Annotated in this window: 53 protein-coding genes (2 of these 53 only partly in view); 25 read left to right on the forward strand and 28 right to left on the reverse strand. The window is 63.8% G+C overall.

Annotated features, from left to right (window positions below; translation table 11 throughout):
* The 7 genes from AC56PL_RS13615 to AC56PL_RS13645 form a co-directional block, all read right to left on the reverse strand.
* On the reverse strand, positions 1-26 hold the 5' end (the start) of the coding sequence (locus AC56PL_RS13615; RefSeq protein ID WP_497154155.1) for an acyl-CoA dehydrogenase family protein. The gene continues 1,177 nt to the left of window position 1, outside the view; only the first 26 of its 1,203 coding nucleotides appear in the window; its start codon is at positions 24-26; its stop codon lies beyond the left edge, outside the window.
* A 29-nt stretch (positions 27-55) separates the two neighbouring features.
* Positions 56-1,015, reverse strand: a complete 960-nt coding sequence (locus AC56PL_RS13620) for a phosphotransferase (RefSeq protein ID WP_495514198.1) — start codon at positions 1,013-1,015, stop codon at positions 56-58.
* Entirely contained in the window at positions 1,012-2,220 is a 1,209-nt protein-coding gene (locus tag AC56PL_RS13625) for an acyl-CoA dehydrogenase family protein (RefSeq protein ID WP_497154156.1), read from the reverse strand. Before AC56PL_RS13625 ends, AC56PL_RS13620 begins: the two co-directional genes overlap by 4 nt.
* Positions 2,221-2,247: 27 nt before the next feature.
* Positions 2,248-3,399: a thiolase C-terminal domain-containing protein gene (locus AC56PL_RS13630; protein WP_495514200.1), complete on the reverse strand. Its 1,152-nt coding sequence runs from the start codon at positions 3,397-3,399 to the stop codon at positions 2,248-2,250.
* Entirely contained in the window at positions 3,396-3,794 is a 399-nt protein-coding gene (locus AC56PL_RS13635) for an OB-fold domain-containing protein (RefSeq protein ID WP_495514201.1), read from the reverse strand. The genes AC56PL_RS13630 and AC56PL_RS13635 overlap by 4 nt, the downstream gene beginning before the upstream one ends.
* A gap of 34 nt (positions 3,795-3,828) precedes the next feature.
* A complete protein-coding gene (locus AC56PL_RS13640) occupies positions 3,829-4,617 on the reverse strand; it encodes an enoyl-CoA hydratase-related protein (RefSeq protein WP_495514202.1) in 789 nt (262 codons plus the stop codon).
* A gap of 93 nt (positions 4,618-4,710) precedes the next feature.
* Positions 4,711-5,853, reverse strand: a complete 1,143-nt coding sequence (locus AC56PL_RS13645) for an acyl-CoA dehydrogenase family protein (RefSeq protein ID WP_497154157.1) — start codon at positions 5,851-5,853, stop codon at positions 4,711-4,713.
* A 94-nt stretch (positions 5,854-5,947) separates the two neighbouring features.
* Here AC56PL_RS13645 and AC56PL_RS13650 point away from each other — a divergent pair, with 94 nt between their 5' ends.
* From AC56PL_RS13650 to AC56PL_RS13660, 3 genes are all read left to right on the forward strand, one after another.
* Entirely contained in the window at positions 5,948-6,325 is a 378-nt protein-coding gene (locus AC56PL_RS13650) for a nuclear transport factor 2 family protein (RefSeq protein WP_495514204.1), read from the forward strand.
* A gap of 3 nt (positions 6,326-6,328) precedes the next feature.
* On the forward strand, positions 6,329-6,706 hold the full coding sequence (locus AC56PL_RS13655; protein WP_495514205.1) for a hypothetical protein: 378 nt from the start codon (positions 6,329-6,331) through the stop codon (positions 6,704-6,706).
* Positions 6,707-6,767: 61 nt separating this feature from the next.
* The gene (locus AC56PL_RS13660; RefSeq protein ID WP_497154158.1) at positions 6,768-8,702 is read left to right on the forward strand and encodes an oxidoreductase; all 1,935 of its coding nucleotides are present in this window, start codon (positions 6,768-6,770) and stop codon (positions 8,700-8,702) included.
* Between the two features lie 51 nt (positions 8,703-8,753).
* Here AC56PL_RS13660 and AC56PL_RS13665 read toward each other — a convergent pair whose 3' ends face one another.
* Both AC56PL_RS13665 and AC56PL_RS13670 read right to left on the reverse strand, forming a co-directional pair.
* Positions 8,754-9,734, reverse strand: coding sequence for an adenylate/guanylate cyclase domain-containing protein (locus AC56PL_RS13665; RefSeq protein ID WP_495514207.1), 981 nt, complete (start codon positions 9,732-9,734; stop codon positions 8,754-8,756).
* On the reverse strand, positions 9,731-10,969 hold the full coding sequence (locus tag AC56PL_RS13670; RefSeq protein ID WP_497154159.1) for a TetR/AcrR family transcriptional regulator: 1,239 nt from the start codon (positions 10,967-10,969) through the stop codon (positions 9,731-9,733). Before AC56PL_RS13670 ends, AC56PL_RS13665 begins: the two co-directional genes overlap by 4 nt.
* 142 nt (positions 10,970-11,111) lie before the next feature.
* Here AC56PL_RS13670 and AC56PL_RS13675 point away from each other — a divergent pair, with 142 nt between their 5' ends.
* Both AC56PL_RS13675 and AC56PL_RS13680 read left to right on the forward strand, forming a co-directional pair.
* Entirely contained in the window at positions 11,112-12,320 is a 1,209-nt protein-coding gene (locus tag AC56PL_RS13675) for an acetyl-CoA C-acetyltransferase (RefSeq protein ID WP_495514209.1), read from the forward strand.
* A 60-nt stretch (positions 12,321-12,380) separates the two neighbouring features.
* Entirely contained in the window at positions 12,381-14,558 is a 2,178-nt protein-coding gene (locus AC56PL_RS13680) for a 3-hydroxyacyl-CoA dehydrogenase NAD-binding domain-containing protein (protein WP_497154160.1), read from the forward strand.
* A gap of 78 nt (positions 14,559-14,636) precedes the next feature.
* Here the strand turns inward: AC56PL_RS13680 and AC56PL_RS13685 are convergent, their stop codons facing one another.
* The gene (locus AC56PL_RS13685; RefSeq protein WP_497154161.1) at positions 14,637-15,413 is read right to left on the reverse strand and encodes an SGNH/GDSL hydrolase family protein; all 777 of its coding nucleotides are present in this window, start codon (positions 15,411-15,413) and stop codon (positions 14,637-14,639) included.
* A gap of 195 nt (positions 15,414-15,608) precedes the next feature.
* Here AC56PL_RS13685 and AC56PL_RS13690 point away from each other — a divergent pair, with 195 nt between their 5' ends.
* The 4 genes from AC56PL_RS13690 to AC56PL_RS13705 all read left to right on the forward strand — a co-directional run bounded on the left by AC56PL_RS13690 (position 15,609) and on the right by AC56PL_RS13705 (position 19,724).
* Positions 15,609-16,739 carry an acid phosphatase gene (locus AC56PL_RS13690; RefSeq protein WP_497154162.1) on the forward strand — a complete coding sequence of 377 codons (1,131 nt, stop codon included), beginning with the start codon at positions 15,609-15,611 and terminating at the stop codon, positions 16,737-16,739.
* Positions 16,740-16,803: 64 nt separating this feature from the next.
* Positions 16,804-18,015, forward strand: coding sequence for a sensor histidine kinase (locus AC56PL_RS13695; RefSeq protein WP_497154163.1), 1,212 nt, complete (start codon positions 16,804-16,806; stop codon positions 18,013-18,015).
* A complete protein-coding gene (locus tag AC56PL_RS13700; RefSeq protein WP_497154164.1) occupies positions 18,015-18,674 on the forward strand; it encodes a response regulator in 660 nt (219 codons plus the stop codon). The genes AC56PL_RS13695 and AC56PL_RS13700 overlap by 1 nt, the downstream gene beginning before the upstream one ends.
* Positions 18,675-18,833: 159 nt before the next feature.
* The gene (locus AC56PL_RS13705; RefSeq protein ID WP_497154165.1) at positions 18,834-19,724 is read left to right on the forward strand and encodes a CPBP family intramembrane glutamic endopeptidase; all 891 of its coding nucleotides are present in this window, start codon (positions 18,834-18,836) and stop codon (positions 19,722-19,724) included.
* A gap of 99 nt (positions 19,725-19,823) precedes the next feature.
* Here the strand turns inward: AC56PL_RS13705 and AC56PL_RS13710 are convergent, their stop codons facing one another.
* From AC56PL_RS13710 to AC56PL_RS13720, 3 genes are read right to left on the reverse strand one after another with little or no spacing between them, the layout of a single operon-like run.
* A complete protein-coding gene (locus AC56PL_RS13710) occupies positions 19,824-20,876 on the reverse strand; it encodes a DUF8320 family protein (RefSeq protein WP_497154166.1) in 1,053 nt (350 codons plus the stop codon).
* Complete coding sequence (locus tag AC56PL_RS13715; RefSeq protein ID WP_497154167.1) at positions 20,876-22,075, reverse strand: sensor histidine kinase; 1,200 nt, start codon at positions 22,073-22,075, stop codon at positions 20,876-20,878. Before AC56PL_RS13715 ends, AC56PL_RS13710 begins: the two co-directional genes overlap by 1 nt.
* Positions 22,072-22,716 carry a response regulator gene (locus tag AC56PL_RS13720; RefSeq protein WP_495514218.1) on the reverse strand — a complete coding sequence of 215 codons (645 nt, stop codon included), beginning with the start codon at positions 22,714-22,716 and terminating at the stop codon, positions 22,072-22,074. Before AC56PL_RS13720 ends, AC56PL_RS13715 begins: the two co-directional genes overlap by 4 nt.
* Before the next feature lie 562 nt (positions 22,717-23,278).
* On the opposite strand from AC56PL_RS13720, the gene AC56PL_RS13725 reads away from it, so the two are divergent.
* The 5 genes from AC56PL_RS13725 (at position 23,279) to AC56PL_RS13745 (ending at position 29,027) form a co-directional block, all read left to right on the forward strand.
* The gene (locus tag AC56PL_RS13725; RefSeq protein ID WP_495514219.1) at positions 23,279-24,541 is read left to right on the forward strand and encodes an ABC transporter substrate-binding protein; all 1,263 of its coding nucleotides are present in this window, start codon (positions 23,279-23,281) and stop codon (positions 24,539-24,541) included.
* A 192-nt stretch (positions 24,542-24,733) separates the two neighbouring features.
* Positions 24,734-26,746, forward strand: coding sequence for an ABC transporter permease subunit (locus AC56PL_RS13730; RefSeq protein WP_495514220.1), 2,013 nt, complete (start codon positions 24,734-24,736; stop codon positions 26,744-26,746).
* The gene (locus AC56PL_RS13735) at positions 26,736-27,560 is read left to right on the forward strand and encodes an ATP-binding cassette domain-containing protein (RefSeq protein ID WP_495514221.1); all 825 of its coding nucleotides are present in this window, start codon (positions 26,736-26,738) and stop codon (positions 27,558-27,560) included. Before AC56PL_RS13730 ends, AC56PL_RS13735 begins: the two co-directional genes overlap by 11 nt.
* On the forward strand, positions 27,557-28,312 hold the full coding sequence (locus tag AC56PL_RS13740) for an ATP-binding cassette domain-containing protein (protein WP_495514222.1): 756 nt from the start codon (positions 27,557-27,559) through the stop codon (positions 28,310-28,312). Before AC56PL_RS13735 ends, AC56PL_RS13740 begins: the two co-directional genes overlap by 4 nt.
* Before the next feature lie 34 nt (positions 28,313-28,346).
* The gene (locus tag AC56PL_RS13745) at positions 28,347-29,027 is read left to right on the forward strand and encodes a TetR family transcriptional regulator (protein ID WP_495514223.1); all 681 of its coding nucleotides are present in this window, start codon (positions 28,347-28,349) and stop codon (positions 29,025-29,027) included.
* 118 nt (positions 29,028-29,145) lie between these two features.
* Here the strand turns inward: AC56PL_RS13745 and AC56PL_RS13750 are convergent, their stop codons facing one another.
* Genes AC56PL_RS13750 through AC56PL_RS13765 form a run of 4 tightly spaced genes read right to left on the reverse strand, consistent with a single transcriptional unit; the run spans position 29,146 to position 33,144 of the window.
* The gene (locus AC56PL_RS13750; RefSeq protein ID WP_497154307.1) at positions 29,146-29,880 is read right to left on the reverse strand and encodes a glycerophosphodiester phosphodiesterase; all 735 of its coding nucleotides are present in this window, start codon (positions 29,878-29,880) and stop codon (positions 29,146-29,148) included.
* Between the two features lie 2 nt (positions 29,881-29,882).
* Positions 29,883-31,259, reverse strand: a complete 1,377-nt coding sequence (locus AC56PL_RS13755; protein WP_495514224.1) for an extracellular solute-binding protein — start codon at positions 31,257-31,259, stop codon at positions 29,883-29,885.
* A gap of 47 nt (positions 31,260-31,306) precedes the next feature.
* The gene (locus AC56PL_RS13760; RefSeq protein ID WP_495514225.1) at positions 31,307-32,188 is read right to left on the reverse strand and encodes an ABC transporter permease subunit; all 882 of its coding nucleotides are present in this window, start codon (positions 32,186-32,188) and stop codon (positions 31,307-31,309) included.
* On the reverse strand, positions 32,188-33,144 hold the full coding sequence (locus AC56PL_RS13765; protein ID WP_495514226.1) for an ABC transporter permease subunit: 957 nt from the start codon (positions 33,142-33,144) through the stop codon (positions 32,188-32,190). The genes AC56PL_RS13760 and AC56PL_RS13765 overlap by 1 nt, the downstream gene beginning before the upstream one ends.
* Before the next feature lie 311 nt (positions 33,145-33,455).
* Here AC56PL_RS13765 and AC56PL_RS13770 point away from each other — a divergent pair, with 311 nt between their 5' ends.
* Positions 33,456-34,277, forward strand: a complete 822-nt coding sequence (locus AC56PL_RS13770; protein ID WP_495514227.1) for a DeoR family transcriptional regulator — start codon at positions 33,456-33,458, stop codon at positions 34,275-34,277.
* Positions 34,277-34,960 carry an HAD family hydrolase gene (locus AC56PL_RS13775; RefSeq protein ID WP_497154168.1) on the forward strand — a complete coding sequence of 228 codons (684 nt, stop codon included), beginning with the start codon at positions 34,277-34,279 and terminating at the stop codon, positions 34,958-34,960. Before AC56PL_RS13770 ends, AC56PL_RS13775 begins: the two co-directional genes overlap by 1 nt.
* 68 nt (positions 34,961-35,028) lie before the next feature.
* On the opposite strand, the gene AC56PL_RS13780 is transcribed toward AC56PL_RS13775, so the two are convergent.
* Complete coding sequence (locus AC56PL_RS13780) at positions 35,029-36,150, reverse strand: ABC transporter ATP-binding protein (protein ID WP_497154169.1); 1,122 nt, start codon at positions 36,148-36,150, stop codon at positions 35,029-35,031.
* Between the two features lie 261 nt (positions 36,151-36,411).
* Here AC56PL_RS13780 and AC56PL_RS13785 point away from each other — a divergent pair, with 261 nt between their 5' ends.
* Positions 36,412-37,263: an alpha/beta fold hydrolase gene (locus tag AC56PL_RS13785; RefSeq protein WP_495514230.1), complete on the forward strand. Its 852-nt coding sequence runs from the start codon at positions 36,412-36,414 to the stop codon at positions 37,261-37,263.
* A gap of 210 nt (positions 37,264-37,473) precedes the next feature.
* On the forward strand, positions 37,474-38,391 hold the full coding sequence (locus AC56PL_RS13790; protein WP_495514231.1) for an Ig-like domain-containing protein: 918 nt from the start codon (positions 37,474-37,476) through the stop codon (positions 38,389-38,391).
* 79 nt (positions 38,392-38,470) lie between these two features.
* On the opposite strand, the gene AC56PL_RS13795 is transcribed toward AC56PL_RS13790, so the two are convergent.
* Together AC56PL_RS13795 and AC56PL_RS13800 are read right to left on the reverse strand one after the other, a co-directional pair.
* Complete coding sequence (locus AC56PL_RS13795) at positions 38,471-40,477, reverse strand: M13 family metallopeptidase (protein ID WP_497154170.1); 2,007 nt, start codon at positions 40,475-40,477, stop codon at positions 38,471-38,473.
* 31 nt (positions 40,478-40,508) lie between these two features.
* On the reverse strand, positions 40,509-41,186 hold the full coding sequence (locus tag AC56PL_RS13800) for an ANTAR domain-containing protein (protein WP_495514233.1): 678 nt from the start codon (positions 41,184-41,186) through the stop codon (positions 40,509-40,511).
* A gap of 455 nt (positions 41,187-41,641) precedes the next feature.
* Between AC56PL_RS13800 and AC56PL_RS13805 the strand changes: the two genes are divergently transcribed.
* The 3 genes from AC56PL_RS13805 to AC56PL_RS13815 all read left to right on the forward strand — a co-directional run bounded on the left by AC56PL_RS13805 (position 41,642) and on the right by AC56PL_RS13815 (position 44,419).
* Positions 41,642-42,511: an ABC transporter permease gene (locus AC56PL_RS13805; protein ID WP_497154171.1), complete on the forward strand. Its 870-nt coding sequence runs from the start codon at positions 41,642-41,644 to the stop codon at positions 42,509-42,511.
* A 68-nt stretch (positions 42,512-42,579) separates the two neighbouring features.
* Entirely contained in the window at positions 42,580-43,638 is a 1,059-nt protein-coding gene (locus AC56PL_RS13810; protein WP_497154172.1) for a taurine ABC transporter substrate-binding protein, read from the forward strand.
* Positions 43,622-44,419 (forward strand): ABC transporter ATP-binding protein, encoded by a 798-nt coding sequence (locus tag AC56PL_RS13815; RefSeq protein ID WP_497154173.1) that lies wholly within the window; start codon positions 43,622-43,624, stop codon positions 44,417-44,419. Before AC56PL_RS13810 ends, AC56PL_RS13815 begins: the two co-directional genes overlap by 17 nt.
* On the opposite strand, the gene AC56PL_RS13820 is transcribed toward AC56PL_RS13815, so the two are convergent.
* Positions 44,409-45,359, reverse strand: a complete 951-nt coding sequence (locus AC56PL_RS13820; protein ID WP_497154174.1) for a DUF1214 domain-containing protein — start codon at positions 45,357-45,359, stop codon at positions 44,409-44,411. The genes AC56PL_RS13815 and AC56PL_RS13820 overlap by 11 nt on opposite strands.
* Before the next feature lie 69 nt (positions 45,360-45,428).
* Positions 45,429-46,199 (reverse strand): pirin family protein, encoded by a 771-nt coding sequence (locus AC56PL_RS13825; RefSeq protein ID WP_497154175.1) that lies wholly within the window; start codon positions 46,197-46,199, stop codon positions 45,429-45,431.
* A gap of 284 nt (positions 46,200-46,483) precedes the next feature.
* On the opposite strand from AC56PL_RS13825, the gene AC56PL_RS13830 reads away from it, so the two are divergent.
* Positions 46,484-48,013, forward strand: coding sequence for an NTF2-like N-terminal transpeptidase domain-containing protein (locus AC56PL_RS13830; RefSeq protein ID WP_497154176.1), 1,530 nt, complete (start codon positions 46,484-46,486; stop codon positions 48,011-48,013).
* An 8-nt stretch (positions 48,014-48,021) separates the two neighbouring features.
* On the opposite strand, the gene AC56PL_RS13835 is transcribed toward AC56PL_RS13830, so the two are convergent.
* The 3 genes from AC56PL_RS13835 to AC56PL_RS13845 all read right to left on the reverse strand — a co-directional run bounded on the left by AC56PL_RS13835 (position 48,022) and on the right by AC56PL_RS13845 (position 51,390).
* Positions 48,022-49,380, reverse strand: a complete 1,359-nt coding sequence (locus AC56PL_RS13835) for a phosphotransferase (RefSeq protein ID WP_495514240.1) — start codon at positions 49,378-49,380, stop codon at positions 48,022-48,024.
* Positions 49,380-50,651, reverse strand: a complete 1,272-nt coding sequence (locus AC56PL_RS13840) for an acyl-CoA dehydrogenase family protein (protein WP_497154177.1) — start codon at positions 50,649-50,651, stop codon at positions 49,380-49,382. The genes AC56PL_RS13835 and AC56PL_RS13840 overlap by 1 nt, the downstream gene beginning before the upstream one ends.
* Before the next feature lie 175 nt (positions 50,652-50,826).
* On the reverse strand, positions 50,827-51,390 hold the full coding sequence (locus AC56PL_RS13845; protein WP_497154178.1) for a TetR/AcrR family transcriptional regulator: 564 nt from the start codon (positions 51,388-51,390) through the stop codon (positions 50,827-50,829).
* A gap of 143 nt (positions 51,391-51,533) precedes the next feature.
* Here AC56PL_RS13845 and AC56PL_RS13850 point away from each other — a divergent pair, with 143 nt between their 5' ends.
* Positions 51,534-52,370 (forward strand): alpha/beta fold hydrolase, encoded by an 837-nt coding sequence (locus AC56PL_RS13850; RefSeq protein WP_497154179.1) that lies wholly within the window; start codon positions 51,534-51,536, stop codon positions 52,368-52,370.
* A 54-nt stretch (positions 52,371-52,424) separates the two neighbouring features.
* Here AC56PL_RS13850 and AC56PL_RS13855 read toward each other — a convergent pair whose 3' ends face one another.
* Positions 52,425-53,165, reverse strand: a complete 741-nt coding sequence (locus AC56PL_RS13855; protein WP_497154180.1) for an SDR family oxidoreductase — start codon at positions 53,163-53,165, stop codon at positions 52,425-52,427.
* An 86-nt stretch (positions 53,166-53,251) separates the two neighbouring features.
* Here AC56PL_RS13855 and AC56PL_RS13860 point away from each other — a divergent pair, with 86 nt between their 5' ends.
* Positions 53,252-54,121: an RNA polymerase sigma-70 factor gene (locus AC56PL_RS13860; protein ID WP_497154181.1), complete on the forward strand. Its 870-nt coding sequence runs from the start codon at positions 53,252-53,254 to the stop codon at positions 54,119-54,121.
* A 34-nt stretch (positions 54,122-54,155) separates the two neighbouring features.
* Here the strand turns inward: AC56PL_RS13860 and AC56PL_RS13865 are convergent, their stop codons facing one another.
* Positions 54,156-54,575, reverse strand: coding sequence for a DUF3054 family protein (locus AC56PL_RS13865; protein WP_495514246.1), 420 nt, complete (start codon positions 54,573-54,575; stop codon positions 54,156-54,158).
* 9 nt (positions 54,576-54,584) lie between these two features.
* Positions 54,585-55,724 (reverse strand): flippase-like domain-containing protein, encoded by a 1,140-nt coding sequence (locus AC56PL_RS13870; RefSeq protein ID WP_495514247.1) that lies wholly within the window; start codon positions 55,722-55,724, stop codon positions 54,585-54,587.
* Positions 55,725-55,849: 125 nt separating this feature from the next.
* On the opposite strand from AC56PL_RS13870, the gene AC56PL_RS13875 reads away from it, so the two are divergent.
* Positions 55,850-56,295: the 5' portion of an AI-2E family transporter gene (locus AC56PL_RS13875; RefSeq protein WP_497154182.1), read on the forward strand. It continues 817 nt past the right edge of the window; the window shows 446 of its 1,263 coding nt (coding positions 1-446); its start codon is at positions 55,850-55,852; the stop codon falls past the right edge of the window.

A 56,295-nucleotide genomic window follows, 5' to 3' on the forward strand; every position in this document is an offset into this window, starting at 1 on the left:
GTGCGGGCGGAATAGGCGAAATCCACGATGACTCCTGTGGTTTGAAGGTGTACGCCTACCGGCGCAGCAGGGCGGTGCCGGTCTCGATCAGTCGATTGATCGTGGCCGGAAGTTTCTCTTGAGCGGGGTCGTGGTGGCGGCCCTCGCGATGGCGGCGCAGGTTGTGCCCCATGATCGCGGCCATCTTCAGACGACCAAGGGCGTTGAACCAGTTCTGATCCGGCAGATCGGAGGCCCCGCCGGTGTAGAGCGACATCAGCTCGTCCTCGCTGGGCAGACCGGGGACCTCGCGTCCCACGTCGGGGAAGTTGGTGCCGTCGGCGAAGACCAGGAACCAGCCGAGTTCGACGCGCGGATCGCCGGCACTCCAGATCTCCCAATCGATCAGGGCGACCGGTTCCAGGCCCCGGGACATGATGTTGCCGAGGCGGTAGTCGCCGTGCACGAGAGTGGGGGTGATGGGCTCGGGGATGTCGGCTTCGAGGAGCGCGAGCAGCTCGGCGCCGCCGACCACGAGTTCCGGTGGGACAGCGCCCAAGGTGCGTGCCCAGCGTGCCAATTCGTCTGCGGGCGAGAGGGGTTCGTCCAGACCGGGAATGGTCTCGAGGTCGACCGCGTGCAGGAGGGGGAGTACCTCGGCTGCGCGGCGCATTCGCGCGGCGGCGAGTTCGGGTTCCACCGCCGGGTCGTCGAGTACCGGTTCGAGGGATTCGCCTGCGACGAACTCCATGGCGAACCAGGCAGGTTCGGTCTCGTCGACCGTTACGATGCGGGGAACAGGGACGTCGGTGTTCTCCAGTGCCTTCAGGATTGTGGCCTGGCGCAACATGTCATGTCGGCCGATCGAGCGCTGACCCTCGGGAACCGCCTTGATCACGACGTCCGGGCCGGAGGTGCTGACACGATAGGTCAGCCCGGAGTGTCCACCGGGCAACACCTGGAAATCGGTCATGGTGAGTCCGCAGTCGGACTGCAACCGCTGTGAGACTCGGGATTTCAGGTCCTGACCCGTCATGGCCGTGGCTCCCTCGGTAGGCCGAGTACGCGCTCGGCGATGATGTTGTGCTGGATCTCATCGGTTCCGCCTGCGATCTTGTATCCGGGCGCGCCGAGCACGTGCTCACTCCAGGCGAACGTTCCCCATCGGCCGGAGTCGGAGGCGAGGTCGCGGCCGAGCAGCATGCGGGCTACCTCGGAGGTCCGGGCCATCGTGTCGGTGGCCAGGAGTTTTCCGAGCGAGGCTTCGGGGCCGGGGTCGTTGCCCGCGACCACGGCGCCGGCCACTCGCATGTTGCTGACGCGCTGCAGATAGCTCCGCGTCACCAGATCGGCGACCTTGTGGCGCTCGATCTCGGTCAGCTCGCGACCGAGGTTCTGGGCAAGTGCCACAGCCTGGTCAGCGTTGGCCAGCCCGAGGTTACCGCCGTCGAGACGTTCGGCCGCCAGGACGGTGAGGGCGACCTGCCATCCCTTTCCGACCGGGCCGAGCCGGTAGGTGTCGTCGAGGGCGACGCCTTCGAGGTACACCTCGTTGAATGAGCTGCCGCCGGTCATCTGCCGGATCGGCCGGATGGTGACACCCTCGGCATTCATCGGGACCAGGAAGACGGTGAGGCCGGCATGTTTGGCGACGGTCGGATCGGTACGGCAGACCGCGACACCGAAGTCGGACACCGGTGCGCCAGAGGTCCAGACCTTGTGTCCGTCGATCTGCCACGAACCGTTGTCTTTCTGAACAGCTTTGGTGCGGACGGCGGCGAGGTCGGAACCGGCCTCGGTCTCGGAGAACAGCTGGCACGCGATGAGATCGGTGCGCAGCATCGCCCGCACGTAGCGTTCCTTCTGATCTTCGGTGCCCCACTGGGCAATCGTCGGCGCGACCAACTGCTGTGTCACCGAGAACATCTCGGTGCGGCGCGGGATGTCGAAGGCCTCTTCCGCGCGACGGAAGGCCAGGACGTAGGAGAGCGGGAGGCCACGGCCGCCGTATTCGGCAGGCCAGTTCAAGGCGCCCCACCCGGCGTCATATTTGAGCTTCTCGTAGCGGGAGATCTCGTCGGTGTGCTCGCGCTCCTGCGCGGCCGTCCAGTTCTCGAAGACGGCCACGGAATCGGAGCCGGTACCCCAGACCGATTCGGTGCGGGTCGACGCCACGCTCTGCAGCCACGAGACCGCTTCTTCGGTGAAGGTGGCTAGATCGGGGTGGGTTTGTGCTGTCACTGGATTACCTTCTGCGCCTGTGTCTTATCAAACGGTCAGAACGGTGCAGGCACTGATGCCCGGTGCGCCGTATACGTGCGTGAAGCCGACGCGAGGAGTGCCCTGGACCTGACGGGCGCCGGCCTCACCGCGGAGTTGGGTGACGATCTCGTGGACCTGTCGCAGGCCCGATGCGCCGATCGGCTCACCGTTGGCGATACATCCACCGTCGGTGTTGATCGGAATTCGTCCACCGATCTCGGTGGCGCCACTGGCGATCATCTCTTCCTGCTCACCAGGTTCGCAGAAGCCGCATTCGGCCATGTGCATGATCTCGGCGCCGCTCTCGGTGTCCTGCAACTGGGCGACGTCGACATCCGACGGGGACAAACCAGCTTGTTCGAATGCAGCTTTGGCGGCATCGGCGCTGACACTGGTGGGCTCTCCACTGCCCTGCACGGCGGGGCTGAAGACCTCGAAGGAGCCGAATCGTCTGGTGCGGTGCGTGATCGCCCGGAGGTGGACGGGTGTGCGATCGATTCGCTTCAGCGCCTCGGCACTGGCGACCACGATCGCGGCGGCACCTTCTCCTGGAGAGCAGAACATGTAGCGGGTCAACGGATCATTGACCATGTCCGCATTGGCGATGGTTTCTGCGGACATCGCTTCCTGCCGCCAGGCATTGGGATTGAGAGTGCCATTGCGATAGGACTTTTCGGCCACCCGGGCGAGCGTCTCCGCGGAGATGTTGTACTGACGCATGTATCGCGAGATCTTGGCGCCGAAGAACTGTGTGGTGACCATGAGGCCGGCATCGCCGTAGCTGGATGGCAGACCCCACTCTTCGGGGCGGGGGTCGAAGGCTCCGCGGGGGTGCTTGTCGAAACCGACCGCCAGTGCGATGTCGGCGGCACCGGCCCGGACGGCGTTGACCGCGGAGAACAGGGCGCTACCGCCGGTCGCGCAACCGTTCTTGACATTCGTGAAAGGGATTCCGGTGAAGCCCAATTCGGCGACGAGGGTGTCGGCGAGGCCGGATCCGTCGCTGCCGCCGAACGCGACCTGCACATCGGGCCAGGTCAGTCCGGCGTCGACGAGCGCCCGGTTGATCGCGGTGACGGCCATGTCGCGTCCGGTGACACCGGGCTGCCGTCCGAACTTGGAGAGTCCGGCTCCGACGATGGAAACGGGCTGTGTCACTGGGGAGCTCCTTGCGTGGTGAAGCGTCCGACTGCGAACCGGGGCACCGGTGAGCTTGCGATCAAGCTCACCGGAGCCCGGTCCAGTTCGGTGAAATCATCGCAGTCGAGGAGTGCCTCGATCTTGATGCCCTCGGGGAGTTCGACGTAGCCCACCGCATAGGGCGAGAAGCCCTCTGTCGGTGGGACATACGGCGGCGACTTGGGCGGGAAGCGCTGGATCGTGTACGCCCACACCACACCCTCGGTGCTCAGATCCAGTGGATCTGCGGTCGGGGTCACGCATCTGCTGCACATCGTGCTCGCCGGAAAACCGACGGTGCCACAGACCGAGCATTTGCTGCCGCGGAGTACCGCGGCGGTGGAGGTCTCCGACGACGTCGACGCCTCGTCCATGTCTATCCCTTCGGGTTGAAGATCTGACGGAAGATCAGCGACCGACCCACTTGGGCTCGCGCTTTTCGAGGAATGCGGTGACGCCTTCCTTGCCGTCTTCGGACTGCAGGGCGTTGCCCACAGCGAGGTGTTCCATGACCATCAGCGACTGGATGTCGGCGTCGAGGCCCCGGTCGATGCACATCTTGGTGAGCTTCATCATGAACGGGCTCTTGTCGGTCAGAGTCGCGATGAAATCCTCGACGCGCTGGTCGAGCTGATCGGCCGGTGCCGAATCGTTGATCAGGTCGAAAGCGGAGGCTTCCTGACCCGAGAGCAGCTTGCCGGTGAGCATGAGCTCCTTGGTCTTACGGATGCCGATCATGCGGGGCAGGCGGTAGATCGGGCCGGCGCCACCGAACAGTGCGCGACGGATGTGGAAGTCACCGATTTTGGCGTCGTCAGATGCGATTGCGAAGTCACACGAGATCATCAGCTCGAAGCCGCCGGCGGTGACGTAGCCCTCGAGGACTGCGACCGAGGGGGTGTTCATCGAGTAGAGGCGGTCACAGACCTTGGCCGAGAGCACGGCGACGTCCATCGCGGTCGTGCTGCCGATGAAGTCGGACAGCAGCTCATCGAGGTCGAAGCCCGAGCAGAAGGTGTTGTTGACGCCGCGCAGGACCAGAACCTTGAGGTTCGGGTCGTTGTCGACCTCGACGATGATCTCGTCGAGACGGTGCAGCAGCTCCACGGTGACCGCGTTCTTCTTGTGCGGGCGGTTCAGCCATACGCGGGCGACTTCGCCGTCTTTTTCCAACAGGATGTGGTCGGTGTCGATCATGATTGACCCTTTCGTTTGACTACAAGTTGAACTGGATTCACTTCAGTATTAACCACGGGTGTGATTCACGTCAATACCTGACCTGAACTGAGTTCAGATTCCGATCAGGTTGGCGATCCGGGCCCGGTGGGCACGCGAATCTCCCTGTAGTGCTTCGTTTCCCATGGCCCGCCGGAAGTAGGAGTGGGCGGGGTGTTCCCACGTGAAACCGACACCGCCATGGAGTTGGACGGCTTCGGCGGCCGCCGTGATGGCGGCGTCGGTGCAGACGGCCCCGGCCACGGCGATCGCCAGGCGGGCACTGGCCGGATCCTCGTCGTAGACCGCCGCGGCGTAGCGGCAGGCAGAACGGGCTCGTTCGAGTTCGCGCAGGACATCGGCCAATCGGTGTTTGACGGCCTGGAACGATCCGATGGGGCGTCCGAACTGGTGTCGGGTCTGAACGTACTGAACGGTCATCTCCAGCAATACGTCGACGATGCCGGTGTTTTCGCAGGCCAGTGCGAGCGTCGCGAGGTCCTGCAGTCGGGTGCAGACCCGGTCGTGGTCGGCCACGGTGGTCAGCGGGATCGCCGGAGATTCGCGCAGAGTGAGGTCTGCTTGCCGCCGGGTCGGGTCGATGACCTCGCGGTCCGATGCGGACAGTTGCTCGCCCGGTGTGGTGGCGAACAGGCGGCGGCCGGCTGCGGTCTCGGCGGACAAGATGATCACGTCGGCACCCGCGCCGCCGAGCACGTGCGTCGCTGTGCCGGACAGTGTCCAGATCTCGCCGTTCTCGTGCGCCCTTACGTCGTCGGTCTCGGGTGTCAGTGATGAGACGGTGGCGATCGAGGTGCCGGAGAGAACGTTGTCGAGCAGCTCGGCGAGATCTTTGTCGGCGGTGGCCGACAAAAGAGCGGAAACCCCCACGGCCGCCGATGTGTAGACCGGCTCGCAGACCAGGCTGCGACCACATTCTTCGAGGATGATCCCGAGTTCGACCATGCCGTAGCCCAGTCCGCCGCGCTCCTCGGGAACCGCAAGCGCTGTCACCGACATGTCGTCGACAAGCTGCCGCCAGAGCTCGGGTGAATATCCGCTGGGGGAGTCGGCCGCGGCGCGAACCTGCTCGATGCTGCTGTGCTTTCCGAACAGACCGCGGATCGCGTCCCGCAGTTCTGCCTGTTCGGTCCCGGGGGTCAGTGTGGAGGGCTCAGATCGGGGCCAAGGTACCTCGAAGGCTGGGGACGTGGACATATCGCTCCAATTGACGTGAGTTCAGTTCGGTTAGTTTTCACAGTAACCCGGCGCGCTCTCGACAAGGAAGGGTTAACCGAACTAAGTTCATTTCATGAGTTCTGAGATCGAGAAGTATTACGCCACCGTCGACAGCGGTCGCCTCGAAGATGCGGTCGCGATGCTGGCCGACGACGTCGAGTTCGCCATGGTGCTGCCGACCGGCACCAAGCACGACCGGGGTCGTGCGGTCATGCTCGGCTACCTGCAGGGACGTCCACCGGTGGAACGCAAACACGTGGTCCAGCGGGTTGCGGTCGCCAACGACTTGCAATTCGCTCACGGTGAGGTGACCGACGATGGTGTGACAACCGGGTATTTCGTCGGCGTGATGCATGTCGGCGCCGACGGACTCGTCGACCGCTACCAGGTGTCGTTCGACGCCGAGTTCTCGTTGCTTCCCAACCCTGCCCTGACTACAGAAGGAGTCTGACCCATGACCGATACCGCCATCTCGACACCGGTTCTCGCGCAGTGGTTCGAGTACATGGATTCCGACGATCCCGACCGGGTTCTGACCATGGTCACCGACGACTTCGAGATGTCGGTGCAGTTCTCCAAAGGCGGTGGTCAGGCCGCGGAATTCGTGGGCGACCACGCCGGTCTCATCGCTTACCTGGCGCAGCGGGAAAAGAGTGTCCTGATCCACCACATCGACGCGGGTTCCCTTGTCGGACAAGTGGAACTGGTCCTCGGGCGGACGGTACGCGGCGGCGAGTTCGAGGCATCGTTCAACGCTTCTGCGCAGCTGAACGGCGAAGGCAAGGTTCGGCGCCTGCTCATCTGCCGCACCCCCGAGATCTCGTTCGCCTGAGTTGAGGGCGTGCGACGTGGGTGACGGCAAGTTGTGGTGACGAGAAGAAGAGAGTGAATAGATGGGCAACGAGTTTCCCCACCTGTTTTCGGCGTATGACCTTGGCGGGGTCTCGCTCAAAAATCGATTGGTGGCGTTGCCGGCCGGGACGAGTATGGCGGTGAAAGGTGTTCCGACCCACGGGGATGCGGAGCACTTTGAACGAATCGCGGCCGGCGGTGTCGGCCTGGTGATCGGTGGTGCCACGGTGGTCCACCCGACGACAACGCTTCGCTCACGGAAGCTCATCGAGGCCTATATCGACGAATTCGTGCCCGCCACAGCGGAAAAGGTGAAAGTCATTCATCGGCATGGAGCGCGGTTCGTGGTTCAGCTGTGTCACCTCGGCCGAGAGTTCATCGGCGGAGAATCGGATGCCCCGCCCTCAGCTCCATCTGCGATCAAGACCGTGCGAGACGCGTATCCGCCGCACGAGTTGTCAGTGGCCGAGATCGACGACATCGTGGAGGGCTGGCGGATCTCGACGCAGAATCTGGTGAAGGCCGGCGTCGACGGAGTCGAAGTCCATGCGGCACACGGTTATCTCCCGGCCCAGTTCATGTCACCGCTGTCGAATCAGCGAACAGATGATTTCGGTGGTTCCTTCGCAAACCGAATGCGCTTCACCCGCTTGGTGATCGAGGCGATGCAATCCGTGATTCCGCCTGGTTTCCTTCTTGGTGTGCGACTCAGTGGCGAAGAAGAGATCGCCGGCGGGATGAACATCGAGGACTGTGTCCGAGTTGCCGAGAATCTGACCGAGCTGGGCATCGACTACTTCAGCATCACCCACGGAACCCGTGGCAAGTATGTGAAGGATTCGACCAATCCGGATGCCGTGGCGATACCGTCGGCATCGCGGGTGCGCGCCGCAACGGGCATTCCCACCCTTGTCGGCCAACGGATCCGCGATGCGGCCACCGCTGACCATGCGATCAAATCCGGGCATGTCGACATGGTGGGAATGGCCCGGGCGCTCATTGCCGATCCCGATCTGCCCATCAAATCCCAAACGGGGCGGTTGGACGAGATCCGTGGTTGCCTGGGTATCAATCAAGACTGCCGGGCATTCGATCCGCACCTGCACTGTGCGGTCAATGCAGAAGTCGGTCGTGGCCGGCATCCCGGGGTGGGCGCAACGGCGCCGAGAACCAAAGAGATTTATGTCATCGGAGGAGGTCCCGGTGGCCTCGAAGCCGCACGCGTCGCCGCAGGCCGCGGGCATCGGGTAACCCTGTTCGAGAGGGACACGGTGCTCGGAGGCGCGCTCGGAGTGGCTGCAGCGGCACCCCACCGAGCTACCTTGATCGACGTCATCGACTACCTGCAGCGCGAACTCAGGCGTCTCAAGGTCGACGTGAATCTCTCTGCCGGAATCGATGTCGACGATGTTTCCGCCATTCTCGATGCAGCCGATCACGTGATCGTATCCACCGGCTCCCGGCCCGCGGACTTACCGGCGGGTCTGGACGGGCGGCCCGCGGCGACCGTTGATGATGTGCTGATGGGGCGGGTGCCCGAGGTCGAGAGTCGTCGGGCCGTGGTCTTCGACGAAGGTGACGGCTTCTGGCCCGCTTACAGTGCGGCCGAGGCATTGGCCCAGCGCGGCTGGCAGGTCACGCTTGCCACCCCGCTCACCGCGTTGGCCTCCAGGATCCCCGCTGAAAGTGCGGCACCGCTCCTCGGGCGTCTCGGCGGGGCAGGTGTTGAGTTCAGGGTGGGTAGCTCGCTGGTGGTTTCCGAGGAACCCTCGGCCCCGTTGGTCCTGCGGCCGGTCTTCGGAGGTGGCGATGTTGTGTTGGGTGACGTGCTCACGGTCTGGCATCAGCCGCGTGTTCCGGTCTCATCCCTGGGACTGGCACCAGGTCCCACGGTGAGCGTGATCGGTGACGCAGTCACCCCTCGTCGCCTGAGTCATGCCATCGCGGAGGGCTATCGGACCGGCGCCGAATTGTGACGGCTGACGTGGCGACCGAGGTCTTATCCGGGTAAGTGCCTCGACGGCAGGTCAGTCGGTCGAGGCAGTTTTCTTGTTCAATTCCAGGGTGCGGGCCCGAAGTCGTTTGTAGCCACGAACATTGAGTGGACCGATTGATTTGAAGAAATAGCGGTCGTGCTGGGCGGCCGACGCCAGTGTGGTGTCGACGAGGATGGTGCCGGGGCGAGCTGAACTGGTCAACCGCGAGGCGATGTTGACCGGTTCGCCGAAGATGTCGCCGAGGCGGGTCAGCACCGTGCCCAGCGCCATCCCGACGCGGAGTGGTGGCAGATCGTGCGTGGCGGAGAGCTGTTGCAGCGCAAGAGCGATCTCGGCGGCGGAGATCGGGTCTTCGACCTCGAACATGACCGCGTCGCCGATGGTCTTGACCACATGACCACCGCGCAGGGTGATCGTCTCGTAGGCGTTGGTCTCGAAGCGGTCGAGCAGATTGTCGAGCTCGTTCATGTCGAGCTGGCGCGACAGGCTGGTATATCCGACGATGTCGACGAATCCGATTGTGAGGGTTCGGTTCACACCGTCGGTGGTGGCAAGGGCATTCTGTAGCGCCGAGGCCAGATGTCGCCGCCAGACGAGTGTCTGCACCCGCTGAACGGCCTTGACCATGATGGCCAGGTCGAGGCTCTCCCGGCCGGCCTCGGCGTCGGACCGGATGCGGTCGGCGATGTTGTGTGCCTCCCAATCGGTCAGGCGCGAAATCGTCTGGCCGAGGGTGCGTGCCATCGCCACCTCGAACTCGAGCGATCGATCCGCGTCGACCGCGTGGACCAGTTGCAGGGCCTGCACATCGTCGGCGGTGAACAATTTGTCGTCGCTGTTGTCCATGGTGAACCCGAAAGCCGTCCACACCCGGCGGGCGTGTTCTTCCGAGATGTTCAGAGCCGCGGACATGTCTTCGAGTGTGAAGAGTCGCTCACCGCCGAGGAGATTCGACTCGATCGATTCGGCGGTGATCCCGGCGTGGCCTGCGACGTCCGGCGGTTTGGTCATGACGCGGATCGAACCGCGACCGCCGGGACCTGGGGCAGTCCGAGGACGCCTTTCATCAGGTAGGCCAGCAAAGCCGGCATCTCGGGACGATTCCAGTTGCGCCGCAAGCGCATGGCGTCGTTCGCGATTGTCAGTGCTGCGTGCACGGTCACTGCGGCCTCCGGGGTGGGAAGGTCGGTCTCGATCTGTTCGACCAGGTTGACCCAGCGTGCCACGTACCGGCGCTGATAGGTGATCAGATCGCCATTGTCGAAGCTCTCGAGCACGCTACGACTGTTGAAGGAGACAGAGAGATCCGGTGTTGCGGTGAGCACCTGAACGTAGGAATCGATCAGTAGGCCGAGCAGCGCGGTCGGGTCATGGGCCACCGAATAGGCGGCGATCGCGCTGGCCTCCAGTCGGTTCGCACTGCGCTGACTGATGCCGATGAGGATGGCCTGTTTGCTCGGAAAGTGGTTGTACACACTGGGTCCGGAGATTCCGACCGCCTCACCGATCTCGTCGACACCGACCGTGGCGAAACCGCGTTGGGCGAACAGTTCCGCAGCGGCGTCCAGGATTTCGTCGCGTCGTCCGGAGGGCTCGGCCAGTGCCCTTGGCAGGGGATCGATGGGCCGGGCCAGGCCCGGACTCAGTTCGACAACACGGTCGACCAGTACAACCAATCGGGCCACCGCACGGGAGGTGGAGATGCGTGTCCGGTGAACCGAAACGCTGCCGTTCACGCTGAGGATGGTCCACGCGAGCTGGTCGATGTCGCGGGATGACAGACCGATTCGATGCGAGAAGACCGCGCCGGACCACCGGTGCAGGACCTTATGGGTTCGGCGGGCCACCTCATCGTTCTGCTCCGGTGACAGGTGGGCCGACGACCAGCGCCACAGCGCCGCCGCATTCGGGTTGGTGACGCCGAGGGCGCAAAGTTTCTCGATGGCCTTGCCGATGGGGACCTCGCCGTCGGCCGCGGGGGACAGGGCGGTGTCGGTGCAGGTCTCGATTTCTTCGATCCCGGCCATCACCGCGGCGAAGAGGATGGCCTGCTTGTCGCTGAAATGCCGATAGATCGATGGGCCGGTCACCCCGGCCGCCTTGGCGATGTCGGTCACCGAGACATGGTCGAATCCGCGCGCGAGGAACAGCACGGCGGCGCGGTCGACGAGCTGGCGTTTGCGGTCGGCAGGGCGGCGAGTGCGACTCGCCGACCGGCCGGATCCGACATCGGGATTCGAAGACATTGTGAATCAACCCTAGCGCATGGTTGGACCCTTGAATGCATGTCTGTACTCGGGGTATGGTCAAATAAGTTACAGCGCGTTAGCCGTGCCGTTAGTTTCGGCGGGCGCGAGAACAGCGCAGTTCATCTGAAAGGAACCCAGCGTGACTGATGCATACATCTACGAGGCCATTCGTACGCCTCGTGGCAAGCAGCGGAAGGGCTCGCTGCACACCGTCAAGCCCGTCGACCTCGTGGTCGGCCTGATCCACGAACTCAAGGTCCGTTTCCCTGACCTCGATCCCTCCGATATCAACGACGTGGTTCTGGGCATCGTCTCGCCGGTCGGCGAGCAGGGCGCAGTGCTCCCGCGTACCGCAGCACTGGTGGCCGGACTCCCCGAGACCGTCCCCGGAACCCAGGTCAACCGCTTCTGCGCCTCCGGCCTGGAAGCCACCAACCTCGCCGCACAGAAGGTCGCGTCGGGCTGGGATGACCTGGTCATCGCCGGTGGCGTCGAATCGATGTCCCGTATTCCGATGGGCAGTGACGGTGGTGCGATGTTCACCGACCCCACCACCGTGTTCGACCTCTACATCGCCCCGCAGGGCATCGGCGCCGACCTGATCGCCACCCTCGAGGGCTTCTCACGTGAAGACGTCGACGCCTACGCCGCCGAGTCCCAGCGCCGCGCCGAGGCCGCCTGGTCGGCCGGCTACTTCGCGAAGTCGGTTGTCCCGGTCAAGGACATCAACGGCATCACCCTGCTCGATCACGACGAGCATCGTCGTCCGGGCAGCACGGTCGAGAGCCTTGGCCAGCTCAAGGCCGCTTTCGCCGGTCTGGCCGCAATGGGTGGCTTCGACGACGTCGCACGTCAGAAGTACGTCAACGTGGAGACGATCAATCACGTTCACACCGGCGGTAACTCGTCGGGCATCGTGGATGGATCGGCCCTGGTTCTGGTCGGCAGTGAGGCCGCAGGCAAGAAGGCCGGCATGGTCCCGCGCGCTCGCGTCGTCGCGACCGCTCAGACCGGCAGCGACCCCACGATCATGCTCACCGGCCCGACCCCGGCCACCGAGCTCGTGCTCAAGAAGGCCGGTCTGACCACCGATGACATCGACGTCTTCGAGCTCAACGAAGCGTTCGCGTCGGTCGTCATGAAGTGGATGAAGGACCTGAAGATCCCGCACGAGAAGGTCAACGTCAACGGCGGCGCAATCGCCATGGGTCACCCCCTCGGTGCCACCGGCGCGATGATCCTCGGCACCTGCCTCGACGAGCTGGAGCGTACCGGTGGCCGTTACGGCCTGGTCACCCTCTGCATCGGCGGCGGCATGGGTGTCGCAACCATCATCGAGCGCATCTGAGTCAGCTGACGCTGGTACTGACAGGCTTCTTCCAACCTTCACGAAAGAACTTCAAAAGTTATGACTGAAAACATGATCCGCTGGGAGCAAGACGGCGACGGCGTCGTTGTTCTCACCATGGACGACCCCAACCAGGGCGCCAACACCATGAATGACCTCTACGTCTCGTCGATGGCTGCCACCGTCGAGCGTCTCGAGGCCGAAAAAGACAGCATCACCGGTGTTGTCATCACTTCGGCGAAGAAGACCTTCTTCGCCGGTGGCGACCTCAAGGACATGACCGCTGACAAGAGCGGTGTCGACAAGGTCGAGGTGGCCAAGCAGGTCACCGCGCAGGCCGACGGCATCAAAGCCGTACTGCGCCGGCTGGAGACCCTGGGCAAGCCGGTTGTCGCGGCCATCAACGGTGCCGCACTCGGCGGCGGTCTCGAGATCGCACTGCACGCCCACCACCGCATCGCGGCCGACGTCAAGGGCACCCAGATCGGCCTGCCCGAGGTCACTCTCGGCCTGCTGCCCGGTGGCGGTGGCGTCACCCGTACCGTGCGTCTGCTCGGCATCCAGAGCGCGCTGATGAATGTGCTGTTGCAGGGCAACCGTTTCAGCCCGACCAAGGCCAAGGACACCGGTCTGGTCGACGAGGTCGTCTCCTCCATCGACGAACTGATCCCGGCCGCCAAGGCCTGGATCGCCGCGAATCCTGAAGCCGCACAACCGTGGGACAAGAAGGGTTTCAAGATCCCCGGTGGCGCACCGACGAGTCCGGCTCTGGCACAGCTCTTGCCTGCCATCCCGTCGCTGCTCCGTCAGCAGCTCAAGGGCGCACCGATGCCCGCACCACGCGCCATCATGGCCGCAGCCATCGAAGGTGCGTACGTCGATGTCGATTCCGCGGATCTGATCGAGACCCGCTACTTCGTGTCCCTGGTCACCGGTCAGGTGGCACAGAACATGATCAAGGCGTTCTTCTTCGACCTGAACTACATCAACGGCGGCGGATCGCGCCCCGACGGGTACGAGAAGTTCACCGCCAAGAAGGTCGGCGTCATCGGCGCAGGCATGATGGGTGCGGCGATCGCGTACGTGTCGGCCAAGGCCGGTATCGAGGTCGTCCTCAAGGACATCAGCATCGAAGCCGCCGAAAAGGGCAAGGCCTACTCGGTCAAGCTCGAGGAGAAGGCGCTCTCGCGTGGCAAGACCACCAAGGAGAAGTCCGACGCCCTGCTGGCGCGGATCACCCCGACCGTGGACGCAGCCGATTTCAAGGGTGTTGACCTGGTGATCGAGGCGGCATTCGAGTCGGTCGAGGTCAAGAAGCAGGTATTCGGCGAGATCGAGGACATCGTCGAACCCGACGCGGTGCTCGGCTCGAACACCTCGACCCTGCCGATCACGATCCTGGCCGAAGGTGTGAAGCGCTCCGAGGACTTCATCGGAATCCACTTCTTCTCGCCCGTGGACAAGATGCCGCTGGTGGAGATCATCAAGGGCGCCAAGACCTCTGATGCGGTGCTGGCCAAGGTCATCGACTACACCCTGCAGATCCGCAAGACCCCGATCGTCGTCAACGACAGCCGCGGCTTCTTCACCTCGCGGGTCATCGGCACCTTCATCAACGAGGCGATCGCCGCCGTGGGTGAAGGCATCGAGCCGGCATTCATCGAGCAGGCAGGCGCACAGGCCGGCTACCCGGCACCGCCGCTGCAGCTGATGGACGAGCTCACCCTCACGCTGCCGCAGAAGATCCGTAAGGAAACCGAGAAGGCACTCGCTGCCGAAGGCAAGCCGGTTCCCGCACATGGCTCGAATGCCGTCGTGGACAAGATGGTTGACGATCTCGGTCGTCCGGGCCGCTCCGGTGGTAAGGGCTTCTACGAGTACGACGAGGCAGGCAAGCGCACCAAGATCTGGCCCGGACTGCGCGACGAGTTCAAGTCGGGCAGCACCGAGATCCCGTTCGAGGACATGAAAGAGCGCATGCTCTTCGCCGAGGCCATCGAGACGGTCAAGTGCTTCGACGAAGGTGTCCTGACCTCTGTGCCCGATGCCAACATCGGCTCGATCTTCGGAATCGGCTTCCCCGCGTGGACCGGTGGCGTGATCCAGTACATCAACGGGTACGAAGGTGGTCTGCAGGGCTTCGTCGATCGCGCCCGCGATCTGGCGAGCAAGTACGGCAGCCACTTCGAGCCGCCGCAGTCGCTGGTCGACAAAGCTGCAAAAGGCGAGAAGTACTGAGCAGTACGCTGATTCAGTGAACTGATCCAAGGCCGCGGCCCGGTTCTCCGAAAGGGGAGCCGGGCCGCGGTTCTTTTTCTAGCTCGGGGGCGGTGGTATCACCGGCGTCAGCTCCGGGCGTTTGGCGCTCATCCCGTCGCCCGTCGAAACCCCGCGTAGCCGACGGATCATCCACGGCAGGAGGAACGCGCGAGCCCATCGGGCCTCGCGGATCGACTTCTGCACCAACGACATCGGGTCGGCAGGCGCGATCGAGATGCCCCAATCCGGATCGCTTTCCGGCAAGCCGAGTGCGTGGGCGGCGCCTGCGGCAAACCGCTCGTGACCGAACGGGGAAGCGTGCAGCCGGTCGATCGACCAGGAGCGGGTGTCGACCAGAACCGGCGCGGCATGGAGATCGACGAGGATGAAGTCGTATGTGGTGGCGAACTCGCGCATCATCTCGTTCAACGCGAGCAGTCGTGGCTCGAGACGTTTGGCGATCGGCACAGTCTTGGCCATGTTCGGATAGGTCGAGATGATCACCGTTGCCGAGGTGTCGGCGAGCTGTGAGTAGATGTGGTCGAGATCGTGATGAACGTCGTCGAGCGTCGAGCTCGCCAATACATCGTTCATCCCGAGTGGAGCGGCGATCAGGTCCGGAGACAACGCGATCGCGGGTTCGAGCTGGGTATCTCGGATCTGCCGGGTCCGGCGTCCACGCACGGCGAGGTTGGCGTAGCGGAGATCGGGGTTGATCATCGAGAGCTGCTCGGCGAGGCGATCGGCCCATCCGCGGTGGCCGATGACGTCATCGCCGTCACCGATGCCTTCGGTCTGACTGTCGCCGATGGCAACAAAACGGGAGAAATGCACCAGAGGAGTCTAGTGCCCCGAGTCAAAGGTTCTTTTGCAGTCTCCGGCGTTCGATCGGCGCCTGGCGGCGCCAGGTGGGCGCCAGATGAACGCAGCGGCAACTCGAGATGACCGTTCGGAGTTCTCCTTGGACGCCTCGCGATGAGCGGTTCACCGAACTTGTGGATGCTGCCTGATTGCGGAAACATGCTGGTCATGTCGTTGTCTCGCTCACGCCGCACCGTCTTGACGCTGCTGGCGGCCGTCTCCCTCGTTCTTCCGGTCAGTGGGGTCGCCACCGCCGACACCGCGCCGGCAGATTTCACCCCCGCTCAGCTGATCGGTCCTTACCCGTCCGATCTCCCATCAGGCGGGTGGTATCTGCCGGTCCTCGACGGATTCACCGCGCTACGCGACAACAACCCCGCGCTCATTGCACAGAATCTGCAGACCGTCGTGCGCATCAACAACGAGGCCACCCCGGAAGCGCAGGCGGACGCGATCGAGGTCAACTACGACGACCGTTTGGTCTCGCTCTCCGTGGCACTCGGCGAGAAGCTGGGCCCGGTGTTCCTGAAGCTTCTGGAAGATGGCCGGCTACCGAAGGTTGCGGCTCTTGCCGAGGGAGACCTCGCCCGCGCCGGACTGCCCTCGGGAACGACGTTGCCCGAGAAGACCTTCTTCAACAATCCACGCCCCTTCGTCGTGGCCCCGGACAGCATCAAACGCTACGACCGGCCCGGCGGCGACCTCTACGCAGAGGTCGAGACCAACGGGTCGTACCCGTCAGGCCACACCAACATGGGTTACTGGAAGGGCGCGCTGCTGGCGTCGTGGCTGCCGGAGCTCGGCCCGCAGATCATTGCCCGCGCCGGAGAGATCGGGCTCAGCCGGGTCATCCTCGGAGTCCACTACCCGCTCGATGTGATGGGCGGTCGACTCATGGCAATGGACCTCAGCGCGGCCCGCCTTTCCGACCCCGGGTTCGATCGGCTCATCGACGAAGCAGGCACCCAGTTGCGTGAACAACTCGAGAAGGTCACCGGCGTGCCGCTGGCAGACTTCATCGCCACCGACACGCCGTACCTGAGCACGCAGATGGCCGTGGACGAGCACCGGGCTCTGATGACGTATGGACTCCCTCTCATCAACCCCGGCCAGCAGAGCCAGATCCCGGCACAAGCTGCTGCTCTCCTGGAGACCAGGTTCCCGGATCTGACCGATGCGCAACGACTCGAGATTCTCGAGCAGACGGCCATTCCGTCCGGCTACCCCCTCGACAAGTCCGGCCCCGACGGAGGCTGGCTGCGCATCGACCTCGCGGCGGCGTACGCGGCGACACCCTGAACAGTGCAGTCGCGATTCGACACAACTCGGTCGAACTCGAGGCCCTCCGCGTAGCATCCGCGAGATGAAGCAGCCCGCCCCGGTGATGCAGCACGACAGCACCATCTGGGCGGGCGCCGCTCGCAGGTTGTCTCCGTTTCTCGACATCGCCATCGCGGTGCTCGCGACCGCATTCGCCCTCGGCGCCCTCTTCACGACCGACGTCGAAAGCGTCGATCCGCGCCTGCGCGAACCCGACGTCGTCGCGGTTGTCGGCACCGTGGTCGCGACGGCTGCGCTGTACTGGCGACGCACATACCCGACGACGTCGTATTGCATATTCGCGGCCGGATGCCTGGTCGTCACGCTCACCGACCACTACATCGGGTCGCTGTCGGTCATCCTGCTCCTGAGCCTGTACTCGCTGGCAGCGCACGGACGTCGGCGCAACGCAGCGATCGCTCTCGTCGCGACCATGGCCACATTCGGGGCACTCGCCGCCGCCGACGTTCCCGACCTGCGCACCTCAGACCTCCTCCAGGCCTGGGCCCTGTTGATCACCGCCTGGGCCGTTGGCGACGCGATCCGCGCCCGCAGAGGCCAACAGCGCGGAGAGATTCACGCCGCCGAACACGATGCCGCTCTGGCGCGCGAACAGGCCACGCGAGCGGTCGCCGAGGAGCGCCTGCGCATCGCGCGTGAACTGCACGATGTGGTGGCGCACAGCATGTCGCTCATCGCGGTCCAGGCGGGCGTCGGCGCCCACGTCATCCGCACCGACGTCGATGCCGCCGAACACGCGCTGCAGGTCGTCGCCGACACGAGCCGGGAGGCGCTGGCCCAAACGCGGTCGATGCTCGGGGTCCTTCGCGAACAAGACGATCCCGTCGGCGGCCCGGTACCCCAAGGGGTCGATGACCTGCCGGCATTGGTGGCGGTGGTCGGATCTGCGGGACTCGACGTTGCCCTCGAGATCACCGGCACCTCAGCGAAGTTGGATGCGGCCGTCGAGTTGGCGACCTATCGCATCGTCCAAGAGTCGTTGACCAACGTGCTCAAACACGGTGGACCGTCAGCGCGTATTCGTCTGGACTATCGCGACGACCACCTCGATATCGAGGTCACCGACCCGGGCGGACGCTCGGTCGTATCCGGCTCCGAAGACACGGGTGGCCACGGCTTGACCGGGCTGCGCGAGCGCGCCCACCTGGTCGGCGGCTCCCTGACGTCCGGCCCGACTCCCGCCGGCGGGTTCGGTGTCCACGCGAGGCTCCCCATCCAGCAGAACGGCACCTGATGATCACGGTGGCAGTTGTCGACGATCAGGCCCTGGTCCGATCCGGATTCGTCGTGCTACTGAATTCTGAGCCCGAGGTCGAGATCGTCGGTGAGGCCGGCAACGGGCAACAAGCCTGGGACCTGTGCCTGCGCACCACTCCCGACGTCGTCCTGATGGATGTCCGGATGCCGGAGATGGATGGCATCGAAGCCACCCGGCGAATCGTGGCGGACCCCGGCTGCGCGGGCACAAAAGTGTTGATACTGACCACTTTTGACGAGGATGAACTCGTCGTGGCGGCGCTGCGTGCTGGCGCGAGTGGTTTCCTCCTCAAAGACACGAGGCCCGACCTGCTGCTCGACGCCATCAACGTCATCGCGGCCGGAGAGTCTCTCCTGTCCCCCAGTGTCACCCGACGGATGATCGAACGCTTTGCCGCCCTGCCGGATTCGACTCCACGCTCACACCCGGACGACGGACTGACCGAACGTGAACGCGAAGTGCTACTCGCGGTCGCACAAGGACTGTCCAACAACGAGATCGCGTCCGCGTTGCACATGGGATACGGAACCGTGAAGACCCACGTGAGCCATCTGCTGACCAAACTGGACAGCCGCGACCGCGCACAACTGGTCATGTACGCCTACGAATCAGGTCTCGCCGTCCCCGGCACCTGACTCCAACGCCTCTATCTGGGGATAGAGACACAGCGGACAAAGCCAGGTCTCGCGCCAGATGTCCCACCACCCCTTCCTGGAGCAGATTGATGGGACACGGCCGCACCGGTCGCACCACCTCCAGTGGCCACGCAGCCACCGTCAACCAGGAGTCCCCCGATGTTCCGCTCCCCAGTCATTCGCGAGATCACCGCCTTTGTGGCGGTCGCATTCTCGCTGGCCGTCGCCATAGCCGTCGCACTGCCCGATGCCGAGATCAACGTCGTACTCAGTGTGTTCGTGCCCGTGATCTCGGTCGCCATCGTGACGTTCACCGTCATCCCGCGAGGGAAACGCAAAGAGCTCTGGAAGAGCTTCGGACTGAATAGCTCCGGCGGTTCGGCACTGCGTCCGGCGCTGCTCATCCCGGTAGTGCTGGTGTTCCTTGCGTACGGCGCCGCGGTCCTGACCGGTGTTGCCGACTTCGTCTCCATCCACGCCACACCACTGGGCACCGCGAGCTGGGTCGCCGACCTTGTCATCGAACTCGCCATCGGCACCCTCTTCATCCTCGGGGAGGAAATCGGCTGGCGCGGATTCCTGTTGCCGCGTATTCAACAGCTGACCGGGCAGCGCCGCGCCGCACTGCTGACCGGGTTCATCCACGGTCTCTTTCACATGCCACTGGTCCTGATTGCCACCACCTACGATGCTGACGGTGTCCGCTGGCTCGTGGCTCCGGCCGTGGTCGCCACCCTCACCATGGCCGGTGTGTTCTACGCCTACCTGTGGGATCGTTCGCACACCGTGTGGCCGGTTGCCGTGGCGCACAACGTCGCCAACACCGCCTTCGTTCTGGGCGCCACCGCGGTCATCGCCTCGTCACCGGACGACTTGGCCTACGTTGCCGGAGAGAGCGGGCTCGCGACGTTGGGTGCAGTCGCTCTGGTCGCCGGCATCTATCTGCTGCGGGCCAAGGTGTGGCGAGACGGTGACAACGTTGTCGCACACGACAAGCTGACCGTCACCGACGAGGTGTTCGAACCCAATCCTGTGGTTGCGGTGCGATAGACGAACTATCGGATGAGGCCCTGCATCTTTCGATGCGGGGCCTTCTCGCGGTTACTGCCGCTGACAACGTCCCTGGTCATCACACCTGGGGCGGGTGACTCACAGTCGCGGTGCCAGCGCTTGGCCGTTGTGACCGTATTCCACCCGGGTGGTGTCGTCGGGTGTGCTGTGCAAGACCGTGACCAGGGCATCTCGGTGCGGCGGGAGTATCCGGATGGTCAGGGTTCCGGTATCCGCGCGCATGAGGGCGTCGGTGACGGCGCGATAGATCTCGGTGCAGACCTCCGGGGGTGTGGTGTCGAGGCCGTGGTCGTCGAGCAACACCACATCGACCCCGCGGGAGCGGGCCTGCCGGGCGGCGTCGGCGATCCGGGGCCGGTCGAGCGCTGGTGCCCGCAGCGAGTCCCGGAGTCGGGCTTCGACGAGTTTTGCGGCGAGCCGTTCGTCTTCGGTGAGCGGCCGGGGTCCTGCCATCTGTTCGAGGAGGGGCCGGGCCAGTTCGTCGAGCTCGGCGAGCCTGGCATCGCGCTCCTCGAGGATGGCCTTCCCGGCGGCCTCGGCTGCCACACGGAGCGTCGCCTGGCTGCGAAGTTCGAAGATGCTCCGGGCGGCCGGGCGGATGGTCCATGCGAAGAACGTGGCCATCAGCAGCGGCGCGAGGTTGATCACCGAGATGGACAGCCCATACAACGCGCCTTCTCCGGCCAGTCCGGTCCACACCATGCAACTGGCCAGGGTGGCAGCCATCCCGATCCAGGCCCAGGCCGTGCGCCCGCGAACGCACATGTAGGCGTAGATCGCCGTCGATGCCCCCAGCGCCCACAACTGCAGGTGACCTTCGAGCGGCAGGACCGTCTTCACGAAATTGAGGTTGATGGCAATCGGGCCGACAGCGGTGAGACCGAGTGTGGCCGGTATCGGCAGGGGATCGCCGGGAATGATGACCATACAGATCGCCCCGACACTGACCACAAGCCAGGCGGTGAGCTCGTACCAGAAACCGCCCGCCGGTTGGTCCGTCCAACTGACAACGGCGAACGTGAGCACGTACGCGGCCACCAGTATTCGTGCGGCGGTCGTGTGGAGTCCGAGCAGTGAACCCGCGTCGCCGATGGATCGGGGATCGTCAATCGTGCTCGGGGAGATGGCCATCAGCCCTCCCAGCCCAGGTACACCCGGGTACCGCCGCCGGGGCGGGTGTCGAGGTGGGCAGTCCCGCCGTGGAGATTGCGCATCCTTCCGAGGATGCTGACCGCGATACCGAGGCGATGCGGGGCGACGGTGGCGGGATCGAAACCGGCACCGTTGTCGGTCACCACGACGCCAAGGCCGGTCGCGGTCACGTTGACATCCACGGTGCGGGTGGTATTCGGTCCGGCATGGATTTGGCTGTTCCGCAACGCCTCTGACAATGCCGATCCCATCGTCCGCACCACATCGGCGGGCAGATCCGCCACCTTCTCCGCCGGCTCTTCGGAAACCCGGAACAGTGCCTTGTCGTCGGCCTCGACACACGCTGCGCGGAGATGAGTTGTCGCCTGATCGAGCGAGAAATGCTGATCCGGAACAGGTTCGGCGCGGATGTTGTCGAGTTCGTCGAGGGTGGTCGCCGCCATGGCGCAGATGACCTCTGATGGTTGACCCCGGGAGGCGACCAGAAACGTCGACATCACGCTGTCGTGGATCAAGGCGTCGAACCGCTCGCGTTCGACCGTGCGCGCGTGCCCGGCCGCGGCGACCGCGGCGGCGGCATATGTTGTCTCGGTGGTCGAATCGAGTAGACGGCCGGTTCGCATCGCCATCACTCCGCCACCCACGAACAGGGTGCAGAACATGATCGCGAACATGATCTCCGGGATGAGCGCCGAGGCCGATGAGTCTCCTCTGGCAACGGAGTTGATCAATTGGACGCCAACACATCCGGCCACCAGGTGCGCGAACACCAATGTGGTCGACCACACGATCACCGCGGCGAGGCTGGCGACCCCGGGGAAGAATGCGAGCCAGACACCGTCACCAGGTTGTATGGTCGGTCCGTTCCAGGCAATGGGCCAGGTTGCCGCCGCGACCAGAAATGCCACTGCGGCAATGCCACTGCTGATCCGCATGGGCCTGGGGTCCGACCGAAACGACAGTGCCCCGGGCAGCATCCCCGACCCGAAGACCAGCACCACATTGACCGGGGTCCACCAGGGGTCCATCCGTGGGGCCAGCATGCCGATGGCGGGAAGAAGGATTGCGAGATAGGCGACATACCCAACACTGATGAAGCGCGCGAACATTCGGACGAGGCGAAGGGTGTTCTCCCCGCCACCGAGGTTGCCGGGGTGAAACAGTGTCTGGCAGCTCATGGCTCCGGTGCCTCCGGCATCGGAAGCAAGCCGTCTTCGACGGCGCGCTTGTAGAGCTCGATCTTGGTTCCGGCCGGGCGGCCGGCGTCGGCATACTTGGCCCGGATGCGGGCCAGATAGTCGTTCACGGTGTGCGGTGTCAGCCCGGTCAGCCGGGCGACCCGATCTGCCTTCTCTCCCGAGGCATACAGGCTCAGGACATCGCGCTGGCGAGGGCTCAGGCCGACGTCGGGGAGCCCGGGGTCGCCGTCGATCGCGGCCGCCCACTCGGTGGTCACCACCTGGCGTCCCTCCGCGGCAGCAGCAATCGCCGCGACCACCACCTCGGTCGACTCGGTCTTCCGGATCACACCCAGCACACCGGCTTTCGCCGCCAGGCGCACGAGATAGGGGTTTTCGGCCCCGGTGAACACCAACGCCTGTAGGCCGGCGGCACGGAGTTCGTCGACATTGGCTGTCGGAGATGACCCGTCGGACAGGCGTAGGTCCAGCAGAACCAAATCCAATTCGGTACGCAGAGCAAGAAGCTCGGAGACGGTCGGGGTGGCCGCGGCCACGACCAATCCGGGATGGTCGGCCAGCATGGCCTTGAGTCCCAGCACAACCGACGAGTGGTCCTCCACCACACCTATTCGCTTCACGTCAGGCAACTCCACTGTTCTTCGTCTACCGCCGTCCCCTCGGCTCCCAGGGATCTGGGTGAAGGGTCATCTCTACGACACCGATCGGCTCGGCCTCGGCCGAGGTCGCCGGGCGCCGAACCGATCTCGACAAAATATAGACGCTAAAACGGCCATCAGTATCATTCGTGGGCTTTGGGTTACCGTTTGGCGCGCGAGAGTAGGGCCTTCGGTCTACGACATTTAGTACGCAAAGCGAATGGACCGGATAGCGCAGCTCTGGTGCCTGAGCACGGCATTCTATGCACGCCGTCGGTGTTTTCGGGTCTGAACGCATCGGCTGATCCGACACCGAATTGCACCTTGACACGGCTGTAAGGCAAGGGCTACTTTTCGAGTGGCCCAGATCACACCCGGATTGGGCACGACGGATGGCACAGACGCTATTCGGTTGCAACCCCGTGTAACTCGGAGGATCTGGCCGGGATCAACAATGTGCCCGAACATCGAATTTCGCCGCGTGCGGATCGATGTTGTCGGCGCATACCCATCTCGACCACACGCCGCCGGGAAAGGCATTGAAATGCGTAAGAAAACCGGCCGAATAGCGGCAGCATTTGTCGCAGCGGTGTGTGTCTTCTCCGTCGTCTCATGTAGCGACGACAGTGATTCCGGTGGTGACGCCAGCGCGTCTCCGTCCGAGAGCGGTATCAAGGCGGTAGGCGAGTCGATCAAGGTCGGCTTCTTGAACCCGTCCAACGGCCCGATCACCCAGCCGGGTGTGGAGACCGGACAGAAGGCGGCAGTCAACTACATCAACAACGAGCTGGGCGGCATCGCCGGGCGCCCGATCGAGGTCGTCAATTGCGCCGTCGATGTCACGGCCCCGGAATCGACCATCGGTTGTGCCAATCAACTCGCGCAGGCCGGCGTGGTTGCGGTGATCGACGGTTATGACGCGGCATCGAGTGCAGCACTGCCCATCCTGCAATCGGCCAACATCCCGTTGGTCGGCCAGATCCCGTTCGACTCGGTCACCGGCTCCTCGCCCGACAACCGGGTCTACTTCGGGCCACCGCAAGCCTCATTCCTGATCGGTGTCATGCAGTCGCTCAAGCAGCAGGGTAAGAACTCTCTGACGCTGGCCAACGTCGACGTCGCTGCCGCGCACCAGACATTCGACCGGATTCTCAAACCCCTCGGCGCACAGCTCGGGCTCGAGGTGAGCAGTGTCTACTATTCGGCGACCAACCCGAACTACACCGCACTGGCCTCGACCATCAATTCGAGCAACCCCGATGTCGGCGGCCTGATGACGTCGCAGACCGATGCCAACTGCACCAAGCTGGCCCAGTCGCTGCGCAGCGTCGGGTTCCAGAACACGATGTTCCTGGCGGCCTGCACCGAGTTCATCGACACGATGGGTGCGCAGGCGGTCGGTGCGCAGACGTACTCGCCGATCTGGCTCGAGCCCGCCAAGGATTCGGCGCCGGCGCCGATGCAGGAAAACATCGATATCACAGCCGAATACGTCGATGAAGAAGGTGGCAACGGAGGCTTCTATGCCTATGGCACCTTCTCCACCTTTGTCGACTTTGCCAGGACGCTGGGTGCGGCCGCACCGACCGAGGTCACCGGACCGACCGTTCTGGCCGCGCTGAAGGCTGTCGATGGCTACCAGAGCTGGCTGGGACCGGTGCTCAGTTGCGGCAAGGCGACAAGCCCCAACTGCACCACGGAGATGTTCGTCTTCGAGGTGACCGGTGACAAGAAGACCGAACCCATCGGTGGCGGCCTGATCCAGCCGAACCCGCAGGCGCTGGCAATGATCCCGGGCGCCAGCTAGTAGCGGGATTGACGCACAACAGATTCGGGGGTGTGCTGCGCGGTAGTAGCCGCGCGGTGCACCCCCGTATCAACCCCCGAATACGAAGTGGGGAGTGATCCTTGGGCGCAAGAGCTTTCCGGTTCGGTGCAGATTCTGCACCGCCGCCCACACATTGAGTCCAAGAAGCGGGAATGAGGTGGCCACGGTCTCATGAGTCAATTTCTTCAGTTCGTTTTCCTCGGCCTGTCTGTCGGCGCAATCTATTCTGTGTTCGCGACGTCCCTGGTCGGGATCTACGCCGCAACCGGGGTCATCAACTTCGCACAGGGGTCCATAGCCCTGTGGGCGGTGTATGTTGTTGCCGCCCTGCGCACTGATGGCACTTTTGTATTACCGATCGGCAGTATCTCGCTGGGCAGCGAGGATGATCCGACAGCGATGGTCCCGGCGATCATCATCGGTGTGGCCACCGCGGCACTCTGGGGACTGCTGGCCCACCTCCTGATCTTCCGGCCACTGCGGCGGGCCCCGGTCCTGGCGCAGGTGGTCGCCTCGGTGGGTTTGATGCTCTTCATCCAGGCCCTGGTGACCCTGCGCTTCGAAACCGATTCGCTGATGGCGCTACCGGTTCTGCCCGAGAAGACATTTGAACTCGCCGGTGCGGTCATCAACGTCAGTGACCTGCTGCTGGCCGCCACCGCAATCGTCATCGCCGGACTGTTCTGGGCGTACTTCCAGCTGACCACACTTGGTGTGGCCACCAGGGCAGGGGCCGAGGACGAACTCGCCGCCCGGCTCGCCGGATACTCGCCCGATCGACTTGCCGCCATCGTCTGGGTCATCACCGGTGCGGCATCCGGGTTGATAGTTGTCCTGGGTGCGTACACCATCGGCTTGGACTCGGCGAGCTACACGTTCTACATCATCCCGGCGCTGGCGGTCGCCCTTGTCGGTCGCCTGACGTCGTTTGGGATCGCTTGCGCTGCAGGTCTTGTGCTGGGTTCGTTCCAGGCGGTCATCCTGTGGGCAGGCACACTCGACTGGTGGCCGAGCTGGGCGCAGACCGGACTCGGAGACGCCGTCCCGTTTGTCATCGTGGTGGTGGCCCTGTTCCTGCTCGGTGGCAAGATCCCTTCCCGTGGCTCGCTCGGGGAGGCGAAGATGCCGGCTGTGACGATCCCCAGGCTTCGTCCGATCCCGGTTGTCGCGGTGATCGTCGCAGTGGTGATCGCCGTCCTGTTGACCTCGGGCAGTTGGCGTTTCGGAATCGTGACCTCGATGATCCTGTCACTCATCGCATTGTCGCTCGTTTTGCTCACGGGCTATCTGGGGCAGATTTCGTTGGCCAGCATGGCCTTTGCCGGCACCGCCGGATTTGCGTTGTCGAAGGTGACCACCAACTGGGGGGTGCCCTTTCCCTTCAGCATCCTGATCTCGGCGCTGCTGGCCACCGCACTCGGTGTGATCGTGGGAGTACCCGCCTTGCGAATCCGGGGTGCTCAACTCGCAGTGGTGACTTTGGCTGCAGCCCTCGCGATTCAGAGTTTCGTTTTCAACAACCCCTCGATCACGCCGTTCGAGGGAAACCTGATCGAGGACCCGAAGCTCTTCGGCTGGGACCTGTCGGTGCGGCAGGGCGCCGAGCTGACGACGGTCGAGTTCTCGATGATGGTGCTGGTGGTTGTCGGGGTGTTGACCCTGATCGTCATGCGGTTCATGGCCGGCTCCACCGGACGGGCATTTCTGGCGGTCCGCTCCAATGAACGTGCGGCAGCGTCGGTGGGGATCAACGTCGCGGCGACCAAGCTGCTCGGGTTCGCCCTGTCGGCCTTCCTGGCAGGCGTCGGTGGTTGCCTGATCGGCTACAGCCGTGGACAACTGTCGGCGGCATCGTTCACCGTGATCGTCGGACTGGTTCTGCTGGCGATGACATACGTCGGCGGCATCACCTCGGTCTGGGGCGCGTTCATCGCCGGCATCATCGGGCCGCTCGGCGTCGGATACGTATTCCTCACCCAGACACTCGATCTCGGCCAGTACTACCAACTCATCGCCGCCGGCGGCCTGCTGCTGATGGCCGTGCTCAATCCGGTCGGAGTCGTCGGTGCCGTGCAGGAGACGGTGGCCCACGTCAAGGCCAGGTTCGGTACGCCATCACCGACGGAACCACCTGCGCCACCGAACGACAACTCCGAACCGAAAGCGAGTTCTCATGTCGGCTGAAACCACCGCCTCGCTGTTGCAGGCCCGCGACCTCTCGGTGCGATATGGCGGTGTGGTCGCCAACGACAAGATCGCACTGTCGGTCGAGGCCGGTGAGATCGTCGGGCTGATCGGGCCCAACGGCGCAGGCAAGACGACGTTTGTCGATGCCGTCACCGGGTTCACCAGATCGACCGGTGAGGTGTCGCTGGCGGGGACCCGTATCGAGAAGCAGAGTCCGCACCGCAGGCGCGGCGCCGGAATGGCGCGCACGTGGCAGGCCGGCGAACTGTTCGTCGACCTGACGGTCGCCGAAAACCTCGCCGTCGCAGTGCAACGTCCAGGGTTGCGAGCTCTGGTCGCCGATGTCTTCACCGGATCGAAACCGCCTGCGGCCACCATCGGTGAGGCGCTGGCGATGGTCGGACTCACCGATGTCGCCGATAGACGTCCTGGCGAACTGTCCCTGGGACAGCAGAAAATGGTAGGTGTGGCCCGCGCGCTCGTCGGCGGCACCCGGTTGGTGCTGCTCGACGAACCGGCGGCCGGCCTCGACACCCACGAGAGCAAGGCATTCGGTGCCGAACTGCGACGGATCGCCGATACGGGGATCGGCATCCTGCTGATCGATCACGACATGTCGCTGGTCCTGGAGGTGTGTGATCGCCTGTATGTCCTGGACTTCGGACGCGTCATCGCCTCTGGTGTGCCGCAGGACATCCGCGACAACCCGGAGGTGGTCGCGGCCTATCTCGGCAGCCCCGAGGTCAGCGACGCCGACATCGACCTCGACGTACCACCGGGCGCCGGGCTGCAGAAAGGGAACGCCGGATGAGCACAGCTGTTGTCACGCAACCGGTCCTGACGATCGAGGGGCTCACCGTCGGATACGGGGGCGTGCCCGCCGTCCGGGATCTGGACGCCGCCGTCTGTGCGGGGGAGATCCTGGCATTGCTCGGTCCGAACGGGGCGGGCAAGACCACCGCCCTGTTGGCCGCGGTCGGCGCCTTGCCGGTGATGTCGGGGACCATCACAGCGCTGGGAGAGCCGTTGGACAAGCGGGTCGAACGCAATGCCCGACGTGGCATCACGCTGGTGCCGGACAATCGCGGGGTGTTCCACAAATTGTCGGTCGCCGACAATCTTCGACTGGCTCACCGCAAAGGCGGTGCGGATGTCGACGTCGTCTTCGACTACTTCCCGAAGCTGGCCGGCCTGCGGGGACGGAAGTGCGGCAACCTCTCTGGCGGCGAGCAGCAGATGTTGGCCCTGGCCAAGGCGCTACTGCCGCGGCCCAAGATCCTGCTCATCGATGAACTCAGTCTGGGGCTGTCACCGATCGCGGTGAAGGATCTGCTGCCCAGGCTGCGCACCATCGCCGACGAACAGCAGATGGCGATCGTGTTGGTGGAGCAGCACATCGACCTTGCGCTTGCGATCGCCGACTCGGCGATCGTGCTGCATCATGGCCGGGTGGCATTGGCCGGACCGGCCTCCGAACTCAGCGCCCAGCGTGAGACGGTTGAGGCCGCTTACTTCGGTCGGGTCGGTGGCTCTGACGATGAGGCGGCAGTGTCCACCGATTGAGACCGAATCGCTACCAGGGCTGGAGGAGCCGATTGTGTCGAAGACGCCGCGGTCATCCGCAACTGGGGCCAAGGCCCCTCGGAGCACCCGGAATCGGCCGACCGACAGCGAGCTGATGGATGCTGCGCTGGCGGTGATCGCCGATGTCGGTGCCGGGCGGGCGACCATGGACATGATCGCCGATCGGGCGGGCACATCGCGGGTCACGCTGTACGCGCACTTCGGTTCTCGGGATTCGCTGGTCGATGCGGTGCTGGATCGGGAGATGACGACCCTGACCCGCTGGAAGCTTGCCGCCTACGACCAGGGCGATGAGATGACGTACGGCGATCACACCCGCTATTCGGTCGAGGTGTTGTTCGAATACGCACGTCGCAATCCGGAAGGTTTCCGCGTGCTGCTGACCAACCGGGAAGAACATCGCGAATCCGCGCGGCAACTGTCTTCTGCGCTGGAACCCCGACTCGCACAACGTCTCCGCGCCGCCTTCTCCAATCGAGGGCACACCGTCGGGGTCGGTGTCGACGTCCTGGCCTCGATGCTGATCGGGATGACCCTCGATGTCGCCCATCGCGCGGTGATCGTCGCGGGGGCGAGTGTCGACGCCGCCTGTGAACTGGCGGTGGCCTCGGCTCTATCGGTGTTGCGCTCGGTAGAAGTGAAGCAATTGCAGGCGATCGACGAATCGCTCGGGATCGGCCGTGAGGGCACTTGAGCGGGGCGAGCGCCCCGTGCCGTCGGCCCCTTTCATCATTCGGGAACCGGCATCGCACCGACAACGCCGGCGCCGAGGTCGCCACACGGAGCGGTGACCTCGGCGCCGGTGAGTGCTGTCAGCTTCGGGCTGCGTCCAACCATTGGCGGGCATTCCGGGGATCGTCGGCAGTGCTGCCGTCCAGACCCAATTCGACAGCGCGCGCGGCATCCGCAGGCGAGCGCATGGGCCACCCGTGCACGTCGTATCCTTCCTCGTGCATCTGGGCGACGAGTTCGGCGGTCAAACCCTCCCAGCCGCAATAGAAGGAACTCGATCCGGTGGCGACGAGGACCGCCTCGATGCCATCCGGATGACGCTCGAGACTCGGGTACCCCATCACGATCAGACCGCGGGGAACCGAGGGGGCGTGCTGGGCCGCCGCATGCAGGGCCGCAGGCAGGAAGCTGGTGATCTGCACACGATCGGCGTCTCGCGGTCGGGCACGCAGAATCCGCGCGATTTCCGGAACGACCTCGGTCGCCTTGATCTCCACCTGCAAGGAGACCGCCGTCGCATCCAGTGCCTCATCGAAGGTCAGCGTCGGAAACCCGGACTCGGTGATCACCGTCTTGATCTGCTCCAGGCTCAGGTCCGCGACCGGTCCGAGGTTCTTCCCCGAGGCATCGCGGGCCGTACGGTCGAGGGTCGCGTCGTGCAGCACGATCGCGGCACCGTCTGCCGTGAGTCGTACATCGAGCTCGATTTCGTCTGCACCGTGTTCTTCGGCGAGGAGAAAAGACTCGACACTGTTCTCCGGAGCGTGTGCCATGGCACCCCGATGACCGACGACTTTGAACGTCTTCGTCTGCATGATCACGCCACCAACTTGTCGTACTGGGTCTTGACGGACTCGGTGTCGGCGCGGAGTTTGGAAGCCGTCGCCTTCAGGATCTGCGCCGGATCGGCGTTCTCGGCGTACAGCTTCTGGATCACGGTGCGCATCTCGATGATGGTGCTCTGCACATAGCGACGCACAGCATCGGGCTGACGAGCGATTGCGAGCTGGTCGACGGCCAGCTTGTAGCTGGGATTTTCGGCAATGACCTTGTTCACCTTCGCGGAGTTCGCGGCGGAGATGGTGGCGGGGAGATATCCGGTGCCCACGGTCCACGTCGACGACGCGTCTTCCTGCGACAGATACCGCAGCACCTCGGCGGCCGCTTCCTTACGTTCAGCGGAGGCGCCCTTCATGATTCCGAGTCCGGCACCACCGGTCGGAACGCCGGGGGCAACACCCTGGGGCAGGAAGCCCGCGCCCACCTCGAACTCGGCGCCCTTGATGAGCCCGGTCAAAGACCCGGTGGAGTTGGTGATGGTGGCGACGAGGCCATTGGTGAAGTCGGTGTTCACATCCTGTGCCAGATAGCCGGATTTGTCGTCGTTGACGATGGCGCGGTCGAACTCTGCGGCACTGATTGCCTCCGGGGAATCGAGGGTTACATCCAGGCCGTTGCTGATCGAAGCACCGTAGTTCCACAGCAGGCCCTGCATGTACCAATCGTCGGCGCCGGTGTAGGCGCGCATGTGCAGGGTGTTGCCCTTGTACTTCTGGCCCGTGATCTGTTTGCCCCAGGAGCGGAACTCGTCCCACGTCGCCGGTGCGCGATCGGGAAGTCCGGCGGCAGAGAAGATCTCCTTGTTGTAGTAGAACAGCGGGGTCGATCGGCCGAATGGAACCCAGAAGCTCTCGCCGCGCACGACTCCCTCGTTGAAGAGTCGCTCGTTGAATGTGGCCGGGCCGAAACTCGAATCGAAGTATCCATCAAGTGGTTCCAGTGTTCCATTGAGAAAGAACTTGTTCCACGACACATCGGAGAACACGCCGATGTCGGGAACCTGGCGGGCCTGCAGGCCGGCGGCGATCTTCTCGGTCACACCGTCGTAGCCGTCGAATTGCTGTACCTCGGCGTAGATATCCGTCTGGGACTCATTGAATTTCTGCAGGACCCCGGTGAACACCTCATGATTGTTCCCGGCCCACGGACTCCAGATCACGGTGTTGACACGTCCGGCGAACTGGCTGGGAGGCTTGACATCCGGTTGTCCGAGCGAGGAGCCGGACGAGACTCCGCCGCCACAGGCGGAGAGGACGGGGACTGCCACCGCCACTGCGCCCGCGGCTTTGAGGAATCCGCGGCGACTGACGTTGGACGCGAGTGGTGAACTCGCCGAACGAGAGAACAAGGACATGGAACCGACTCCTCGGGTGACTGCTTGACTGGCAGGGTGGATGTTCTTCAACGCTTCATCGAGGCGCCGGCCAGGCCGGCGATGATGAATCGTTGTGCGAAAAGAAAGATCAGAAGCATGGGCATGACCACAAAAGTGGTGCCGGCCATGATGGTTCCCCACTGATCGACGCCCTCGGACTCTTTGAGCGACATCAAACCGATGGGCAGTGTGCGCATCTGAACCGTGTTGGTCACCAACAACGGCCAGATGAAGTCGTTCCATTCGTCGATCACCGCGATCAACGCAACAGTGATGACGGCGGGAAGTGACATGGGAAGTGCGAAGAAGAACAGGCGGCGCATGTGCCCGGCACCATCGAGTTCTGCGGCTTCCATCACCTCCTCGGGCAGTGACAGGAAATGTTGGCGCAGAAGGAAGGTGCCGAAAGCGCTACCCATCCCGGGCAGGATGATGCCGGCGTACGTATTGATCAGTCCGAGATTGCCGATGGTGATGTAGTTGATCAGCAATGTGACGTGGCCCGGGACCATCAGGGCACCGAGAACCGCGAGGAAGATCCACTTCTTGCCCGGAAAGTCCAGGAACGCGAAGGCATAGGCGCTGAAGAGGGCCAGCACCACTTTTCCGGTTGCGCCGATCGACGTCACGATGAGCGAGTTGACGAAGAAATTGCCGAACGGTACCGCGTTCCAGGCGCGCGAGAAGTTGTCCCAGACGATCTCACTCGGAAGCCACTGCAGGGGCCACTGATAGATCTCGTTCTCCGGCTTGATCGCCGACGTGATCATCCAGAAGAACGGAATGAAGAAGATCAACCCGACGATGGCCAACAATGGCCAGGCCCACCAGTCTTTGCGCCGAACCTTCTGACGCGGTGTGGGTTTGTCGATATCGAGGTCAACGGTAGGAGCGGGTAGCAGTGCCATCAGTAGTGAACCTTCCGCTCGATGAAGCGCATCTGAAAGCCGGTGACGAACATGAGGATCACGAACATCACCATCGACCCGGCCGCGGCCGTACCCGCGCTGAATGATTTGAAGCCTTCTTGGTAGATGAACCAGCTCAACGTCGTGGTCGCCTCGGCGGGTCCACCCCCGGTCATCATCGCGATGATGTCGAACGACTGGAACGCACTGATCACCTGCGTCACCACCAGGAAGAAGGTGGTGGGCGACAACAGCGGGAAGGTGATGTGCCGGAACGTCTGCCACTGACTCGCGCCGTCGAGTCGGGCTGCCTCTCGGACGTCCTCCGGCACGTTCTGCAGGGCGGCGAGGTACACGATGGAGACGAATCCGACGCCCTTCCAGATCGAGACGATGATCAGCGCCGGGAGGGCCCAGTCACTCGTCGTCGTCCAATGTGGAGACGTGGCGCCAAACGCACCGAATACGGCGCGGGACAGTCCGTAGTTGGGGTCGAAGATGAACAACCAGATCGCTGCCACGGCAGCACCCGACAGGATGTGCGGAGAGAACGCCAGCGCCGTCACTGCGCCCCGCCCGGGGATATTTCGGTTGAACAGGCAGGCCAGAGCGAGTCCGAGGACCAGGCTGACAACAACGATGGCAACCACCCAGATCAGGGTGAGGCGTAATACCGATATGAATGCCGGGTCGTTGAACAGCCGTGTGTAGTTGTCGAGCCCGACGAAGAGTGGTTCGGGTGCGATCATGTCCCACTCGGTCAGGCTGAGATAGACGTTTCCGATCACCGGCCAGTATGCGAATACTGCGATCAGGGCGAGGTTGGGCAGCGCGAACAGTACGAAAAGTCGGTAGCTCTTGCGCTTTCGTCTCTTTCGCGACCGTAGCGGAGTCTCACCCCGGTCCGCGGGCGCTTGGGTAGCACGCGCGGGTGAGCGCTGAGCTGTCAGCGACATGTCGGGACCATTCTCTTAGATAACAGTTGAAGTGATACGAGTAGCTAGCCGCGAATCATGTTGCACGGTGGCCAGGGTGGGGTCAAATGGGGCGATCGGCGCTGAACGAGAGATGAAAACAGCCGCACAAAATCTCTAAATAGGTTGGGACACAACGGAACCTGACCGAATGTAGATCGGACGAAATGCGTGGTGGTGCCGAAGATGATGGTCTGCGTCGGAAAGTCTTCCGTCGTCGTTCATTGTCTATTCATATCGGTCAAAGTGATATAACTGTCATCGACAAAGACCTGTCAGCGTGAAGGGGTTTCATGACGCGTCGAATGATCAGCTCGAGCCGGCAGGAACGACTGGACGGGATCCTCGAGTGCCTGATGGAGGACGACACCGCATCGGCTCAGAGTCTTGCCATCCAGTTCGGTGTCTCACTGATGACCGTTCACCGTGATCTGGACGAGTTGCAGCGACGAGGTGTTGTACGCAAGTTCCGTGGTGGTGTGAACATCGATCGCACCAGCAACTTCGAGATCGCGGCCGCGCTACGGCGTCGTCTCGCGGTACCCGAGAAACAGGCACTTGCCGCGGCCGCAGCCGAGGCGGTGCAACCGGGCCAGGTGGTGATGCTCGACGACTCGACCACAGTGGCGCAGATGCTTCCGCACCTGGTGGCCATCGAAGCACTGCGTGTGGTCACGAACTTCCTGCCGACCCTGAACGAACTGGCCGTCGACGGAAGCCTCGCCGTCACTGCGTTGGGCGGGGACTACGACCACAGTCATGAGTCGTACCTCGGTGAAGGGGCGGTGCGGGCGGTACGAGCGATGCGGGTCGACACACTGTTCTTCTCGACATCGAGCGCCGATGCCGACGGCATCTACCACCAAGAGGAAAAGATAGTGTCCATCAAATCTGCGATGATCTCGTGTGCGCGTCGCCGGGTGATGCTGATGGACAGCTCCAAGCTCGAGCAGACGTCGTTGCACCACATCGGTGGCTGGGACCATATCGACGAACTGATCACCGATTCCGCTGCACCCGAACGGATTCTCGTCGCGATTCGCGATGCAGGTGTCCACGTACGCGTCGTCCCGATCCCCACTCCGGACGATTCCACAATTGAGAGGAACATCTGATGCTTCAAGCGGTCTTCTGGGATATGGATGGAACGATCGTGGACACAGAGCCCTGCTGGTTTGCTGCAGAGATCGCACTGTTGAGCCGTTTCGGTGTCGAGTGGACCGATGAGCAGGCCGTCGGCCTCGTCGGGAACGCACTGCCTGATTCGGCTGCGATCCTGCAAGCCGCGGGTGCCGACCTTCCGATTCGCGACATCGTGGACGAATTGCTGCGATCAGTGATCGGGGAGGTGTCCCAGTCGATCGTCTGGCGACCGGGAGCACGTGAACTGCTGGAAGAACTTCGGGCAGCGGACATCCCGTGTGTCATGGTGACGATGAGTGAGGCGCCCCTGGCGGAGGTGATAGCTCGGGAATTGCCCGAGGGCACGTTCGCGTTCCTGGTCACGGGCGACATGGTGATCAACGGCAAACCGCACCCCGAGCCGTACCTGCGGGCCGCCGCGGAACTGGCACGGCGCGTGGGTTCGATCTCGATGGATCATGTGGTCGCCATAGAGGACTCACTGCCGGGCGTGGAATCAGCACGGGCATCGGGTGCAGTCACCGTGGGGGTCCCGAACATGGTGGCCTTGCCTGACCACCCGCACACCACGACGTGGTCGACGTTGCAAGGCAAGACCATTGACGATCTGAACGACCTGGTTGCCGCGCGGGTAGGCGTCGTCGAGTCTGCCTGAACCGCTCGGTTCTGCCTCTGCCTGTCCGCCACCTGATTCGCGGGTGACGGACAGGCAGCGTGGGCCGACTACCGGCCGGTGGCGGAAACCAGGCGAGAGGCCGGATCGGATTGCGTCAACCGCAGACCCGTCACCGAGTCGAACAGATGGAAGGCCCCATCTTTCGGTCGCACCCAGACGGTGGAACCGATCGCCGACGTGTTCTGGCCCTCTGCCCGGACGACGATGTCACGGCGGATGGCCCCGTCGTCGATGTGTCCGTAGAGGAAGGCGTCGGCTCCGAGTTCTTCCACCACATCAACGGTGACGGCGAGACCCTCTGTCTCGGGCGCCCTTTCGAAGGCCTCCGGCCGGATCCCGAGGGTGACGGTCGCGGAGAGCGCCGAATCGAGTACCTCCCGTTCGACCGGATGGATCGAATCTCCGAGACGGACCCCACCGTCGACCACCGGCAGTTCCAGCAGATTCATCGCCGGAGATCCGATGAATCCGGCGACGAACACATTTGCCGGCTTCGCATACAGGGTGCGAGGTGTGTCAACCTGTTGCAGCACTCCATCTTTCAGGACGGCGACGCGGTCACCCATCGTCATGGCCTCGACTTGATCGTGGGTGACATACACGGTGGTCACCCCCAGTCTCCGGGTCAGTGAGGCGATCTGTGCGCGCGTCTGTACCCGCAACTTCGCATCGAGATTCGACAGCGGCTCGTCCATCAGGAATACCTGCGGGTTACGAACAATGGCCCGGCCCATGGCAACTCGCTGACGTTGGCCTCCCGACAGGGCTTTCGGTTTGCGATCGAGATACGCTTCGAGGTCGAGCAATCTGGCGGCTTCGAGTACCCGCAACTCACGTTCGGATTTGGACACACCCGCGATCTTGAGTGCAAACCCCATGTTCGCGGCCACCGTCATGTGGGGGTACAGCGCGTAGTTCTGGAACACCATCGCGATGTCGCGGTCCTGCGGATCGACGTCGGTGACATCGCGGTCGCCGATGAGGATGCGCCCGGAGTCGACATCCTCGAGGCCGGCGAGCATGCGCAGCGACGTGGATTTGCCGCAGCCCGAAGGTCCTACCATCACCAGGAATTCGCCGTCGGCGATCTCCAGGTCGAGGTGGTCCACCGCTGGTCTGTCGGTCGAGGAGTATGTACGGGTGGCGCGGTCGAAAGTAACACTGGCCATGGGAAATCCCTTCACGGGCAGGAACGTGCCCGACGATCCGTTGTGAATGGGGCGTAGATATCGCCACTTCTACTGAACACAACGTGGATGGACGAAAGGCGATGCGTTACCGACCAATAGATGAATCAGGTATGGCCACGACACGGACAAACTCCCGCCCCGGTTGTGGCTTGCCGGTTTCGCGGTCCCGGGTGCGACAGGCGTGGTGCGAATCTGGACCCAAGTGACCCATAAAAGTGGAACACGTTCTAGTCTGATTCGGTGGATGTGACCTATGAGAACAGCAAGCGAGAATTGCAGACCGATGCCGGGGTGCTGCGCTATCACGAGGCGGGGTCGGGACCGCCGCTGATCCTGCTCCACGGATCGGGTCCGGGTGTGACCGGTTGGCGCAACTACCGGGGCAACATCGGCGTCTTTGCGCAGACCCACCATTGCTACGTCTTGGAGTTCCCGGGTTTCGGGGTCAGTGATCCGGTCAAGGGTCATCCGGTCCTGACCGCAGGCTCGTCGGTGATCCGGTTCATGGACGCCCTGGGGATCGAATCGGCACCCATCATCGGCAATTCGATGGGTGGTGTCGTCGGCATCAACCTGGCGATCAAGAAGCCGGACCGGGTCAGCAAACTGGTGACCATCGGCGGTGTCGGCCCAAATGTCTTCAGTCCCAGTCCGAGCGAAGGCCTACGGTTGCTCCAGGAGTTCACCGATGCGCCCGACCGCGAAAAGCTGATCCGGTGGCTGACCGGGATGGTCTACAACCGTGATCTGATCACCGAGGAATTGATCGAAGAGCGCTGGGAGGCAGCGATCAATCCGGATGCGCAGGCGACCGCGCAGATGATGTACGGCTCGGCGGCTTTCGAGATGCAGCAACAGTTCATGGCTGCCTCCGACACCCCTCCGTACTGGTCGATGATGCACAAGGTGACCTGTCCGACCCTGCTGACCTGGGGACGTGACGACCGGGTCAGCCCACCGGACATGGCGATGCTCCCGATGCGGCTCATCCCTGACGCCGAGCTACATGTCTTCCCCAAATGCGGGCACTGGGTCATGATCGAGGCGAAGACGGCCTTCGAAGGAGCGGTTCTCGATTTCCTCTCGCGCTGAGGTCGGCTGCTTTTATCGCCCGCCGAAGGGCGGTACACGAGCGTATTCAGCAGGATCGTCTACGTTCGACGATCGATATCGTCGTGGTTGGGTGACTTCGTGGTGAATGGTTGTGCACTCACGTATGTTGGGCAGTCTGGCGCCGCCGATCGACGTTTCCGGCGCAGTGGGGACCCTCTGTCGCACAGGGGATGACCAAAGGGACGTTGCATGCAGCTCGGCATCATCGGTGGCCGCCTCGCGGGGCGTCTGGTGCTGGTCGTTGTCAGCGGCACCCTGGTCGCCGGTGGTTCCGTCGTGTCGGTGCAGGCTGATCCGGTCTGGCCGGGTGGCCCGGACATCCCCGGACTGTCCACGCCGAGCATTCCGGTGCCCGACCCGGCCGGTACGAAACCGTCCGAAGAGCAGCCCCTGGCACGGGCCAATTTCTCCACTCCGGACCTTGATCCCGCCGATGGCGAGACTGTCGGCATCGCAGCGCCGGTCATCATCTCGTTCACCGGGGCCATCGGCGACAGGAAGACCGCAGAGAAGGCCATCCGGGTATCCACGGAACCTGAGGTCGACGGCACCTATCGCTGGGTGGGCAACAGGGAGCTGCGCTGGAAACCGGCCGGATTCTGGCCGGCCGGAACCAAAGTCAATGTGCAGGCCGGAAGCGCGGCCTCGGGCTTCACCATCGGGGACGAATGGGTCGCAACCGCCGACGACAACACCCACACCATCACGGTGACAGTCGACGGCGCGACGGCCCGCACCATCCCGACATCGATGGGCGCCAACGACAATCCGACACCCAATGGCATCTACACGGTGGGTGAACGCTTTGCCGACATGTACCTGGACTCCTCCACGTACGGGGTGCCGGTCGATTCGCCCGGTGGCTACCGCACCTACGTCGAGTACGCGGCCCGGTTGTCGAACAGCGGCATATTCCTGCACGCGGCGCCGTGGTCCGTCGGCCAGCAGGGCAACACCAACGTCACGCGCGGTGGCATCAACGTGAGCACCGACGACGCCAGGTGGTTCTTCGAGAACGCACCCAAGGGTGCCCCGGTCATCGTGCAGAACACCGTCGGCGGAACGGTCGATCCCGCCGACGGGCTCACCGACTTCACCGCTCCCTGACCCCGATGATGTGGCCTTTTGGCGAGCAAACCCGCAGGTGGGCGCTGCCAAAAGGGCACATCATCGGGGTGGGGGAGCGCTACCAGATGTGGACGCGCTCCGGCTCGGGGAGGTAGAGGGCGTCGTCGGTCTGGACATCGAAGGCTTCATAGAAGGCGTCGATGTTGCTGATCACACCGTTGCAGCGGAACTCCGGCGGTGAATGCGGATCGATGGACAGCCGGCGGATCGCCTCTGCGTCTCGAGTCTTGGTGCGCCACACCTGAGCCCACCCGTAGAACACGCGCTGCAGACCGGTGAGGCCGTCGATCTCGGGAGCCGGCTTTCCGTCCATTGCGATCTGGTAGGCAACCAGTGAAATGGACAGCCCGCCGAGGTCGCCGATGTTCTCGCCGATCGTGAACTCGCCGTTGACCTTGTATTTCTCGTCGAGGCCCTTGGGTGTGAAATGGCTGTACTGCTCGATGAGTTTCTTTGTGCGAGTGCCGAATTCGGCACGGTCGGCGTCGGTCCACCAGTCGATCAGGTTGCCATCACCGTCGTACTTGGCGCCCTGGTCATCGAAGCCGTGGCCGATCTCGTGGCCGATGACCGCGCCGATCCCGCCGTAGTTCGCCGCGTCGTCGGCCTCCGGGTCGAAGAACGGTGGCTGCAGGATCGCGGCCGGGAAGACGATCTCGTTCATGCCCGGGTTGTAATAGGCGTTGACAGTCTGCGGCGTCATGAACCACTCGTCGCGGTCCACCGGTTCGCCGATCTTGGCGAACTCCCGATCCTCTTCGAAAGCGCTTGCGCGGGCGATGTTTCCGAACAGGTCATCGCGCTCGATGGTCAGCGTCGAGTAGTCCCGCCAGGTGGCCGGATAGCCGATCTTTGGCGTGAACTTCTCGAGCTTGACGAGCGCCTTCTCGCGGGTCTGCGGGCTCATCCAGTCCAGATCGCTGATGTTACGGCGGTAGGCCTTCACCAGGTTCTCGATGAGCTCGTCCATCCGGGCCTTCGCCTGCGGTGGAAAGTGTTTGGCGACATACAGTTTGCCGACGGCGAAGCCGAGGCCCTGCTCGACCAGGCCCACACCGCGCTTCCAGCGGTCCCGGATGACCTCGGAGCCGGTGAGGGTCTTGCCGTAGAACGCGAAGTTCTCGGCCACGAATTCATCCGACAGGTACGGTGCGGCAGAATGCAGCAGCCGCCACTGTGCCCAGAGCTTCCAATCGGCCAGATCGCGCTCGGCGAAAAGCGCCGCGACACCGGAGATGAACGAGGGCTGCCCGACGACCACTTCGCCGAACGTTTCGGAGGCCGGGGTGCTCAGCCCAGCGGTCCAGGCGTCGAGATCGAAACCGTTTGCCTCGGACTTGAATTCGGCCAACGTCCGCAGGTTGTAGGTGAGGTCGGCGTCGCGTCGCCGGACGACATCCCAGTGCTGGGCCGCGATCGCCGTCTCGAGGTCGACGATGGTCGCGGCGGCAGCCTCGGGATCGTCGAAACCGGCCAGCTGCAACATCTTGGCCACATGCTCGCGGTACGCGGTGAGCGACTCGGCATGGTTCTCTTCGCGGTAATACGATTCGTCGGGCAAGCCGAGCCCGGACTGCGTGATGTGGATGAGATAGCGGTCGGACGCCTTGGCGTCGGTGTCGACGTAGTAGCCCAACAGGCCGCCGATGCCACGGCGCTGCTGCGCACCGATCAGGCGGGCGAGCTCGGTGCGATCGGCGGCGGCGGACAGTGCCGCGAGATCGGCCCGGATCGGTTCGATGCCGAGCGAGTTGATCCGTTCTTCGTCCATGAAGCTGGCGTACAGATCGCCGATCTTCTTGGCGTCACTGCCGGGCGCAGGCGAGGACTCGGCGCACTCGGTGATCAGGTCGCGGACGTTCTCCTCGGCACGATCACGGAGCACGTGGAATGCACCGTCCACGGCGCGGTCGTCGGGGATCACGTGGTCGCGCAACCACACGCCGTTCACATGTTCGAAAAGGTCGTCTTGGGGGCGCACGGAATCATCGACCCAGCGCAGGTCGATTCCGGACCGGGGATCCGGTGATTCGGTGGCGGCAGCGGTCTCGGTTGATGAAGTCACCAGACCATCCTGGCATCTTCGGACGAGTTCGTCAGCTGCCGTTGATCGCAGTCCCCTCGTCCTGATGTGCGGTGAGCAGCAGATGGTCGAATGCGCGACGGCTGTCGTCGCCGATCGGGACCGCGCCGACCACTGCATCGACGATGTTCTGGGCCAACGCGCGGAGTTTGGTGTTCGTTTGCTGGGAACGCCAGGTCAGCACTTCGAATGCCCGATCCTCCGAGATCCCGTAGGTCAGCATCAACATGCCTTTGGCCTGCTCGATCACCGCCCTGGACGCTGCGAAGTCCCTGACCGCGGCGTCCATCGTTTCTTTCAACTCTGTTTTATGTGATTCCGTAAGGTCCACATAGAATCCTTCGGTGCCGATCAGCTTTCCGGATGGGTCTGTCATCCGGTCGCCGATCACGAGCACGTGCCGAACCTGTCCGCTGCGGTCGATGATGCGATGTCGGCTGCTGAACGCCTTGCCTTCGAGAAGTTCTTCGACGACGTGCTCGACGCGTTGACGGTCTTCCGGGTGTTTGTGAGAAAGCAGCAACTCGGTGGTCGGGGTGACCTCGCCGGGGCCGTAACCGTGAATGGCGGCGACCTCGTCGGACCAGAACCACTGCTGCTGTTCGATGAGGAAGCGGAAGCTGCCCGCATGCTGAATGACACCCCCGAGCACTTGCCCAACCTGCTCGGCGCCGGTGTTGTCGCTCTCCATCACTTGCTCCCTCGTGACCAATAACAGTGGTTGTCAGCCACCTGACAATCGTCCAACGGACGGGACCATCTGGCAACGCGCCCGTGCACCCGAAGGCCAAGGATTATGTAACACGAAGCTGCGATTGCAGAAGACAATGGCCCGCCGCCTACCAGGTATGAACCTACCGGTAAAGGTTTGAACCTGGACCAAATCCAAAGCCGCGGTTGGCGGATTTGCTGAGCTAACGTGACGCGGTGTTCATGACAACCCTGGTGCGCCGCCTCTCGGTGGACCTCTGCCGCATCGGCTCGCAGAGCTGTTGTCCGTGAGTATCTTTCCGTAGGTCACCCGCTCGGGGCCCTTCGGTGTGAGCCGGAGGTCGATCGAACTTCCGTGGTACGCACCGTCGGGCTCGGCGCCGTCGTCTGGCGGTGACATCTTCTTCCTTCTCCACCAGCCACCAGGGGTTCGTAGTGTCCGTAGTTCCCGCCATCGAGAAGCCGTCGCAAACGGTCGGTTCGAATGGGCCATCTTCGCACCCTCGTGGGGCGCGGATCCGGCCGCTGCTGTCGCGGGTCGGATTGCCCATCGTCTCCCTGGTCGTGTTCGTGGCGCTCTGGCAACTCGTGGTCAGCCTGAAACTGTGGAACGAGACCCTGGTGCCGTCGCCGTCGGAGGTGTGGGACGCCTTTGTGAAGACCTCGACCACCAATGACGGGGTGCGGGGATACTCCGGCAAGTACCTGTGGGAGCACCTGCTGATCAGCCTGGAACGAATCGGCTACGGCATAGCCATCGGCATCGTGGTGGGAATCGCCTTCGGCCTGCTGATGGGCACCTTCGGCAAGGTTCGGGCGTTGTTCGAACCCTGGATCACGTTCCTGCGCACACTCCCGCCACTGGCCTATTTCTCCCTGTTGATCATCTGGCTCGGTATCAACGAGGAGCCCAAGATCACGCTGCTGGCGATCGCTGCCTTCCCGCCGGTCGCGGTGGCGACCACATCGGCTGTCCTGGCCGCACCGCAAAGTCTGGTCGAGGCCGCAAAAGCGCTGGGCGCGAGCAAGTTCGATGTCATCAAAGACGTGGTGGTGCCGTCGGCGTTGCCGGAGACGTTCACCGGTATCCGGCTCGCGGTCGGTGTTGCATACTCATCGCTCGTCGCGGCCGAACTCGTCAACGGACTCCCCGGTATCGGCGGGATGGTCAGGGACGCATCCAATTACAACAACACGCCGGTTGTTCTGGTCGGGATCATCGCCATCGGGGTCTCAGGGCTGATCATCGACGGCTTGCTCCAGCTCATCGAGCGCAAATCCGTCCCTTGGCGCGGCCGGGTCTGATCGTCACCACCTGCCTGCGCACTGCACTTCTTCCACAACGAAGTCCCACTAGAGAGAGAACCGCCCCCATGAGTCGCTTCCCTGTATCTGTTCGCCTGCGTCGGCCGTTGGTGACACTTGTCGCCGCGCTGTCGGCGCTGACCCTCACACTCGGTCTGGCCGGTTGTTCCGACGATGACAGCGATGGCGGCAAGACGATCACCATCGGTTATCAGTCGTTCCCCAGCGGTGACCTGATCGTGAAGAACCAGAAGTGGCTCGAAGAAGCCCTGCCGGACCACACCATCAAATGGACCAAGTTCGAGTCCGGTGCCACCATCAACCAGGCCTTCATCGCCAACTCGATCGACATCGGCGCCATCGGATCGAGCCCGGTCGCCCGTGGCCTGTCGGGAACTTCGCCGATCGAGTACAAGGTGGCGTTCGTGCTCGACGTCGCCGGCGACAACGAAGCACTCGTCGCGCGCGACGGGACCAATATCAACAGCGTTGCCGAGCTGAAGGGCAAAACCATCGGCACGGCGCTGGCGTCCACCGCTCACTACAGTCTGCTCGTCGCGCTGGAGCAGGCCGGACTGTCGGCCGACGACGTCAAGATCGTCGACCTGCAGCCCCAGGCCATCCTCGCAGCGTGGGAACGCGGCGACATCGATGCCGCCTACACCTGGTTGCCGACCCTCGATGAGCTTCGCAAGACCGGTAAGGACCTGGTCACGAGCCGGGCGATCGGCGAATCGGGTAATCCGACACTGGATCTGGGTGTGGTCTCGAACCAGCTGATCAGTGACAGCCCCGAGGTGGTCGACGCGTGGCGCAAGGTGCAGGCCCGCGCGCTGGACCTGATCAACACCGATCCCGCGGCCGCCGCGGAGTTCGTGGGCCAGGAACTCGGCATCAGCGCCGACGAGGCGCTCGGTCAGCTCAAGCAAGGCGTCTTCCTGACCCCAGCGCAGATCGCGTCGCCGCAGTGGCTGGGTACACCCGGAGCGGTTGGCAACCTCGCGAACAATCTGCTCAGCGCCGCGGAGTTCCTGTTGGCGCAGAAGCAGATCGTGAAGGCGCCGACCCTCGAAGAGCTTCAGCAGGCGATCTACGTGGAAGGCCTGCCTGGTGCCCTCGACCAGTGATGAATCGGCGGCACCGGCGATCCGGCTGGACAACGTCGAGCATCGGTATGGCACCGGTTCCGATGCGGTGACCGCGGTGGGACCGGTGTCGCTGGATGTGCCGGCCGGGGAGTTCCTGGTCCTGGTCGGGCCATCGGGATGTGGCAAGAGCACGTTGCTGCGACTGATCGCCGGCTTCGAACAACCCACCGGGGGTGTGGTCGACGTACTGGGCCGGGCCCCGATCCCTGGGGAATCGGCCGGTGTCGTGTTCCAGCAACCCCGGTTGTTCCCGTGGCGAACGGTCGGCGGGAACGTCGATCTGGCGTTGAAATATGCCGGTGTGTCGAAGGCCGAACGGACCACGCGTCGAGACGAACTGCTCGAGCGAGTGGGGCTGGAAGGCACTGCCCGGCGCCGGATCTGGGAGATCTCGGGAGGTCAGCAACAGCGGGTCGCGATCGCAAGGGCGCTCGCGGCGGAGAATCCGCTGTTCCTACTCGACGAGCCGTTCGCGGCTTTGGATGCGCTGACACGCGAGCGGTTGCAAGAAGACGTCCGGTCTGTCAGCGCGGACACCGGCCGGACGTCGGTGTTCGTGACCCACAGCGCCGAAGAGGCGGTGTTCCTGGGGTCGCGGATCGTGGTGCTGACCAAACGGCCGGGCAAGGTCGCCCTCGACCTGAGGGTGGATCTGCCGCGCGGCCGGGTGGACTTCGACGAACTGCGGAACTCGGGTGAGTACGGCGCGCTGCGTTCGGAGGTCAGTCACGCGGTGAAGGCCGCCGCGGTCATCGCCTAGTGTTCGACGGCTGGACCGCAGGGAATGTCCATGCGCCCGAAAGCACTTCGGCGTGGGGACGATAGAGGCGGACGAGGTAGTTCCAGCCCTCGGTGATCGGGATGGTGTTCGGGGCGTCGCCGCCGCCGAATCTCACGGTGGTGGCGCCATCCGGATTGCGCTGTGCGGTAACACTGTTCACATTGTTGACGCCGGCATCGTTGGGTTCGAAGTATCCGGCGGCGTTGTAGACCGACACCGACCAGAATGCGTCCACCGGTACGTCGCCGACGGTCAGTTCATAGTCGCCGACAGGCAGGCCGGGATCGACGTTGATGTAGAAGGCCTCGGTCTGGGGGAGTCCGCCCCAGCCCGAGGCGGTGCCGAGGAGATGATGCACCGGGTTCACGTCTTCGCGCCTGCCGAATGCTGCGCTGTAGTCGGCCATCCCGCGTGACAGTTCGAGCAGCGCTTCTCGCGTCGTCGTATAGGAGGCCTCGTCGACGGCGGTCGGCTCGAACGGGGTTGTCGCCTGGGTCTCGATCCGCAGTTGTTGCTGCAGGGTGTTGACGATGGCCACGTCATCGGCGTCGGCCGGATCCACCAGGGCGCGGACGCCGACAAGGACGTGATCGGTCCCGGCCTCGTCGCGGGTGAGCGAATAGGTTCCGGCGCCGTGCCAGACCGCGGGCAGGAAGTGGTCCTGGTTCACGACCATCGCCGACATGTAACGGCCCGCCGAATCTGGCAGGGTCAGGGAGAAGCCGTCCGATGCGTCCACAACACTCGCGCTGTACAGGGTGTCACGATTGAGCCGGATGATCGGCTGGTATTCGAGTGGCGTGGGCAGCAAGAAGTGAAGCCACTGGTTCACCCCGCCGGCATCGTGCGCCATCGCCGCGTACATCCGATCTGATTCGATCCGCGTGAAGTTGTCGACATTCACGAGTTCGTCCGCCACGCCGATTCCCTTCAGCCCTGCCGAGATCTGCCGATCAGATTGTGCCCCACCGGTGACGTTGCTGTCGGGTCATCCACCCAACGTCCGGTGCATCTCCCAGATGAGGACCTCGGTGGCGGTGATCGCCGTGAGTCGTTCGCCGCCACCGCCGGTGATCCGGACGGAGTCTCCGGGGTGGAGGTCGTCGGAGACGGCTTCGAGCCGGGCTGATCCGGAGGCGACGAATACATGACCCCAGGGGAGATCGGGCAAGGTAACCGATTGCCCGGCCTCGAGCCTGGCGACGTGGAAGGCGACCGAGCTGTTCGCGATCCGGATCGCCGAGTCATAGGCGGGCATTCCCGAGGCCACGGTCACCAGCGAACCGGACCGCAACTCGTCGGCGACGTCGCGTTGCTCGTAGCCGGGTTCGGTGTCGGGGTCGTCGGGCAGGACCCACATCTGGATGTAGTGCACGGGGTCGGCGCCGGTGTGTACCGGACGGCCGGCGCGGACCAGCCCACTGCGCCAGGTGTCGTTGCGCTCGGAATGTGTGACGCCGCTGCCCGCGCTCATCCGTTGTGCCAGACCCGGATAAATCACGCCGGAGTGGTCCATCGAATCCTGGTGGACCAGTGACCCCGACAGCACCCAGGTGACGATCTCCATGTTGCGATGAGGATGGGTGTCGAAGCCTTGCTGTGGCGCAACGGTTTCGTCGTTGTGCACCATCAGGACTCCGTGGTGGGTGTTGTCCGGATCGTAGTGGTCGCCGAAGGAAAATCCGTGCCGCGAATCGAGCCAGTCGAGAGCGGTGGAAGGTCGGTCGCCCGCGCGAAAAGGAAAATATCTGGAGCTCACCTTTCCAATACTCCACCCCCAATCCGCGATGGTGCAAAAATGGCAGAAGGCATCTGACACAGCCGGGATGCCAAGGATTAAGGGTAGTTACAGGATCGTGACGACCTCGTAAGCAAGTTGAAAACCACATTGGTGACGTTCACCCTGTTACAGGAGTGAAAATTGTGACTATGCGTCGTTCCCCCGGCCGCTTTGCGGCCACTTCCGTTTTAGCGCTTGTATGCGCGCTCGCCGTTGCTTCCTGTGGCAACTTCGGCGAGTCCACCGACACGGGAGCCGGGGCGATGCTGAGTGACTTTGCCAAGGCGATCGAAGACCAGGATCCGAGTGCAACCGCCCTGCTGACATCGTCGCCGGAATTGGCCATGAAGTCTTACGAGGCGACGTTCGACGGGATGGCCGCGGAGAAGGTCGACGTCGACGTTCAACGTGCCGAGGAATACGCCGACGGCACCGCCACCTTTGAGGTCGAGACCACCTGGACCCTCGGGGAGGATCGCGAGTTCAAGACGACCACGCAGGGTTCGGCCCGAAAGCTCACTCCCGGCTGGCGTGTGCAATGGGAACCGGGTCTGCTCACCGAGGACCTGCCGACCGGCGGCAGCCTGCGCCAAGTCCGCACCGATGCCACTCCGGCGCCTGCGGTCCTCGACCGTTTCGGCAAGCGGATGCTCACGCTGCAGACGATCAACAACGTCGTCCTCGACCCGGCCGCGACCGGTGATGTCGCAGGTTCCGTCACGAAGCTGGCGACGACGATCGAACCGCTGGCGCAACTGGTCACGCCGGAGGTCATCAACCGCCAGCTGGCCGACGCCGGTAACAAGCCGGTGACGGTTGTGTCGGTCCGGGAGTCGGACATGATCGCACTGGCCGGCGACCCGGCGTCGATCCCGGGGGTGACGATCAGCAAAGAACCCAAGCTGGTCCTGCTCGACCGGCGACTCGATTCACCCGTCTTCGACGGTGTGCGCGACTACTGGCAGGCAATTCTCGACGCCACCTCGGGCTGGGCAGTCCAGAGTGTCGCACCCGGACAGGCGCCGGTGCAGCTCGCCGGAGAGCAGGGACCACCCGGACCCGACGTGACCACGCACATCGATCCGAAGATCCAGCTCGATGCCCTCGACGCCGTGGTCGAGGTGGCGCAACCCGCCTCGATTCTGGTGGTGGATGCGAACACCGGACAGATCCGGGCGTCGATGCGCAACGACCAGGCCGAAGCCTCGGACATCAAGATCGACAAGAAGTACACCCCGGGCTCAACCCTTGGCCCGGTGGCCGACGTGATCAACCGGGCAGCCGGGTCCGATGACGCCAAGGCCAGGCAGCTGCTGGGCCCGCTGGGTCTTGGCGTCGACTTCACCGTTGCCGGTGTTCGCCCGGCGGGCACCGGTGATGAGCAGCCGACCGTCAAGCCGATGACGTTCCGGTCCGAGGATCTTCGGGTGTCGGCGTTGAACATGGCGACACTTGGTGTGGCCGTGGCCCGCACGAGCTCGGTGGCCCCGTCCGTCATCGCCGGTGTTCCCGGACAGGTCGAAGGCGGTGAACTCGGTGCCGTCGATCCCGAGGTTCTCGCTGCGGTCGAGGGCGCCATGAAGGCCACCGCCGCCGACGGCGATGCCAGTGACCTGGTGAATGCCCCTGGTCTACGAGCGCTGGTGGGAACCAATGGCCCCCAGGGCCCCGGCTGGTTTGTCGGGATCCAAGGTGACCGGGTGTTCGTCGTCTACTGCGAAGGCGAGCGGTCGGGTAGTGCCGCACTTGCTGTGGCGCAACGTTTCCTGACCCCGCGACCGCAGCCGCAGTAGAACCGCTTTCACAGCTCCAGATACCGCGGATTGGCGACCATAAGTCGATCGGTGACAGCGGTCCGCACCACCGCAACGATCCGCGGGTCCTGTGGGTTGGCCTCACCTGATCGGATCGCCAGTGCCAGCTCGGTCTCGGAGTCGAATCCCAGCTCTGCCAATGCGGCCCGTTGACGATCGAAAGGGGCAGGGCCGGCATGGAGTTCACGTTCGACGATGTCGAGGACGTTCGCGGCAACGCGGGCCTGAAATCGCGTTGCGTCCCCGGCGTCGTCCCCGGCCATCACGGAGGTGCGGAGGAACTCGGACACCGCGTTGACCAACTCGGCGGCGGTGGGACGCCCGTAAAGACCGGGTTGTGTTGTGGGATCGGGTGAATCGGGGATGGCGGCAGGACGGCCGAGCGCGAGCAGGATGTCGTGTTCCTGTTCGCAGACGCGCCTGCCGATGGCCGCGAGTTCAACCGACCGCTGCCTGCCGGACAGGTGCCTCTCGGCCATCTGCGCACAGACGATGCTCCACCAGACGGTGCGATAGAGCTGCCACCACCGCACCGCCTCGATGTCCGGTCGTGTTCCGGCGATTTCCGCGTAACCGTCGAGCAGTTCGTCGACGGTACCGAATCCACCGACCTCCGGTGCGGTTCCGAATCGCCAGCACTTGACCAGCAGCCAGCCGAGATCTTCTCGGGGGTCACCGATATGGGTGAGTTCCCAGTCCAGGACCGCCTCGAGCCCGGTGTCGGAGATGAGCAGGTTGCCGTTGCGGAAATCGCCATGCACCACAGTCTCCGGCACCGGATCCGGTTGGTACAGCGCCAGTGCGGCCAGTGCGATCTCGGTGACCGCCGACGGGGTGTCGAGGTCGAGGTACGACTGCCGCAGCTCGTCGAGTCCGCTGCGGACCCCGCTCTGCAGTGTCGGTACCGTCGACAGCGGGATCGAGTGGATACGGGCAAGGGTGCGGCCGAGTTCGGTGGCCATGCACGCGCGCGCCTGCGCGTAGCGCTCGTCGCGCAACAACTTTCGTGGAATCGTCTCACCGTCGATGTACTCGCAGACCAGGTAGGGCGCGCCGAGTGCTTCGGTGTCGTCGGAGAAGTCGATCACCCGGGGTACCGGGACACCGGCCTTCGCGGCGGCCGAGATCGCCTCGGATTCCCGGCTCATACCCAGTGGTCCATGTATGGCATCGGGTTGACGTCGCAAGATCAGTCGTTGCACATCCGTTCCGTGATGGCAGGTCAGCGACCAGGTCTGCATGTTGGCGCCTGCGGTCAGCCGGCGCAGATCCTCGACCCGAACGTCGTCGTCGAAGACGACACTGAGCCGGGCGGCGAGGAGATCACCGATATCGTTCTCCGACATCAGCTCTGGTTCACGGGTCGGTTGCGGCGCGGACCGGCATAGCCGAACAGGTAGCCCGCGATCTTGCGGATCTGTACCTCGTCGGAGCCCTCGGTGATCCGGTATCGGCGGTGGTGTCGATAGATGTGTTCGAAGGGCAGGTGCCGGGTGTAACCCATGCCGCCGTGGACCTGGATGGCCTGGTCTGCGGCGTCGCAGACGAGCCGGTTGGCGCGATAGTTGCACATGGACACGCGGTCGCTGATCTCCGTATGCGGGGTACGGTCCATCTCCCATGCGGTCTTGCGGACCAGTCCGCGGACCATCTCGGCCTCGGTGTGCAGCTCGACCAGGGGGAACTGGATCGCCTGTCGGCTCGACAGTGGAGCCCCGAAAGTGATCCTTTCCCTGGCGTATTCGACGCTACGGTCGATGCAGTACTGGGCCGCCCCGACCCCCGAGGCCGCCTGCCGGATCCTGTTCTCGTGCACAAACGTCTGCGCGACGGCGAGCCCTTCGCCTTCTTCGCCGAAAATCGCCGACTCCGGTACCTCGACGTCGGTGATGGTGACCTCGGCGTGGTCGGTGGGCATGTTGAACGTCCACCACTGGAAGTCGACTGAGAATCCGGGGGTGGCGGTGGGTACGAAGAACGCGGTGATCCCCCGTGCGTCGCCGTCTTTGCCCGATGTCCGAGCGAACACCACGTCGTGGGTGGCATTGTGCATACCAGAGTTGAAGCGCTTGCCGCCGTTGATGATCCAGGAGTCGCCGACCTGGTGGGCGGTGGTTTCCATCCAGGTGGCGTCACTGCCGTGATCGGGTTCGGTCAGCCCGAAGCCGATCCGGGCCTCGCCGCGGATCATCGGCTCGAGGAACTCGTCCTGCTGCTCTTTGGTGCCATGGCCGAGCAGCATGTGCGCAAACGGGAAATTGCCCACGATCGACGATTCGTTCTGCAGGTCGTTGTGTAGTCCGAGTCCCTTGTGCGCCAGGTGTTCGCGGATCACCGCCATGTCGAAGTTGCTGCCACCGCGGCCGCCGATCTCGGTGGGTAGTGCATACCGCAGCCAGCCGGCCTCGTCGGCGAGGCGGCGCATCTGACCGAGCAGATCTTCCCACTCGGGACGTGGCACACCACCACCATCGAAATCGGTGCGCGCCCACTCGCGACGGTGGTCGAAGAAGCGGATGTTGTCGTCGGCCTCCTGGAGTGGCCGGATCTGCGTGTTGATGAAGTCGTCGATCTCGCGCAGGGTGGTGGTGATCGCCTCGGGTACGGCATAGTCCATGGTTGGATCCTTCCCGTTGACGGCTCCGGTGAACAATTGTTCACCAGCGACCGTAGCGGGTTTCGAGGTTCGCCCGCAGACGATTTCGGGAGACGACGGGATTCTGCGCGGGAGTGTTCACCACACTGAACCCGATGGCGGCGTCACAGTTCGGTGGGCTACCGCGGGTCGGTCGTCAAGCGGGTATGGCCTGGTCGATGAGGACCGCGGCGGCGGCGCGAGCGTGGTGTGCGACTTCGGGATCACCGCAGATCGCTGACATCGCCTGGGCCCCTTCGGCAAGGATGGTGAGTTGGACGCCGAGTGATCCGCCGCCTCCGGCCCGCGCGACGAGATCTGACATGAGTTGTTGGAATGCCTGCTTGTGCTCGCGGGCCGCGGCGGCAACGGCCGGTAACGTCGCACCGAGTTCACCGAAGGCGTTGATGAAACCGCATCCCCGGTAGTCGTCCTGGCCGAACCAGTCGAACAAGAAGTCGTAGATCGCAAGGATCTTTTCGCGGGGAGTCGGAACCTGGTCGGTTGCCCGGGCAACGCCGGACTCCCACATCTTCCGGCGATGATCGAGGACCGCGAGCACCACATCGTCCTTGGACGGGAAGGTGGCGTAGAGCCGTTTCAGTGAGACCTCGGCTTCCGCCCGGATCTGCGCCATCGTCACAGCCTGGATCCCATGGCTGTAGAAGAGCCGGTCCGCGGCTTCGACGATCTGCTCGCGGGACTCTGCAATGTCTTTCATCGGTACCGCCTTGCGTGGAGAACGAATATTCTCTACAGTAGCAACAACGCCGGAGAATATGCATTCTCCATTGGGCGTGAGCTCCAAACCGACTGTCCCGCTTCGACCCTGCTCGTCTCACCGAAACGCTGAAAGGCGATGACATGCCGTACATCACTGTTGGAACCGAGAACACCACGAACATCGACCTCTACTACGAAGATCACGGCACCGGGCAGCCGGTTGTGCTGATCCACGGGTTTCCCCTCGACGGGCACTCCTGGGAGAAGCAGAGTGCTGCGCTGCTCGACGCCGGATACCGGGTGATCACCTACGATCGTCGCGGCTTCGGGCAGTCGAGCCAGCCGACCGTCGGATACGACTACGACACGTTCGCCTCGGACCTGAACACCGTCTTGGAAACGCTTGACGTCAAAGATGCTGTGCTGGTGGGATTCTCGATGGGTACCGGGGAGGTTGCCCGCTACATCGGCAGTTATGGTTCGGGACGGGTCGCCAAGGCCGCGTTCTTGGCTTCGCTCGAGCCCTACCTACTCAAGACCGACGACAATCCCGACGGGGCCGCTCCGCGTGAGTTCTTCGAAGACATCGTCGCGTCCATCAAGAAGGACCGTTACGCCTACTTCACCGAGTTCTACGCCGGCTTCTACAACACCGAGGAGTTCCTCGGTACCCGGTTGAGCGAGGAAGCGCTGCGAAACAGCTGGAATGTCGCCGCCGGATCAGGGGCCTTCGCATCGGCTGCTGCGCCGTTGACGTGGTTCACCGATTTCCGCGAGGACATCCCGAAAATCGACGTGCCAACGCTGATCGTCCACGGCACCGCAGACAACATCCTGCCGATCGACGCCACCGGACGTCCGTTCTCGCGGCTGTTGCCCGAGGCGGAGTATGTCGAGATCGAGGGTGCGCCCCACGGTCTGCTGTGGACGCATGCGGATGAGATCAACGCCGTGTTGCTGAAGTTCCTGGCGCGCTGAAGGAGTTCGGACGGCGGGTCGGGTCGGGCCGGTGCATCGGCCCGACCCGACCTGTCAGCGATATTTCTCGCTGAGGTATTGCTCAAATGTCTTCTGTCCGAACGGCGTTCCGGGAACCAGGTTTTCGCCTGCGGCAACTGCTCTGAAGAGTTTTCCGGGAAGCCGCAGTGGTACTGCAGGTCGGCGGGAACCGCGGGCGTCCTTCCATGCGGCGTGTAGATCGGCGGCAGTCCGTTTCTCCGGTCCGCCGATGTCATCGACCCGGCCTGACGGCGTTTCGGCGGCGAGGTCTACCAGCCGCGCCGCGACGTCGTGCGGGTCGATCGGCTGAAACCGGATCGACGGGGTGATCAGCGCCGGCATGAAGCGCTGGGCGTTGAACAGGCGCTCGACGAACGGGTGGAACTGGGTGGAGCGCTGCAACGTCAACGGCACGCCGGAATCCAGTGCCAGCGCTTCGATCTCGAGACGCTGCCGATAGAAGCCCATGGGGATCTTGTCGATACCGACGATCGACAGCAGCACCACGTGCCGGACCCGAGCGTTCGCTGCGGCGGTCAAGAGATTCTCGGCGATCTGAATGTCTTTGGCGCCGTTGGTTGTCGCCAGATGGATGACGGTGTCGACATCCGACATCGCAGTGGCGATGCCGGTGCCGCTCAGGAGGTCTCCGGTGGCCAGTCCCGGCCCGCTCCGGCGGCTCAGCGCCCGGACATCGTGGCCCTCGGCCCGTAATTTTGCGGTGGTGGGGGTTCCGATCGTCCCGGTGGCCCCGGTGATCAAATAGGTCGTCATCGTTCGATCCTCTCGCCGACTGCGTTGCCAGGTGATAGTTGAGACCGAAGACGGACCGCGTATGTGACGAGAATAGGGTCGAAGTGATGCAGGACACGGCATTGATCGCATTCGAGAAGCTCCGCCCACGACTGTTCGGTGTCGCCTACCGGATGATGGGGTCGGTCACCGAAGCCGATGACGTGCTGCAGGACGCCTGGTTGCGATGGCAGGGGACCGATCAGGATTCGGTGCGCAGTCCGGAGGCGTTCCTCACCACGACGGTCACCCGACTGTCGCTCAATGCACTGACATCCGCACGAGCGACCCGCGAAACCTACGTCGGCTCGTGGCTTCCCGAACCGGTCTCGACCGCCGACGACCCGACTCTCGGCGCCGAACGGGCCGAGGCACTCGAACTTGCAGTGGTGATGTTGCTCGAGCGGCTCGAACCCGCCGAGCGGGCGGCCTATGTGCTCCGAGAAGCCTTCGACTACCCATACCGGAAGATCGGGGAGGTGCTGGCGGTCAGCGAGGCGGGCGCCCGTCAGCTCGCGCATCGGGCCCGCAGCCATATCGGGCGGGAGCGCGCAACCGAGATCGATCCGGGTGAACGACATCGCATCATGACGGCATTTGCCGCCGCAGCGACCTCTGGAGACCTCACCGCACTCGAATCGGTGTTGACCCGAGATGTCATCTCGGTCAGTGACGGCGGTGGCGTTGTCAGTGCGGCCAGGGTGCCGGTGGTCGGCCGTGCCAAGGTCGCCAGGTTTGTGCTGGGGACGATCGCGAAGTTCGGAGCGGGTTCACGCCCGATGCTGGTGGAGGTGAACGGAAACCCGGCAGTCCTGACGGTGCGTGACGGTGCGCCGGACACGCTGCTGGCGTTCGAGGTCGGGCCCGAGGGAATCAGCAGATTGCTGTTCGTCCGCAATCCGCACAAGCTCGAACGGTTGCGGACGCTGATCCGGTGAGAACGAGGCCCGGAATCGGTGTGAAGCCGCCGATTCAGGCGGTGACGGACCGGCGGATCATCCTGATCCGGACACCGCGCCATCCGAGCAGGAAGATGCCGAGCACGATGGTGGCGACGATGATGAAGCTCAGCGCCACACCCTGATGGAACTGCTGACGTAACAGCATGCCGATGGCCACCGCCCCGATCCAGACCAGGACCCCGTCCGGGAACAGGCGTTCGGGCCGGAAATCGTAGGTGTGACCGTGGTCGGAACGCATGTGTGCGTAGAGGTAGGCCAGCGACCAGCCGATCGCAGCACCGAGTGCAAATGGCCATGCGGTGCTGAAGACGCCCTGGACCGAGAGTCCTTCATCATGATTCATCCGGCCGATGAAGGCGAAGACAACCACCGCCAAGAGATCTGCAAAGGCGGTGAACAATCGGCGCATACCCGCCACGTTAGCGGTCACGCGGTCCGTTCAGCGAACCGCGTCGGGCGGCGTATCGCCCTTATCGGAGCTCTCGCCTTCTGGCGACGCCGACTTGTTGCGGCCGAGTTCTGCATCTATCTCGGCCTCGATCACTTCTTCGACCTCGTCGGGACTCTCCAGGGAGCGGTACGTGGTGCGGAACTTCACGAAGATCACCACCCAGCCGACCAGCGACACCAGCAGATAACTGATCATCCGGTACACCAACACAGCGGTCACCGCCTCGCCGGCGCCCATGCCCGCCGAGGTGAGTGCGGGCACCAGGACCCCGTCCACCACGCCCAGGCCCCCGGGGAGCAACGGGATGGCGGTACCAACGGCCTTCGACGCGGCATATGCCACCATCAGCCCGGAGATACTCGGCTGACCTCCCACGGCGTAACAGGCAAACGCCAGACAGGCCACGTCGGCAACCCAGTTGAACAGCGACCAACCGAAGGCTGTGCTCGTTTCCTTGGGTTTGAGCTGGACGGCCTTCAACTGTCGCAGGATCTCCTGCCAGCGCTCGACGCCGTGGTCGGCAGCTTTGTCGCGTGTGTTGTTGATCCAGCGAAGGAGTGTGACACCGAGGCCCTCGATCGAGTGCGGGTGGCGGGCGATGTACTGGGCCACGACCGCAAAGGCCAGGAAGCCGCTGATCGAGAAGATGATCGAAAACGGGCTGGTCTGGGCTCCGGCGAGCAGCGCGCCACCGAGGCCGAGGACGGCGAGCCCGACGCCCATGAGCAGCCCGGACATCACCACCTGCCAGGAGGCGACCACTGGAGAGGCGCCCCACCTACGGGTTTCGCGGTAGGTGAAGGCGGGGGAGAGGACCTGACCGCCGGGCATGGTCTGGCTCAGCGAGTTCGCGGCCAGTACCACCGACAGTGACTGCCACTGCTTGATCTTGAGGCCTGCCGATCGCAGCAAAGCGCGCTGAACCTGGGCGAAACTGTCCATCGACAGCATGGCGGCCAGAATGCACAGCGCAACCCACTCCCACTCGATCTCGTCGAGGTGGAACCAGGTCTCTTTGAGCTTGGGCCAGACCAGATAGGCCTCGACGCCCAGGATCACCAAAACGAGTGCGAGTGTCAGCCATCGCACCCACCAAAAGCGGCGGCGGGTCCTGTTCGTCGCCGTCATGGTCTGCAGCCTATCGGTCCAGAGTGTCCGACTTGGTGACCAGGAGGCATGAAGTTCTCAACTGACACTCAGGCGGACGGTGTTGTCCAGCGCGCACCGGGCACGTTCAGTCTAATGTTGCGCTGGTGAGCGAGGCGAAAAACTTGAGTAGTAGTGACGTAGTCGATAGTCACCCGGCCGACCGCCTCAATGTGCACCCCGTTGTCCGCGCAGCGGCCGAATGGGCCTGGCGGCTGTTGGCAATCGCGGCCGGGCTGTTCGTGCTGTCGATGGTCGTCTCGGAATACGAAGAGGTGTTCGTTCCGATCGGCCTTGCCGTGTTGGGTACTGCGTTCCTTGTCCCGGTGGTCGATTGGCTGAACCGTCGCGGCATCCCACGCGCGCTCGCGGTTCTCGGGACGTTGCTCGTGGCCATCGGATTGCTCGTCGGGATCATGGCCTTTGTCGTCGAGCAGTTCATCGACGGGCTTCCGGAACTGACCGAGCAGATCACCAAAACCATCAACGAGAGCCGCGGTTGGCTGGTCGACGGACCACTCAATCTCGCTGAAGATCAGATCGCGCATCTCGG

The organism is Williamsia sp. Y721 (genome assembly GCF_059683565.1).

What these genes read in the sequence shown, in the direction of transcription:
- AC56PL_RS13620 (WP_495514198.1), bottom strand. Translation starts at nt 1,015, where the DNA reads ATGACGGGTCAGGACCTGAAATCCCGAGTCTCACAGCGGTTGCAGTCC.
- AC56PL_RS13635 (WP_495514201.1), bottom strand. Translation starts at nt 3,794, where the DNA reads ATGGACGAGGCGTCGACGTCGTCGGAGACCTCCACCGCCGCGGTACTC.
- AC56PL_RS13640 (WP_495514202.1), bottom strand. Translation starts at nt 4,617, where the DNA reads ATGATCGACACCGACCACATCCTGTTGGAAAAAGACGGCGAAGTCGCC.
- AC56PL_RS13645 (WP_497154157.1), bottom strand. Translation starts at nt 5,853, where the DNA reads ATGTCCACGTCCCCAGCCTTCGAGGTACCTTGGCCCCGATCTGAGCCC.
- AC56PL_RS13650 (WP_495514204.1), top strand. Translation starts at nt 5,948, where the DNA reads ATGAGTTCTGAGATCGAGAAGTATTACGCCACCGTCGACAGCGGTCGC.
- AC56PL_RS13655 (WP_495514205.1), top strand. Translation starts at nt 6,329, where the DNA reads ATGACCGATACCGCCATCTCGACACCGGTTCTCGCGCAGTGGTTCGAG.
- AC56PL_RS13660 (WP_497154158.1), top strand. Translation starts at nt 6,768, where the DNA reads ATGGGCAACGAGTTTCCCCACCTGTTTTCGGCGTATGACCTTGGCGGG.
- AC56PL_RS13665 (WP_495514207.1), bottom strand. Translation starts at nt 9,734, where the DNA reads ATGACCAAACCGCCGGACGTCGCAGGCCACGCCGGGATCACCGCCGAA.
- AC56PL_RS13670 (WP_497154159.1), bottom strand. Translation starts at nt 10,969, where the DNA reads ATGTCTTCGAATCCCGATGTCGGATCCGGCCGGTCGGCGAGTCGCACT.
- AC56PL_RS13680 (WP_497154160.1), top strand. Translation starts at nt 12,381, where the DNA reads ATGACTGAAAACATGATCCGCTGGGAGCAAGACGGCGACGGCGTCGTT.
- AC56PL_RS13690 (WP_497154162.1), top strand. Translation starts at nt 15,609, where the DNA reads ATGTCGTTGTCTCGCTCACGCCGCACCGTCTTGACGCTGCTGGCGGCC.
- AC56PL_RS13695 (WP_497154163.1), top strand. Translation starts at nt 16,804, where the DNA reads ATGAAGCAGCCCGCCCCGGTGATGCAGCACGACAGCACCATCTGGGCG.
- AC56PL_RS13700 (WP_497154164.1), top strand. Translation starts at nt 18,015, where the DNA reads ATGATCACGGTGGCAGTTGTCGACGATCAGGCCCTGGTCCGATCCGGA.
- AC56PL_RS13705 (WP_497154165.1), top strand. Translation starts at nt 18,834, where the DNA reads ATGTTCCGCTCCCCAGTCATTCGCGAGATCACCGCCTTTGTGGCGGTC.
- AC56PL_RS13710 (WP_497154166.1), bottom strand. Translation starts at nt 20,876, where the DNA reads ATGGCCATCTCCCCGAGCACGATTGACGATCCCCGATCCATCGGCGAC.
- AC56PL_RS13715 (WP_497154167.1), bottom strand. Translation starts at nt 22,075, where the DNA reads ATGAGCTGCCAGACACTGTTTCACCCCGGCAACCTCGGTGGCGGGGAG.
- AC56PL_RS13725 (WP_495514219.1), top strand. Translation starts at nt 23,279, where the DNA reads ATGCGTAAGAAAACCGGCCGAATAGCGGCAGCATTTGTCGCAGCGGTG.
- AC56PL_RS13730 (WP_495514220.1), top strand. Translation starts at nt 24,734, where the DNA reads ATGAGTCAATTTCTTCAGTTCGTTTTCCTCGGCCTGTCTGTCGGCGCA.
- AC56PL_RS13735 (WP_495514221.1), top strand. Translation starts at nt 26,736, where the DNA reads ATGTCGGCTGAAACCACCGCCTCGCTGTTGCAGGCCCGCGACCTCTCG.
- AC56PL_RS13740 (WP_495514222.1), top strand. Translation starts at nt 27,557, where the DNA reads ATGAGCACAGCTGTTGTCACGCAACCGGTCCTGACGATCGAGGGGCTC.
- AC56PL_RS13750 (WP_497154307.1), bottom strand. Translation starts at nt 29,880, where the DNA reads ATGCAGACGAAGACGTTCAAAGTCGTCGGTCATCGGGGTGCCATGGCA.
- AC56PL_RS13755 (WP_495514224.1), bottom strand. Translation starts at nt 31,259, where the DNA reads ATGTCCTTGTTCTCTCGTTCGGCGAGTTCACCACTCGCGTCCAACGTC.
- AC56PL_RS13760 (WP_495514225.1), bottom strand. Translation starts at nt 32,188, where the DNA reads ATGGCACTGCTACCCGCTCCTACCGTTGACCTCGATATCGACAAACCC.
- AC56PL_RS13765 (WP_495514226.1), bottom strand. Translation starts at nt 33,144, where the DNA reads ATGTCGCTGACAGCTCAGCGCTCACCCGCGCGTGCTACCCAAGCGCCC.
- AC56PL_RS13770 (WP_495514227.1), top strand. Translation starts at nt 33,456, where the DNA reads ATGACGCGTCGAATGATCAGCTCGAGCCGGCAGGAACGACTGGACGGG.
- AC56PL_RS13775 (WP_497154168.1), top strand. Translation starts at nt 34,277, where the DNA reads ATGCTTCAAGCGGTCTTCTGGGATATGGATGGAACGATCGTGGACACA.
- AC56PL_RS13780 (WP_497154169.1), bottom strand. Translation starts at nt 36,150, where the DNA reads ATGGCCAGTGTTACTTTCGACCGCGCCACCCGTACATACTCCTCGACC.
- AC56PL_RS13790 (WP_495514231.1), top strand. Translation starts at nt 37,474, where the DNA reads ATGCAGCTCGGCATCATCGGTGGCCGCCTCGCGGGGCGTCTGGTGCTG.
- AC56PL_RS13800 (WP_495514233.1), bottom strand. Translation starts at nt 41,186, where the DNA reads ATGGAGAGCGACAACACCGGCGCCGAGCAGGTTGGGCAAGTGCTCGGG.
- AC56PL_RS13810 (WP_497154172.1), top strand. Translation starts at nt 42,580, where the DNA reads ATGAGTCGCTTCCCTGTATCTGTTCGCCTGCGTCGGCCGTTGGTGACA.
- AC56PL_RS13830 (WP_497154176.1), top strand. Translation starts at nt 46,484, where the DNA reads ATGCTGAGTGACTTTGCCAAGGCGATCGAAGACCAGGATCCGAGTGCA.
- AC56PL_RS13835 (WP_495514240.1), bottom strand. Translation starts at nt 49,380, where the DNA reads ATGTCGGAGAACGATATCGGTGATCTCCTCGCCGCCCGGCTCAGTGTC.
- AC56PL_RS13840 (WP_497154177.1), bottom strand. Translation starts at nt 50,651, where the DNA reads ATGGACTATGCCGTACCCGAGGCGATCACCACCACCCTGCGCGAGATC.
- AC56PL_RS13845 (WP_497154178.1), bottom strand. Translation starts at nt 51,390, where the DNA reads ATGAAAGACATTGCAGAGTCCCGCGAGCAGATCGTCGAAGCCGCGGAC.
- AC56PL_RS13850 (WP_497154179.1), top strand. Translation starts at nt 51,534, where the DNA reads ATGCCGTACATCACTGTTGGAACCGAGAACACCACGAACATCGACCTC.
- AC56PL_RS13855 (WP_497154180.1), bottom strand. Translation starts at nt 53,165, where the DNA reads ATGACGACCTATTTGATCACCGGGGCCACCGGGACGATCGGAACCCCC.
- AC56PL_RS13860 (WP_497154181.1), top strand. Translation starts at nt 53,252, where the DNA reads ATGCAGGACACGGCATTGATCGCATTCGAGAAGCTCCGCCCACGACTG.
- AC56PL_RS13870 (WP_495514247.1), bottom strand. Translation starts at nt 55,724, where the DNA reads ATGACGGCGACGAACAGGACCCGCCGCCGCTTTTGGTGGGTGCGATGG.